The sequence below is a fragment of the Mycobacterium sp. 1465703.0 genome (assembly GCF_001672975.1).
Taxonomy (GTDB): Bacteria; Actinomycetota; Actinomycetes; order Mycobacteriales; family Mycobacteriaceae; genus Mycobacterium.
This window is the reverse complement of the sequence record NZ_LZKU01000132.1, coordinates 1-47980: the sequence shown is the minus strand read 5'-3', so window position 1 is coordinate 47980 and position 47980 is coordinate 1. Positions and strand designations below refer to the sequence as shown.

The 47980-nt window shown below is 66.8% G+C and carries 42 protein-coding genes, 2 tRNA genes and 3 pseudogenes; 16 read left to right on the top strand and 31 right to left on the bottom strand.

The window, feature by feature from the left end; genetic code table 11:
• Together A5625_RS11795 and A5625_RS11790 are read left to right on the top strand one after the other, a co-directional pair.
• A partial coding sequence (locus A5625_RS11795; RefSeq protein ID WP_066993317.1) for a hypothetical protein occupies positions 1-1213 on the top strand: 1213 nt, incomplete at its 5' end.
• A gap of 2 nt (positions 1214-1215) precedes the next feature.
• On the top strand, positions 1216-2046 hold the full coding sequence (locus tag A5625_RS11790; protein ID WP_066993314.1) for an oxidoreductase: 831 nt from the start codon (positions 1216-1218) through the stop codon (positions 2044-2046).
• 97 nt (positions 2047-2143) lie between these two features.
• Here A5625_RS11790 and A5625_RS11785 read toward each other — a convergent pair whose 3' ends face one another.
• Complete coding sequence (locus tag A5625_RS11785; protein ID WP_066993340.1) at positions 2144-2827, bottom strand: uracil-DNA glycosylase; 684 nt, start codon at positions 2825-2827, stop codon at positions 2144-2146.
• Between the two features lie 35 nt (positions 2828-2862).
• Positions 2863-3822 carry a thiamine-phosphate kinase gene (locus A5625_RS11780; protein ID WP_066993311.1) on the bottom strand — a complete coding sequence of 320 codons (960 nt, stop codon included), beginning with the start codon at positions 3820-3822 and terminating at the stop codon, positions 2863-2865.
• 166 nt (positions 3823-3988) lie between these two features.
• On the opposite strand from A5625_RS11780, the gene A5625_RS11775 reads away from it, so the two are divergent.
• Positions 3989-4549 (top strand): DUF3515 domain-containing protein, encoded by a 561-nt coding sequence (locus A5625_RS11775; RefSeq protein WP_066993309.1) that lies wholly within the window; start codon positions 3989-3991, stop codon positions 4547-4549.
• 119 nt (positions 4550-4668) lie between these two features.
• On the opposite strand, the gene A5625_RS11770 is transcribed toward A5625_RS11775, so the two are convergent.
• The gene (locus A5625_RS11770) at positions 4669-5814 is read right to left on the bottom strand and encodes a D-alanine--D-alanine ligase family protein (protein ID WP_066993306.1); all 1146 of its coding nucleotides are present in this window, start codon (positions 5812-5814) and stop codon (positions 4669-4671) included.
• A gap of 83 nt (positions 5815-5897) precedes the next feature.
• Positions 5898-6941, bottom strand: a complete 1044-nt coding sequence (locus tag A5625_RS11765; protein WP_066993303.1) for an NAD(P)H-dependent glycerol-3-phosphate dehydrogenase — start codon at positions 6939-6941, stop codon at positions 5898-5900.
• 115 nt (positions 6942-7056) lie between these two features.
• Between A5625_RS11765 and cofC the strand changes: the two genes are divergently transcribed.
• The 3 genes from cofC (at position 7057) to A5625_RS11750 (ending at position 11026) form a co-directional block, all read left to right on the top strand.
• Positions 7057-7719: a 2-phospho-L-lactate guanylyltransferase gene (gene cofC / locus A5625_RS11760; RefSeq protein WP_066993300.1), complete on the top strand. Its 663-nt coding sequence runs from the start codon at positions 7057-7059 to the stop codon at positions 7717-7719.
• An 89-nt stretch (positions 7720-7808) separates the two neighbouring features.
• Positions 7809-9995: an RNA degradosome polyphosphate kinase gene (locus tag A5625_RS11755; RefSeq protein ID WP_066993298.1), complete on the top strand. Its 2187-nt coding sequence runs from the start codon at positions 7809-7811 to the stop codon at positions 9993-9995.
• An 83-nt stretch (positions 9996-10078) separates the two neighbouring features.
• On the top strand, positions 10079-11026 hold the full coding sequence (locus A5625_RS11750; RefSeq protein WP_066993296.1) for an NUDIX hydrolase: 948 nt from the start codon (positions 10079-10081) through the stop codon (positions 11024-11026).
• Positions 11027-11100: 74 nt separating this feature from the next.
• On the opposite strand, the gene A5625_RS11745 is transcribed toward A5625_RS11750, so the two are convergent.
• From A5625_RS11745 to leuC, 3 genes are all read right to left on the bottom strand, one after another.
• The gene (locus tag A5625_RS11745) at positions 11101-11739 is read right to left on the bottom strand and encodes an HU family DNA-binding protein (RefSeq protein WP_066993293.1); all 639 of its coding nucleotides are present in this window, start codon (positions 11737-11739) and stop codon (positions 11101-11103) included.
• A 211-nt stretch (positions 11740-11950) separates the two neighbouring features.
• Positions 11951-12547 carry a 3-isopropylmalate dehydratase small subunit gene (leuD, locus tag A5625_RS11740; RefSeq protein ID WP_066993337.1) on the bottom strand — a complete coding sequence of 199 codons (597 nt, stop codon included), beginning with the start codon at positions 12545-12547 and terminating at the stop codon, positions 11951-11953.
• Between the two features lie 26 nt (positions 12548-12573).
• On the bottom strand, positions 12574-14013 hold the full coding sequence (gene leuC / locus A5625_RS11735) for a 3-isopropylmalate dehydratase large subunit (protein ID WP_066993290.1): 1440 nt from the start codon (positions 14011-14013) through the stop codon (positions 12574-12576).
• A gap of 85 nt (positions 14014-14098) precedes the next feature.
• Here leuC and A5625_RS11730 point away from each other — a divergent pair, with 85 nt between their 5' ends.
• Together A5625_RS11730 and A5625_RS11725 are read left to right on the top strand one after the other, a co-directional pair.
• Positions 14099-14800, top strand: coding sequence for an IclR family transcriptional regulator (locus tag A5625_RS11730; protein WP_066993288.1), 702 nt, complete (start codon positions 14099-14101; stop codon positions 14798-14800).
• Positions 14801-14907: 107 nt separating this feature from the next.
• Positions 14908-15420, top strand: a complete 513-nt coding sequence (locus A5625_RS11725; protein ID WP_066993335.1) for a pyridoxamine 5'-phosphate oxidase family protein — start codon at positions 14908-14910, stop codon at positions 15418-15420.
• A gap of 12 nt (positions 15421-15432) precedes the next feature.
• Here the strand turns inward: A5625_RS11725 and A5625_RS11720 are convergent.
• The 4 genes from A5625_RS11720 to A5625_RS11705 all read right to left on the bottom strand — a co-directional run bounded on the left by A5625_RS11720 (position 15433) and on the right by A5625_RS11705 (position 18103).
• Positions 15433-15505, bottom strand: a tRNA-Glu gene (locus A5625_RS11720).
• 94 nt (positions 15506-15599) lie between these two features.
• A tRNA-Gln gene (locus tag A5625_RS11715) sits at positions 15600-15671 on the bottom strand.
• 150 nt (positions 15672-15821) lie between these two features.
• On the bottom strand, positions 15822-17300 hold the full coding sequence (gene gltX, locus A5625_RS11710) for a glutamate--tRNA ligase (RefSeq protein WP_082984374.1): 1479 nt from the start codon (positions 17298-17300) through the stop codon (positions 15822-15824).
• Entirely contained in the window at positions 17297-18103 is an 807-nt protein-coding gene (locus A5625_RS11705; protein ID WP_066993282.1) for a fumarylacetoacetate hydrolase family protein, read from the bottom strand. Before A5625_RS11705 ends, gltX begins: the two co-directional genes overlap by 4 nt.
• A 289-nt stretch (positions 18104-18392) precedes the next feature.
• Between A5625_RS11705 and A5625_RS11700 the strand changes: the two genes are divergently transcribed.
• On the top strand, positions 18393-19697 hold the full coding sequence (locus tag A5625_RS11700) for an MFS transporter (RefSeq protein ID WP_066993279.1): 1305 nt from the start codon (positions 18393-18395) through the stop codon (positions 19695-19697).
• On the opposite strand, the gene A5625_RS11695 is transcribed toward A5625_RS11700, so the two are convergent.
• Entirely contained in the window at positions 19597-20607 is a 1011-nt protein-coding gene (locus tag A5625_RS11695; protein WP_066993276.1) for a 3-isopropylmalate dehydrogenase, read from the bottom strand. The genes A5625_RS11700 and A5625_RS11695 overlap by 101 nt on opposite strands.
• 96 nt (positions 20608-20703) lie before the next feature.
• Positions 20704-22290, bottom strand: coding sequence for a phosphoglycerate dehydrogenase (gene serA, locus A5625_RS11690; RefSeq protein ID WP_066993273.1), 1587 nt, complete (start codon positions 22288-22290; stop codon positions 20704-20706).
• A 29-nt stretch (positions 22291-22319) separates the two neighbouring features.
• Between serA and A5625_RS11685 the strand changes: the two genes are divergently transcribed.
• Positions 22320-23762, top strand: a complete 1443-nt coding sequence (locus A5625_RS11685) for an NAD(P)/FAD-dependent oxidoreductase (RefSeq protein ID WP_066993271.1) — start codon at positions 22320-22322, stop codon at positions 23760-23762.
• Positions 23759-24362: pseudogene (gene wrbA / locus A5625_RS11680) on the top strand (NAD(P)H:quinone oxidoreductase). Before A5625_RS11685 ends, wrbA begins: the two are co-directional and overlap by 4 nt.
• Before the next feature lie 75 nt (positions 24363-24437).
• Here wrbA and ilvC read toward each other — a convergent pair.
• The 3 genes from ilvC to A5625_RS11665 all read right to left on the bottom strand — a co-directional run bounded on the left by ilvC (position 24438) and on the right by A5625_RS11665 (position 27876).
• Entirely contained in the window at positions 24438-25439 is a 1002-nt protein-coding gene (gene ilvC, locus A5625_RS11675) for a ketol-acid reductoisomerase (RefSeq protein ID WP_066993268.1), read from the bottom strand.
• A gap of 62 nt (positions 25440-25501) precedes the next feature.
• A complete protein-coding gene (gene ilvN, locus A5625_RS11670; protein ID WP_066993265.1) occupies positions 25502-26008 on the bottom strand; it encodes an acetolactate synthase small subunit in 507 nt (168 codons plus the stop codon).
• Positions 26008-27876 (bottom strand): acetolactate synthase large subunit, encoded by a 1869-nt coding sequence (locus tag A5625_RS11665; RefSeq protein WP_066993259.1) that lies wholly within the window; start codon positions 27874-27876, stop codon positions 26008-26010. Before A5625_RS11665 ends, ilvN begins: the two co-directional genes overlap by 1 nt.
• A 354-nt stretch (positions 27877-28230) precedes the next feature.
• On the opposite strand from A5625_RS11665, the gene A5625_RS11660 reads away from it, so the two are divergent.
• Positions 28231-28593, top strand: a complete 363-nt coding sequence (locus tag A5625_RS11660; RefSeq protein WP_066993252.1) for a PH domain-containing protein — start codon at positions 28231-28233, stop codon at positions 28591-28593.
• Between the two features lie 5 nt (positions 28594-28598).
• Here the strand turns inward: A5625_RS11660 and A5625_RS11655 are convergent, their stop codons facing one another.
• Positions 28599-29462: a DoxX family protein gene (locus tag A5625_RS11655; RefSeq protein ID WP_066993247.1), complete on the bottom strand. Its 864-nt coding sequence runs from the start codon at positions 29460-29462 to the stop codon at positions 28599-28601.
• Between the two features lie 262 nt (positions 29463-29724).
• Between A5625_RS11655 and A5625_RS11650 the strand changes: the two genes are divergently transcribed.
• Positions 29725-30855, top strand: a complete 1131-nt coding sequence (locus tag A5625_RS11650; protein WP_066993244.1) for a sorbosone dehydrogenase family protein — start codon at positions 29725-29727, stop codon at positions 30853-30855.
• Positions 30856-30899: 44 nt separating this feature from the next.
• Here A5625_RS11650 and gatB read toward each other — a convergent pair whose 3' ends face one another.
• The 5 genes from gatB to gatC all read right to left on the bottom strand — a co-directional run bounded on the left by gatB (position 30900) and on the right by gatC (position 36702).
• Positions 30900-32411, bottom strand: coding sequence for an Asp-tRNA(Asn)/Glu-tRNA(Gln) amidotransferase subunit GatB (gatB, locus tag A5625_RS11645; protein WP_066993231.1), 1512 nt, complete (start codon positions 32409-32411; stop codon positions 30900-30902).
• Positions 32412-32492: 81 nt separating this feature from the next.
• Entirely contained in the window at positions 32493-33680 is a 1188-nt protein-coding gene (locus A5625_RS11640) for a MinD/ParA family protein (RefSeq protein WP_232003609.1), read from the bottom strand.
• A gap of 134 nt (positions 33681-33814) precedes the next feature.
• Positions 33815-34846 carry an ATP-dependent 6-phosphofructokinase gene (locus A5625_RS11635; RefSeq protein ID WP_066993330.1) on the bottom strand — a complete coding sequence of 344 codons (1032 nt, stop codon included), beginning with the start codon at positions 34844-34846 and terminating at the stop codon, positions 33815-33817.
• Between the two features lie 78 nt (positions 34847-34924).
• Entirely contained in the window at positions 34925-36406 is a 1482-nt protein-coding gene (gatA, locus tag A5625_RS11630) for an Asp-tRNA(Asn)/Glu-tRNA(Gln) amidotransferase subunit GatA (protein ID WP_066993228.1), read from the bottom strand.
• Positions 36403-36702, bottom strand: coding sequence for an Asp-tRNA(Asn)/Glu-tRNA(Gln) amidotransferase subunit GatC (gene gatC / locus A5625_RS11625; RefSeq protein ID WP_066993328.1), 300 nt, complete (start codon positions 36700-36702; stop codon positions 36403-36405). The genes gatA and gatC overlap by 4 nt, the downstream gene beginning before the upstream one ends.
• 143 nt (positions 36703-36845) lie before the next feature.
• On the opposite strand from gatC, the gene A5625_RS11620 reads away from it, so the two are divergent.
• Positions 36846-37502, top strand: a complete 657-nt coding sequence (locus A5625_RS11620; RefSeq protein ID WP_156748142.1) for an amino acid-binding protein — start codon at positions 36846-36848, stop codon at positions 37500-37502.
• On the opposite strand, the gene A5625_RS11615 is transcribed toward A5625_RS11620, so the two are convergent.
• From A5625_RS11615 to A5625_RS11580, 8 genes are all read right to left on the bottom strand, one after another.
• Entirely contained in the window at positions 37499-40405 is a 2907-nt protein-coding gene (locus tag A5625_RS11615) for an RND family transporter (RefSeq protein WP_066993222.1), read from the bottom strand. The two genes, A5625_RS11620 and A5625_RS11615, sit on opposite strands and share 4 nt — an antisense overlap.
• Complete coding sequence (locus A5625_RS11610) at positions 40402-40848, bottom strand: MmpS family transport accessory protein (protein WP_197516056.1); 447 nt, start codon at positions 40846-40848, stop codon at positions 40402-40404. The genes A5625_RS11615 and A5625_RS11610 overlap by 4 nt, the downstream gene beginning before the upstream one ends.
• Before the next feature lie 169 nt (positions 40849-41017).
• The gene (locus tag A5625_RS11605) at positions 41018-41623 is read right to left on the bottom strand and encodes a TetR/AcrR family transcriptional regulator (RefSeq protein ID WP_156748145.1); all 606 of its coding nucleotides are present in this window, start codon (positions 41621-41623) and stop codon (positions 41018-41020) included.
• A gap of 62 nt (positions 41624-41685) precedes the next feature.
• Positions 41686-42798, bottom strand: coding sequence for a cystathionine gamma-lyase (locus tag A5625_RS11600; RefSeq protein ID WP_066993215.1), 1113 nt, complete (start codon positions 42796-42798; stop codon positions 41686-41688).
• A gap of 3 nt (positions 42799-42801) precedes the next feature.
• Entirely contained in the window at positions 42802-44883 is a 2082-nt protein-coding gene (ligA, locus tag A5625_RS11595) for an NAD-dependent DNA ligase LigA (protein ID WP_066993212.1), read from the bottom strand.
• Between the two features lie 44 nt (positions 44884-44927).
• A complete protein-coding gene (locus A5625_RS11590; RefSeq protein ID WP_066993208.1) occupies positions 44928-45251 on the bottom strand; it encodes a helix-turn-helix transcriptional regulator in 324 nt (107 codons plus the stop codon).
• Positions 45248-45730: an SRPBCC family protein gene (locus A5625_RS11585; protein WP_066993205.1), complete on the bottom strand. Its 483-nt coding sequence runs from the start codon at positions 45728-45730 to the stop codon at positions 45248-45250. The genes A5625_RS11590 and A5625_RS11585 overlap by 4 nt, the downstream gene beginning before the upstream one ends.
• Positions 45731-45794: 64 nt before the next feature.
• Positions 45795-46823 carry a methionine synthase gene (locus A5625_RS11580; protein WP_066993202.1) on the bottom strand — a complete coding sequence of 343 codons (1029 nt, stop codon included), beginning with the start codon at positions 46821-46823 and terminating at the stop codon, positions 45795-45797.
• 99 nt (positions 46824-46922) lie between these two features.
• Here A5625_RS11580 and A5625_RS11575 point away from each other — a divergent pair, with 99 nt between their 5' ends.
• Positions 46923-47567 carry a sensor domain-containing protein gene (locus A5625_RS11575; protein ID WP_197516055.1) on the top strand — a complete coding sequence of 215 codons (645 nt, stop codon included), beginning with the start codon at positions 46923-46925 and terminating at the stop codon, positions 47565-47567.
• 6 nt (positions 47568-47573) lie between these two features.
• Here A5625_RS11575 and A5625_RS11570 read toward each other — a convergent pair.
• Positions 47574-47783 (bottom strand): annotated as a pseudogene (locus tag A5625_RS11570) (aminomethyltransferase beta-barrel domain-containing protein); the annotation flags it as partial.
• Between A5625_RS11570 and A5625_RS11565 the strand changes: the two are divergent.
• A pseudogene (locus A5625_RS11565) lies at positions 47773-47980 on the top strand (tRNA 2-thiouridine(34) synthase MnmA); the annotation flags it as partial. The pseudogenes A5625_RS11570 and A5625_RS11565 sit on opposite strands and share 11 nt — an antisense overlap.

The window sequence follows — 47980 nt, the reverse complement described above, 5'->3', positions numbered from 1 at the left end:
GCACGAACAGGAGCTGGCGGCCCTCGATTTGATCGAGCACCCCACCGTCAAGGCCGCCTACCGCGCCGTCGCCGAGACCTGGCTCGGTCGCGCCAAGGCGTCGGACGCGATGCGGGAACGGTTCGACGACGCGTTCACCGAGGTGATGTTCTCGGCGGCGGTGTGGTCGTCCAACCAGGACAAGCTGCGGCCGAAGGTCAGCTGCATCACCCGGCTCGCGCATCCGGTGGACGGCCGCAACATCCCCGGATCGCGTTGGGGCATAGACAATCCCGACACCGTGTACCGGGTGATCCCGATCTCCGGCGACGAACGCTACGAGATCCACGGCCGGGTCGGCGAGCACCGCATGACCGAGAACTACTTCACGCTGTGGGACGCGCACATGGGCACCGTCGACGTGCTCAACGGCCGCACCATGCAGGTCGACTCGGACGGCAGCTTCACCATCACCGTCGACGCCGACCCGGCCAACGGGCGGCCCAACCACGTGCAGACCTCCGACCAGGCCCATGAGTTCTACATCCGCGACGTGCTGTTGGACTGGGGCCGTGACGATCCCAACTACCTTGAGGTGCAACGGCTTGGCGGTCCACCCGCGACGCCGGTGCGTACGCTCGACGAGCAGGCCGAAGCCACCGCGGCGATGATGGATTACTTCGCCAACTTCACCGGCAAGCTCAGTCACGGGGTGTACAAGATGCCGGCCAACCATTTCAACCTGGCCTGGTCGGCGGACAAGGTTGGCGCGATGCGCAACCAGGTCTACGTCATGGGCCGGTTCGACCTCGCCCCCGACGAGGCGTTCGTGGTCGATCTGAATGACGGTGGCGCCGAATACTTCACCGTGCCGCTGAGCAACATCTGGGGCACCACGCTCGGCATCGTGGACCGTACCGGCAGCCTCAACAAGGCGCAGTCGGTGGCCAACGACGACGGCAGCTACACCTACGTGATCTCACCCGTCGATCCCGGCGTGGCGAATTGGATCGACTCCGACGGCCTGCGAGAGGCCATCCTGACGTTGCGTATGGCGGAGTTCGGTGAGGGCGGGCCGCGCCAGGACCTCGGGGCGCGCGGGCGGGTGGTCAAACTGGACCAGCTGGACGCCGAGGTGTCGCATCTGCCCCGGGTGAGCCGGCAGCAGCGGGCGACTGAGCTGGCGCGGCGGCGCGCGGCCTATCTGCGCCGTCTGCCGGAAGGGACGATCTGACGATGTCGCGCTGGCTGATCACCGGGTGTTCCACCGGCTTTGGGCGCGAAATCGCGCGCGCTGCACTGCAAGCCGGCCACAGCGTGGTGGTGACCGCGCGACGGGCCGAGGCGGTGCAGGATATCGCCGACGAATTCGGCGACCGCGCCGTGGCCGCGGTCCTCGACGTGACCGACGCCGCCCAGATAGCCGCAGCGGTGTCGGCGGCCGACGAGGCGTTCGGTGGGATCGACGTCCTGGTCAACAACGCCGGTCACGGGTACCTGTCCTCGGTGGAAGAGGGTGAGGACGCCGAGGTCCGAAAATTATTCGACGTCAACTACTTTGGCGCCGTCGACATGATCAAGGCGGTGCTGCCGGCCATGCGCGCCCGCGGGTCGGGGCACATCATCAACATTTCCTCGATGACGGGTCTGGTGGCCAACCCGCCCAACGCCTACTACTCGTCGACCAAGTTCGCGCTGGAAGCGGTGACCGAAGCGCTGGCTACCGAGGTACGCCCGCTGGGCATCAAGGTGACCGCGATAGAGCCGGGTGCCTTCCGGACCGATTGGGCGACGCGGTCGATGAAGGAATCGGGCAGCCCGATCGCCGATTACGTCGACGTGGCGGCGCGCAAGGATCTGATCAAGCAGTTCGCCGATCATCTGCCGGGTGACCCGAAAAAGGTGGCCGAAGCGGTGCTGATGGTGACCACGCTCGACGAACCGCCGTTGCGGCTGCTGCTGGGTCGTGACGTGCTGAAGGCCATGCGGGACAAGATCGCCGCGATGTCGGCGTCGATCGAAGAGTGGAAGGCCGTCACCAAAGACGTGAACTTCGCGGACTCTTAGGCTGTCAATCCCGCACCAGAGGGACTGTCTCACCGGCCCGACCGCCACGGCCGCGGTTTTCGAACGCTTCCCTGCCCCGCTCAAGCGGTCATCTCGGTCAAGGCAGCCGCCAATCGATCGCGTCGGCGCCCATCCCAGTGAGCAGTTCGTTGGCGCGGCTGAACGGACGCGAGCCGAAGAATCCGCGCGATGCCGATAGCGGCGAGGGGTGCGGTGACTCGATGGCGACGCAATTCCCTTGGGCAAGAATTGGTTTGAGCGTCGATGCGTCGCGGCCCCACAGGATGGCGACCAGGGGCCGCGACCGCTCGGTCAGCGCCCGGATAGCGCATTCGGTCACCGCTTCCCAGCCCTTGCCCCGGTGCGAGGCCGGGTTGCTGGGCCGCACCGTGAGCACCCTGTTCAGCAGCAGCACGCCGCGCTGCGCCCAGGGCGTCAGGTCACCGCATGACGGCAGCGGATGGCCCAGGTCCGCGGTGTACTCCTGGAAAATGTTGGCCAGACTGCGCGGCAGCGGCCGCACCTCGGGCGCCACCGAAAAGCTCAGGCCCACAGCGTGTCCGGGCGTCGGGTATGGGTCCTGCCCGACGATCAGCACCCTGATGTCGTCGAAGGGATACGTGAAGGCCCGCAACACGTTCGGTCCCGCCGGCAGGTACCTGCGCCCGGCCGCGATCTCGGCCCGCAGGAATCGCCCCATCTCGGCCACCTTGTCGGCCACCGGCTGCAGCGCTGTCGCCCAGCCCGGCTCCACCAATTCACTCAACGGGCGCGCCGTCATCATCGGCTCTCCGGGTAAACGGTCACCGCGCCACCCTAATACGACCGCCAGCCGGCGTAGCCGCTCCACTCTCGATCGTCGACGAGCACCCGGGCCGGCCCGTCGAGAACCTGCCCGATGATGCGCCATCCGGCCGGCGCGGGACCGGCGAAACACGCCACCAAGGCATGGTCTTCACCACCGCCCAGCACCCATGGCCAGGGGTCGACGCCCACGGCTGCCGCCGCCGCGGCAAGCGCGTCGCGGTCGGCGGCCAGCGCCGCCGTGGAGACGTCTATCCCCACCCCGGATGCCTCGGCGACATGGCGCAGGTCGGCGACCAGGCCGTCGGAGATGTCGATCATCGCCTGCGCACCCGCGGCCGCGGCCACCACTCCCTGGCCATAGGGCGGCTGCGGCACCACATGCCGGCGCCGCAGCTCGTCGAAGCCGCCAATGCCGCTGCGCCACAGCGCAAATCCCGCTGCAGAGCGACCCAGCTCACCGGCGACCGCGACGAGTGCACCGGGTTTCGCACCCGAACGCCGCACCGGTGTGCGTCCGTCCGGGTCGCCCAGCACCGTCACCGAGATGACCCACTGCGGACAGTGCACCAGGTCACCGCCGGCGATGCCGGCGTCGATCCGCTGCGCCTCGTCCCACATCCCGTCGACCAGCGCGTCCACCTTCACCGCCGGCGTGTCGCCCGGGGCGCCGAAGGCGACCACGAAGGCGGTCGGCCGCCCGCCCATCGCCTCGATGTCCGCGGCGTTCTGCGCGATCGCCTTGCGGCCGATGTCGTGCGGCGTCGACCAGTCCAGCCGAAAGTGCCGATCCTGCACCAGCATGTCGGTCGACACCAGGGTGCCGCCATCGCCGGCCAACACCACCGCGGCGTCGTCACCGGGCCCGAGCACCACCGCGCCCGGCTGCCGGCGGCCGCGCACCAGGCGATCGATGACGGCGAACTCACCGAGCTGCTGCAGCGTCGGGGACTCGGCCGATTCGTCCTGCACGCCACCTCCTTGGGCGCATCACGGGGTCATACGCCAGGTTTCCCGCCTGTGGACGGACCGCGCCAGTGTAAATTTCCCGCACCCGTGCGGTCGGGTTTCAGCCCGAGAATAAATTGGCATTCGGGTAAAGGCGATAGTGGTATCAAAACGAGGAGGTGCGCGGGCGGTGGCAACCGAATCGGACGCCGATGCCGGGCCGTCGCGTGCGCTGATCATCATCGCGATCGCGCTGGCGGTCGCGACTATCGGCGTGATCCTGGCCATCGCGGCAACCCGGCAGGCGCCGCCACGTTCGGTTGCCGTCCCCGCGGTTCCGGCGCCGCACGCCGACGGCGCCGCATGCCGTGCACTGACGGGCGCGCTACCGCAGCGGCTCGGGGACTACCAGCGCGCAACGCTCGAGCAACCCGCACCCGACGGCGCCGCCGCCTGGCGGACCGGGCCGGACAGTGATCCGGTGGTGCTGCGCTGCGGCCTGGACCGCCCGGCCGAATTCGTCCAGGGGTCTCCGATCCAGGTCGTTGATCGGGTGCAATGGTTCCAGGTGCGTACCGAACAGCAATCCGCCGGCGACGCGGGCAGATCCACCTGGTACGCGGTAGACCGTGGTGTCTATGTGGCGCTCACCCTGCCGACCGGATCGGGACCGACACCCATTCAGCAGATTTCCGAGGTGATCGCCCGCAGTATGCCGGCGGCCCCCATCGATCCGGGCCCACCCCAATAACGATCGCCACTCGTCCGATGGTGGCGACCCGCATCGCCCGGCTACGCCGCGCTTGCGATCGCCACTCGTCCGATGGTGGCGACCCGCATCGCCCGGCTACGCCGCGCTTGCGATCGCCACTAGCGCAGGCCCACGCCGCGGGCCAATGCGGTCTCAACCATGGTCGCCAGCAAGGTCGGGTAATCCACACCGCTGGCCGCCCACATCCTCGGATACATCGAGATCGTGGTGAATCCCGGCATCGTGTTGATTTCGTTCAGCACCGGACCGTCTTCGGTGAGGAAGAAGTCCACCCGGGCCAGCCCTTGGCAGTCGATGGCCTTGAACGCCCGGATGGCCAATTGGCGCACCGTGTCGGCGGTTTCGTCGTCCACCTTGGCAGGCACGTCCAATTCGGCTGCGTCGTCGAGGTATTTGGTGGAAAAGTCGTAGAAGGAATCCTCGCGGCCGCGCACCCCGGCCACCCGGATCTCCCCTACGGTGCTGGCTTCCATTGTGCCGTTGGGCATTTCGAGGACGCCGCACTCCAGCTCGCGGCCAACGATCGCCGCCTCGACGATGACTTTGGGGTCATGTCGGCGCGCGGTGGCGACCGCGGCGTCCAGCTGATCCCAGCTCGACACCCGGCTCACACCGATCGAGGAGCCGCCCCGCGCGGGTTTGACGAACACCGGCAGTCCCAGTCGCTCGCACTCCTCTGAACGCAGCCTCGGGCGCGACGGGCGCAACACCGCGTAGTCGCCGACCGGCAATCCTTCGGCGACGAACAGCTTCTTGGTGAACTCCTTGTCCATGCCCGCGGCGCTGGCCAGCACGCCGGCCCCCACGTAGGGCACACCGGCGAGTTCCAGCAGGCCCTGGATGGTGCCGTCCTCGCCGTAGGGGCCGTGCAACACCGGAAACACCACGTCGACCGACGCCAGGACCTCGCTGGCGCCGGGTGCGAGCGAGACCAACTGGCCACTGCGCAGCGGGTCGGCCGGCAGCGCCAATTCGGTTCCCGATTCGGCGGTCACCTCGGGCAGTTGCCGATTGGTGATCGCCAGTGCGGCCGGATCGCCGTCGGTGAGCACCCACGAACCCTGCGGAGTAATGCCGATCGCGACCACGTCGAACCGCTGCGCGTCCAAATTGCGCAGAATGCTGCCCGCCGAGACGCACGAGATGGCGTGCTCGTTGCTGCGCCCGCCGAAGACGACGGCCACGCGTACCCGATCGCCACCTCGCGAGCCGGGATGCGGCGTCGACCGCTCGCTGGCATTCACAATCTCAAGAGGCTACCGGGTAGCGCCCGGTCCGGTGGGGCGGCGGCACGTTGGCTGGCCCTTTCTTCTTGCTCGGGCGGCCGTTATTCGGGCTTGGTGCTGCGGCCCAACAGCAGGGCGATCGCCTCGTCGACCGACAGTCCTTTGTGGCAAACGCGGTGCACGGCGTCGGTGAGGGGCATTTCGACGTCGTAACTGGCGGCCAGCGCCAGCACCGACTCGCAGGACGTCACGCCCTCGACGACGTGCCCGTCGCCGCCATCGGGCGTGCCGGCCAGGACCGACTGGATAGTCGCCCCGCGGCCGAGCCGTTCGCCCAGCGAACGGTTACGCGAATGCGGCGAGCTGCAGGTGGCCACCAGATCGCCGACTCCGGCCAACCCGGCCAGCGTCGCGCCCTTGGCGCCGAGCGCGATGCCCAGCCGCATGATCTCGGCCAGACCCCGGGTGATGATCGCCGCCGTGGTGTTCTCGCCGAGCCCGACCCCGACCGCCATCCCGCACGCGAGCGCGATGACGTTCTTGCACGCCCCGCCTATCTCGGTGCCGATCACATCGCTGTTGGTGTACGGGCGGAAGTACCCGGTGTTCAGCATGCGTTGCAGGGCGACGGCGCGGCCCGAGTCGCTGCACGCCACCACTGTGGCGGCGGGTTGGGATTCGGCGATCTCGCTGGCTAGATTCGGCCCTGAGATCACCGCGACCTGGGCGGGATCGACGCCGGTGACCGCGACGATGACCTGGCTCATGCGCATCAAGGTGCCCAGCTCGATGCCCTTGGCCAGGCTGACCAGGGTCGCGCCCGCGCGCACCAGCGGAGCCCAGTTCTCCAGGTTGCCGCGCATCGTCTGCGCGGGCACGCCCAGCAGCACGGTTGACGCGTCGCTCAGCGCCTCGGCGGCGTCCGCGGTGGCGCGGATGCCCGGCGGCAGCAACGTGCCGGGCAAATAGTCGGGGTTGTATCGGGTGGAGTTGATGCGCTCGGCGAGCTCGGGCCTGCGGGCCCACAGCGTGACCTCCGATTCCGGCCCCCCGGCCTCGACCAGCACTTTGGCCAGTGCCGTTCCCCACGCCCCGGCACCCATGACTGCAACGGCGCCCGTCGAACCGGCGATAGCGCTGGCCATGTCCACCCCCTTGTCCGTGGTTGGTGTTCCTCACGCGGCACTTGCAGCCGCTACACACTAGATCAGCCCCAGCTCACGAGCGATACGCAGGGCGTCGCTGGCAGGATGACATCTCATGAGCGGCATACGCGCCGACGGCGCGACCAACGACGCGGGCGATGTGGCGTTGATCATCGCCGTCAAGAGGTTGGTCGCAGCCAAGACCAGGCTGGCTCCGGTTTTCTCGGCGCGCACCCGGGAAAGCGTGGTACTGGCCATGTTGATGGACACGCTGACCGCCGCCGGACGCGTACGATCGCTGGGCTCGATCACCGTGATCACCCCCGATGACGCCGCGGCGGCCGCGGCCACCCAGTTGGGGGCTGACGTGCTGACCGACCCGACGCCCGAGGGCCATCCCGATCCACTGAACAACGCCATTGCCACCGCGGAACGCGCAGTGGGCCGTTCCTTCGCCAATGTCGTTGCGCTGCAAGGTGATTTGCCCGCGCTGCAGAGTCAAGAGCTGGCCGAGGCGATCGCCGCCGCGCGCCAGCACCGGCGCAGTTTCGTCGCCGACCGGCTGGCGACGGGAACCGCGGCCCTGTTCGCGTTCGGAAGCCCGCTCGACCCGCATTTCGGATCCGATTCCTCGGCGCGGCACCGTAGTTCGGGCGCCATCGAACTGACCGGCGCCTGGCCCGGCCTGCGCTGTGATGTCGACACCCCCTCCGACCTCGCGGCCGCCCGTCGCCTCGGGGTGGGGTCAGCCACCGCGCGGGCCATCGCGACTCACTGATATTCGGTCAGCACGAGTAAATCTGTCTTATGGGTGAACGGCATCCCAACGGCGAATAGATGTCCCTGGAGCGCTAGCAGCACCCGCGCGTGATGAGCGATGATCGCAGGGTGACTGAAATCGAAGCTGAGGCGCGACCCGAAGAGAATTTGTGGCATTCAGGCGACTCGGCAGTGACGGCACCACCGGCTGCGACCCAGGCGGCGCTGACCGATCTGCCGGAGGACCGTTACCTCAACCGTGAATTGAGCTGGCTGGACTTCAACGCCCGCGTGCTTGCGCTGGCCGATGACAACTCGTTGCCGCTGCTGGAGCGGGCCAAGTTCCTGGCGATCTTCGCCTCTAACCTCGACGAGTTCTATATGGTGCGCGTCGCCGGCCTCAAACGCCGTGACGAGATGGGATTGTCGGTCCGTTCAGCCGACGGTCTGACGCCGCGCAAGCAACTTGCCCTGATCGGGGAACAGACGCAGCGCATCGCGACCCGGCACGCGCGGGTGTTCCTCGATTCGGTGCGGCCCGCCCTCGCCGAGGAGGGCATCCACATCGTCACGTGGGCCGATCTCGATCAGGCCGAGCGCGACGAATTGTCCAGCTATTTCACCGAACAGGTCTTTCCCGTTCTGACCCCGCTTGCCGTCGATCCTGCGCACCCGTTCCCGTTCGTCAGCGGGCTGAGCCTGAATCTGGCGGTCATGGTGCGGCAACCCGAGGACGGCGGCCAGCACTTTGCCCGAGTCAAAGTGCCCAACAACGTCGATCGCTTCGTCGAACTCTCCGCACTGCTTGACGACGACGGCGGGCGGACCATCGTTCGCTATTTGCCGATGGAAGAACTGATCGCCGCGTTCCTTCCTCTTCTGTTCCCGGGCATGGAAATCGTGGAGCATCACGCTTTCCGGATCACTCGTAACGCCGACTTGGAAGTCGAAGAAGACCGCGACGAGGATCTGTTGCAGGCGCTGGAACGGGAATTGGCGCGCCGGCGGTTCGGTCCGCCGGTGCGACTCGAGATCGCCGACGACATGACCGAGGGCATGCTGGAATTGCTGCTGCGTGAACTCGACGTGCATCCCGGTGACGTCATCGAAGTTCCCGGCCTGCTCGATCTTTCGTCGCTTTGGCAGATCTACGGGTTGGATCGGCCGGCGCTCAAAGACCCGGCGTTCGTCCCGGACACCCATCCCGCCTTCGCCGATCGCGAATCTCCCAAGAGCATCTTCGCGACGCTGCGCGAAGGTGACGTGCTAGTGCATCACCCCTACGATTCCTTCTCCACCAGCGTGCAGCGCTTCATTCAGCAGGCCGCCGCCGATCCCAACGTGCTGGCGATCAAACAAACGCTGTATCGCACCTCCGGTGATTCGCCGATTGTTCGGGCGCTGATCGAAGCGGCCGAGGCCGGAAAGCAGGCGGTGGCACTCGTCGAGATCAAGGCACGCTTCGACGAACAGGCCAACATCCGTTGGGCGCGCGCACTCGAGCAAGCGGGCGTGCATGTGGTCTATGGGCTGGTCGGCCTTAAGACGCACTGCAAAACAAGCTTGGTGGTGCGTCGTGAAGGTTCGGCCATCCGGCGGTACTGCCACATCGGAACTGGCAACTACAACAGCAAGACCGCCCGCCTGTATGAGGACGTCGGCCTGCTGACGGCGGCTCCGGATATCGGTGCGGATCTCACCGATCTGTTCAATTCGCTTACCGGATACTCGCGTAAGGTCTCCTACCGCAATCTGCTGGTGGCACCGCACGGAATTCGCGCCGGCATCATCGAACGCGTCGAACGCGAGATCGCCGCGCACCGCGAACGCGGGAACGGTCGAATCCGCCTGAAGATGAATGCTCTGGTGGACGAGCAGGTGATCGATGCGCTCTACCGGGCATCACAGACGGGCGTGCGGGTCGAGGTCGTGGTGCGCGGCATCTGCGCGCTGCGCCCGGGCGCCGAGGGCTTCTCCGAAAACATTTTCGTCCGCTCCATTCTCGGCCGCTTCCTGGAGCACTCGCGGATCATCCATTTCCGCAACATCAACGAATTCTGGATCGGCAGCGCCGACATGATGCACCGCAATCTCGATCGGCGGGTGGAAGTGCTGGCTCAGGTCAAGGACCCTAAGCTCACCGCGCAGCTGGACGAATTGTTCGAGTCCGCGCTGGATCCGTCCACTCGCTGCTGGGAACTCGGTGCCGACGGGCAGTGGACGCCGTCGCCACAAGAAGGCCATACCGTGCGCGACCACCAAGTATCGTTGATGGAGCGCCATCGCAGTCCCTAGCCCTGTGCGGTGATTTCCGGTTATTTCCCGGGCCGCATCGTTTGAGTGTGCGACTCTGACCGAATTGATCTGCAGGAGTTGAGGTGCCGAACCAGAACGCGTCCACCGCTCGGCGCTCCGGAAGCCGAGTCGTGTATGCCGCCGGTGCGGTGCTGTGGCGACCAGGCGACGGCGACGCAACCGACCAGGACGTCGAAATCGCCGTCATTCACCGCCCCCGCTATGACGACTGGTCACTGCCCAAAGGCAAAGTGGACCCGGGCGAGACAGCGCCGGTGGCCGCCGTGCGAGAGGTGTACGAAGAGACGGGGCAGCGCACGACCCTCGGCCGCCGGCTCGACTTGGTGAGCTATCCGATCGACCAGGGCGTCAAAAAGGTCTACTACTGGTCCGCCCGCGCCACCGGCGGAGAATTCGCGCCGGGCCACGAAGTCGACAGGTTGCTGTGGCTGCCGATCGCCGAGGCGATGCAGAAGCTGGACTACTCGCAAGACCGAAAAGTGTTGCGCCACTTCAATAAAACGCCTGCCGACACCCAGACAGTGTTGGTGGTCCGGCATGGCACGGCCGGACGTAAGTCGCGTTTCTCCGGCGACGACGCCAAACGTCCGCTGGACAAACGCGGCCGCGCACAGGCCGAAGCGCTGGTACCGCAACTGTTGGCCTTTGGTGCATCACAGGTGTATGCGGCCGACCGCCTCCGCTGCCATCAGACCGTGGAACCACTTGCCGAGGAATTGGGCGTCTCCGTGCACAACGAGCCCGCTCTCACTGAAGAGGCTTACGCCAAAAATGCCAAGCGCGCACGGCACCGCATGCTGGAGATCGCCGAGCAGCAATGCACGCCGGTTGTCTGCACTCAGGGCAAAGTGATTCCCGACTTGATCGCGTGGTGGTGTGAGCGCGACGGCGTGCGGCCCGACAAATCTCGCAACCATAAGGGCAGCACCTGGGTGCTGTCGCTGTTAGACGGGCGGCTGGTGGCTGCCGACCACATCGGCGGCGCGCTGGCCGCCAATGTGCGCGCCTAGCCTGTAAGCGCACGAATACCCTTCGGCGGCACCGGTGCCGCCCGAAGGGTATTCGTGTCTAGAGGTGACTGCGCTTACTTGCGACCGCGGCGCGCGGTCGTCTTCTTGGCAGCGGCCTTGCGGGCCGGAGCCTTGCTCGCGGCCTTCTTGGCCGGAGCCTTGGTCGCGGCCTTCTTGACGGGAGCCTTCTTGGCCGCCGTCTTCTTGGCCGGAGCCTTGGTCGCCGCCTTGCGGACCGGAGCCTTGGTCGCCGCCTTCTTGGCCGGTGACTTGGTTGCGGCCTTCTTGGCGGGAGCCTTGGTCGCGGCCTTCTTGGCCGGAGCCTTCTTGGCCGCAGCCTTCTTGGCGGGAGCCTTCTTCGCGGCGGTCTTCTTAGCCGCACCACCACCCGCTACCACACCGCGCTTGACGGCCGGGCCGTCTGACGGGAGGCGCTGTGCGCCAGACACAACCGCTTTGAATTGGGCACCGGGGCGGAACGCCGGGACGGACGTCGGCTTCACCTTCACCGTCTCACCGGTCCGCGGGTTGCGGGCCACCCGCGCTGCGCGGCGCCGCTGTTCGAACACACCGAACCCGGTGATAGTGACGCTGTCGCCCTTGTGTACCGCACGCACAATGGTGTCGACAACATTCTCGACCGCTGCGGTCGCCTGTCGACGGTCCGTGTTCAATTTAGTTGTGAGCACATCAATGAGCTCTGCCTTGTTCATCAATCCCTCCGGAACTAGTGGTCCTCGATTTGAACCGACTAGTGGACACGGTAAACCCTCACCCAGCAAATTTCCAAGAGCCACGCGCAATTTCACGGCAAGGGCTACGGCGTTTTCGCAATCTGGTTGCCGCCCTTGACCGGTGGAGGGCCTTAAAAATCGGCTCGGTTTACTTAGCCGATCAAGGAGAAAATCGGCTTCGGTGGCCCGTTCACGAGGTAGGCAGAGTGCGCGGTTTCCAGTCCGGATACGTCGCTTCGTATGACTCGATTTTTTCGAGTTTCCGCAGCGTAAGGGCTATATCGTCAAGTCCTTCGAGCAGCCGCCAGGCGGTGTGGTCGTCAATGTTGAACGGCAGCACCGTCGTTCCCGCGGTGATATTTCGATCTTGAAGATTGACAGTGATTTCCATGCCGGGGCTCTGCTCGATGAGCTTCCAGAGCAGCTCCACATCGTCTTGGGAAACTTCGGCTGCCAGCAGCCCTGCCTTGCCGGCGTTGCCCCGGAAAATGTCACCGAATCGAGACGAGATGACCACTCGGAACCCGTAGTCCATCAGTGCCCACACCGCATGTTCACGCGACGAACCCGTGCCGAAATCTGGTCCTGCGACGAGCACCGACCCCCGGTCAAAGGGGCTGAGGTTTAGCACGAATGAGGGATCCGACCGCCAGCTGGCGAACAAGCCATCCTCGAAACCGGTTCGGGTGACGCGCTTCAAATACACCGCCGGAATGATCTGATCGGTGTCGACATTGGAGCGCCGCAGCGGCACACCGATACCGGTGTGGGTGTGAAATGCTTCCATGCTCATCCCCTTCACAGTCGAATACGTCAGCTCAAATCGGACGGAGCAGACAATGTCCCGCGCACTGCTGTCGCCGCGGCAACGGCCGGAGACACCAAATGCGTGCGGCCGCCTTTACCCTGGCGCCCTTCGAAGTTGCGGTTCGACGTCGCTGCGCAGCGCTCTCCCGCGGCGAGCTGGTCGGGATTCATGCCCAGGCACATTGAGCAGCCCGCTTGGCGCCATTCGGCACCGGCGGCGGTGAAAACTTCGCCCAGCCCTTCTGCTTCGGCCTGTGCACGCACCCGCATCGAGCCCGGCACGACGAGCATCCGTAGTCCGGGGGCGACCTTGCGGCCGCGCAGCACGTCGGCGACGACTCGTAGATCCTCGATACGACCGTTGGTACAAGAGCCGACGAACACCGTGTCAACGGCGACCTCACGCATCGGCGTACCCGGTCGAAGGTCCATATACGCCAACGCTTTCTCGGCCGCCTGGCGCTGTCCATCGTCGGTCATCAGCTCGGGATCCGGCACGGCGTCGGCGAGCGGAACACCCTGGCCGGGGTTGGTTCCCCATGTCACGAACGGGCTCAGCGACGCGGCGTCGAGGTAGACCTCGGTGTCGAATTCGGCGCCGGGGTCGGTATGCAGCCCCTGCCAATAACGCATTGCCGCATCCCATTGCGCCCCTTGCGGGGCGTGTGGACGGTCGCGCAAAAATTCATACGTGGTGGCGTCCGGAGCCACCATTCCCGCCCGGGCACCGGCCTCGATACTCATATTGCAGACGGTCATCCGGCCTTCCATCGACAGCGATTCGATGGCACTGCCGCGATATTCGATGACATGGCCCTGCCCACCGCCGGTGCCGATCTTGGCGATCAGGGCAAGAATGATGTCCTTGGCCGTCACGCCGTCGGGCAACTGCCCATCCACATTGACCGCCATTGTCTTGAACGGCCGCAGCGGCAATGTCTGAGTGGCCAGCACGTGCTCGACCTCCGAGGTGCCAATTCCCATGGCCAGTGCGCCGAATGCGCCGTGCGTCGAAGTGTGACTATCCCCACAGACGACCGTCATTCCGGGCTGAGTGAGGCCCAATTGCGGCCCCACCACATGCACGATGCCTTGCTCGACGTCGCCCATCGGATATAGCCGCACACCGAATTCGGCACAGTTGCGTCGCAGTGTCTCGACCTGGGTGCGCGATACCGGGTCCGCAATCGGCTTGTCGATATCGACGGTCGGAACGTTGTGATCCTCGGTGGCCAGCGTCAAATCGGGGCGGCGCACCGGCCGGCCGGCCAGGCGCAGGCCGTCGAAAGCCTGCGGGCTGGTGACTTCGTGCACCAGATGCAGATCGATATAGATCAGGTCGGGCTCGCTCGCCCCCCCGGATACCACTACGTGGTCGTCCCAAACTTTTTCGGCCAGAGTGCGCGGTTTCGCGCCGGCCGCCGACGCCCCTTGGTCGATTCCCATCTCGAACTCGCCTCAATTCGCCTCGTTAGCGGCTCGCCGATCCTTCGGGCTGTGATCTCAGAATACGAGACGCTAGTATCTCCTTGTGAGACAGCATAGCGGCATCGGCGTCCTGGACAAAGCCGTGGGTATCCTCCACGCGGTCTCCCAATCGCCCTGCGGGTTAGCCGAACTGTGTGAGCGGACGGCTCTTCCCCGCGCCACCGCGTACCGGCTGGCGGCCGCCCTCGAAGTCCATCGCCTGCTGGTGCGCGACGACGAAGGGCGCTGGTGCCTCGGTCCGGCCGTGAGTGAACTCTCGGCCCACGTCAACGATCCCCTGCTGGCCGCCAGCAGCGCGGTGCTGCCGCTGTTGCGTGAAACCACCGGCGAAAGCGTGCAGCTGTACCGCCGCGAGGGCACCGAGCGGGTCTGCGTGGCCGCGCTGGAACCCGCTGCGGGACTTCGCGATACGGTTCCGATCGGCGCGCGGCTGCCGATGACGGCCGGGTCGGGGGCCAAAGTGCTACTGGCCCATAGCGACGCGGGGACTCAGAAAGCGGTGCTCGCGACGGCGAAATTCACCGAACGGACGCTGGCCGAAGTACGGCGGCGGGGTTGGGCCCAAAGTGTGGCCGAGCGCGAGCCCGGGGTGGCGAGTGTGTCGGCGCCAGTGCGCGATAGCCGCGGCGCTGTCATCGCGGCCGTCTCGGTATCGGGCCCCATCGACCGCATCGGCCGTCGCCCGGGGGCACGCTGGGCCGCCGACTTGCTGTCCGCCGCCGAGGCGCTCACCCGCCGCCTCTGAGCGCAATGCTTGGCCATAAAGCGAAATGGTGAAAGGTGTCGCCGGCGGCGCAGCTGGAAAGCCACCGGGGCAAATCCATTCGCAGCCGGCCTGACAGACTGACCGGCATGGGAACCAATCAGCGCGCGAGCATCGTCATGTCCGAAGACGAGATCGCCGATTTCGTCGTCAAGAGCCGCACCGGCACGCTGGCCACCATCGGCGCCGACGGCCAGCCTCATCTGACCGCCATGTGGTACGCCGTGGTCGACGGCGAGATCTGGCTGGAGACCAAGGCCAAGTCGCAGAAGGCCGTCAACCTCAGGCGCGATCCGCGGGTGAGCTTTCTGATCGAGGACGGCGACACCTACGACACATTGCGCGGGGTGTCCTTCGAGGGCGTCGCCGAGATCGTCGACGATCCCGACGTCTCACACCGGGTGGGGGTGAGCGTCTGGGAGCGCTACACCGGTCCCTACACCGACGACATGAAACCTTTCGTCGAGCAGATGATGAACAAGCGGGTCTGTGTTCGCATCGTGGCCCGGCGGGCTCGCTCGTGGGATCACCGCAAACTCGGCTTGCCGGCCATGCCGGTGGGTGGATCGACAGCACCGGCGGTCCTGGGGACCGACCAGTAACTGCGATATTTGTAGCCCCGATGGGATTCGAACCCACGCTACCGCCGTGAGAGGGCGGCGTCCTAGGCCGCTAGACGACGGGGCCAGAAACGATCCAGAGACGATCCGGAGTGCCAGCATAGCTCACCCCGCTAAGCCCACCTAATCGCTTGAGACTGGGGGCTTTAGCGAGAGTTTTGCTGGGGTACCAGGACTCGAACCTAGAATGGCTGAACCAGAATCAGCTGTGTTGCCAATTACACCATACCCCATTGGCTGCCTAAAACCGCTGGTCAGCGTCGATTGCGGGCTTTTATAAGCTCTTTGGAGTCCGCCGCCGCCAGCCGTTGTCGGCCTTTCCTAAACCGCAGTGCAGACTACCAAAGTCTCGCCGGACAATCCGCACGCGTGGTCCCGGCCACTCAAGCGGGGTCCCGCCCGGCTGTCTCGCGCGCCGCGCGCAGCCGCTGCAGGCTGCGGTCACGACCGAGCAGCTCCAGTGACTCGAACAGCGGCGGGCTGATCGTCGTCCCGGTCGCCCCAACCCTGATCGGACCAAACGCCTTGCGGGGTTTGAGGCCCAGCTTGTCGATGAGCGCGGCCTTGAGAGCGGTCTCGATCTGCGGCGCCGTCCAGTCCGCCACGGTGTCGAGCGCGGCCAGCGCCGCGTCCAGAGCGGCGGCCCCGTCGGGTCCCAGCTCTTTGGCGGCGGCCTTGGGGTCGATGGCGTACTCATCGTCGTTGAGGAACTTCAGCAGCTCCCAGGCGTCGCCGAGCACCACGATCCGGGTCTGCACCAAGTCGGCGGCGACGGCGAAGCCGGCCTCATCCAGATCGAGGCGATGACCGTGGACGTCGAGATACTCGCGCAGCCTGGCGGTGAAGTCGTCGACCGCCAGCATCCGGATGTGCTCGGCATTGATAGCGTCGGCCTTCTTCTGGTCGAAGCGGGCGGGATTGGAGTTGACGTCGGCCACGTCGAACGCGGCCACCATCTCCTCGAGGCTGAACACGTCGTGGTCGTCGGCAATAGCCCAGCCGAGCAACGCGAGATAGTTGAGCAGGCCTTCGGGGATGAAACCCCGGTCGCGGTGGGCGAACAGGTTGGACTGCGGGTCGCGCTTGGACAGCTTCTTGGTCCCCTCCCCCAATACCGTTGGGAGGTGGGCGAATTGCGGAACGCGCTCGGCGATGCCGATCCGGATCAGGGCCTGATACAGCGCAATCTGGCGCGGGGTCGACGGCAGTATGTCCTCGCCCCGCAGCACATGGGTGATCTTCATCAGCGCGTCGTCACACGGGTTGACCAAGGTGTACAACGGATCTCCATTGGCGCGGGTCAACGCGAAATCGGGCACCGACCCGGCCGCGAAGCTGGTGGTTCCGCGAACCAGATCGTCCCAGATGAGGTCTTCGTCAGGCATCCGCAGCCGCACCACCGGCTTGCGGCCCTCCGCGAGAAACGCGGCACGCTGAGAATCGGTCAGCTGCCGGTCGAAATTGTCGTAGCCCAGCTTGGGATTACGGCCCGCGGCGATATGGCGCGCCTCGACCTCTTCGGGCGTCGAGAAGGCGTAATAGGCCTCCCCCGTTTCGACCAGCTTGCGCACCACATCGTGATAGATCTCACTGCGAAGCGACTGGCGGTACGGGGCATAGGGCCCGCCCACCTCGGGTCCCTCGTCCCAATCCAGGCCGAGCCAGCGCAGCGCGTCCAGCAGCGCCAGATAGCTTTCCTCACTGTCGCGCTGGGCATCGGTGTCCTCGATGCGAAAGACGAAGGTGCCCCCGGTGTGTCGCGCGTAGGCCCAGTTGAATAGCGCAGTGCGGACCATGCCGACGTGCGGGGTGCCGGTGGGCGATGGACAGAATCGGACGCGGACTTTGGCTGGTGTAGTCACGATTTTCCTTTACGGACCACGGGATTGGTGAGGGTGCCGATGCCCTCGATGGTGATGGAGACGGTGTCGCCGTCCTCGATGGGACCGACACCGGCCGGCGTTCCGGTGAGGATGATATCGCCGGGCAGCAGGGTCATCACGGCCGAAATCCACTCGACGATGGCGCCGATGTCGTGGATCAGCAGCGAAGTACGGCTGTGTTGCTTGACGTCGCCGTTGACCTCGGTGCGCAATTCCAGATCGCCGGGATCCAGTGGTTTGAGGTCGGTGACGATCCACGGCCCGACCGGGCAAAAGGTGTCATGCCCTTTGGCCCTGGTCCACTGGCCATCGGCTTTTTGTTGATCGCGGGCCGACACGTCGTTGCCGATGGTGTAGCCCAGGATGTTCTCCGCCGCCTGGGCGGCCGACACGTCCTTGCAGGGCCGGCCGATGACGACGGCAAGCTCGCCCTCGAAGTGCACCGGTGATGCGTTGGCCGGCAAACGAATCGGCACGTTCGGGCCGATGATCGCGGTGTTGGGTTTGAGGAAGATCACCGGATCCACCGGTGCGGGGCCGGTCATCTCCTTCATCTCGGCGATGTGATCGGCGTAGTTCTTTCCGATGCACACCACCTTGCTGGCAAGTATCGGCGCGAGCAGCCGGACGTCGGCCAACGGCCACGATCGGCCGGTGAAGTTCGGCGTGCCGAATGGATGCTCTGCGATCTCACGGGCGATCATCTCGGCTGGGTCGTTGAGGTCACCCTCGATACTGACGAAGGCGACACCGTCCGGGCTGGCGATTCGACCAAGGCGCATTTGGATGAGCCTAGTGACGGTCGCGAGCGCGGCGTAGCCGGGCGTGGCGGGCCGTCACCATCGGACCGAGTGACGGTCGCGAGCGCGGCGTAGCCGGGCGTGGCGGGCCGTCACCATCGGACCTAGTGACGGTCGCGAGCGCGGCGTAGCCGGGCGTGGCAGGCGACCCGGTACGGACCGGGTGGGGCGCACTGGCCAGCGGCCCGGTACGGACCGGGGTGGGGCGCCACCGGCGGGCAACGCCACAAGTCCTCCCCCTAAATTTCGCCCGGGTATGCAAGCATTGGGAATGCAGATCGACTCCGCCGCGACGCCCGAAAACGGCGCGGGCGCGCGCTGGTCGATCATGATCGTTTCACTGCTGGCGACGGCAAGTTCGTTCCTCTACATCAACGGCGTCGCGTTCATCATCCCGTCGCTGCAAGGCACCCGCGGGATCCGACTCGACGAAGCCGGTCTGCTGGCCTCGATGCCCAGCTGGGGCATGGTGGTCACGCTGGTGCTCTGGGGCTACGCGCTGGACCGGGTCGGCGAGCGGGTGGTGATGACCACGGGCTCAGCGCTTACCGCGATAGCGGCCTACGCCGCGGCCTCGGTGCATTCGATGGTGCTGACCGCTCTCTATCTGTTTCTCGGCGGTATGGCCGCCGCCGGCTGCAACACGGCCGGCGGGAGGCTGGTGTCCGCCTGGTTCCCGCCGCACCAGCGCGGCCTGGCGATGGGCATCCGGCAGACCGCGCAACCATTGGGAATCGCCTTGGGCGCGTTGATAATTCCTGAACTCGCCGAACACGGGCCACGCGCGGGGCTCAGGTTCACCGCACTGGCGTGCGCGGTCGGCGCGGTGTTGAGCGCTGTGGGGATCATCGACCCGCCACGCAAACCGCGCGCCAGTGCGAGCAATCAGGAACTCGCCAGCCCGTACCGAGGGTCGTTGACGCTGTGGCGAATTCATGCGGTGGCGGGACTGCTGATGATGCCGCAAACCGTGACGGTGACGTTCATGCTGGTATGGCTGATCAAAAACCTGCACTGGTCGGTGGCCGCCGCCGGCGGTTTGGTCACGCTGTCACAGTTGCTCGGCGCGCTCGGCCGCGTCGCGGTGGGCCGCTTATCCGATCGGCTCGGCTCACGCATGAGGCCGGTGCGCTATATCGCGGCCGCCGCCGTGCTGGCGTTGCTGCTGCTGGCGTGGGCCGATCACACCAACTCCCGATGGCAGGCCGGGCTCATGGTCTTGATCTCGGTGATCGCGGTACTCGACAACGGACTGGAAGCCACCGCCATCACCGAATTCGCCGGGCCTTATTGGAGCGGACGCGCGCTGGGCATTCAGAACACCACGCAGCGCATGATGGCGGCCGCCGGCCCGCCGCTGTTCGGTGCGTTGATTTCGGCCGCCAAGTATCCACCGGCGTGGTTGTTGTGCGCACTGTTCCCGCTGGCGGCGGCACCGTTGGTGCCGACGCGGTTACTCCCACCCGGCTTGGAGACTAGAGCGCAGCAGCAATCCGTTCGCCGACTTCGCTGGTGGCGCGCCGTTCGTTCGGCCGCGTTGCCAGGTACTGCTCGACCGCCCGGTCCACCCGCTTAGCGGCAGCGTCCTCGCCGAGATGGGCGAGCAGCAGCGCCACCGACATGATGGCAGCGGTCGGATCGGCGATGCCCTGACCGGCGATATCCGGTGCGCTGCCGTGGACCGGCTCGAACATCGAGGGATTGGTGCGGGTGCCGTCGATATTTCCACTGGCGGCCAAGCCAATTCCGCCGCACACCGCCGCGGACAGGTCGGTGATGATGTCGCCGAACAGGTTGTCGGTGACGATCACGTCGAAGCGACCGGGGTCGGTGACCATGAAGATGGTCGCCGCGTCGATGTGTTGATAGGCGACCTCGACGTCGGGGTAGTCCTGGCCGACCTCGGCGACGATGCGCGACCACAGCTTGCCCGCGAAGGTCAGCACGTTGGTTTTGTGCACCAGTGTCAAGTGCTTTCGGCGTCGCCGGGCGCGCTCGAACGCGTCGACCACTACGCGGCGTACCCCGAAAGCCGTGTTCTGGCTTACTTCGGTGGCGACTTCGTTGGGCGTTCCCACCCGGATGGCACCGCCGGTGCCGGTGTAGGGGCCTTCCGTTCCCTCGCGCACCACCACGAAGTCGATCTCGGGATTGCCGGCCAGTGGGCTGTTCACACCCGGATACAGCCGCCCCGGCCGCAGGTTGATGTGATGATCGAGCTCGAAACGCAGGCGCAGCAACAAACCTCGCTCCAGCACGCCGCTGGGCACCGAGGGGTCACCGATTGCCCCGAGCAGGATGGCGTCATGCGTGCGCAACTCGTCGATGACCGAGTCCGGCAGTAGCTCGCCGGTGGCGTGGTATCGCCGCGCGCCCAGGTCATAGCTGGTCTTGTCCACCCCCGGCAGCACCGCGTCGAGGACTTTGATGGCCTCGGTAATGACTTCGGGTCCGATCCCGTCACCCTCGATCACCGCCAGCCTCATCGGCGCCGCTCCTCATCGCGTCGGTGTGCATTGTGGTCGGCTTCGGTCATCGGCGCCGCTCCTCCTCATCGTTTCGCTCTGCATCGTCGCCGGCGCTCACGACAGATCAACCACCTCAAGCTTGTTGGCGCCGACTGCCGCACCGATCTCCGACCGCACCTCGCCCGGCACGTCGCGGTCCAGCCGCAGCAGAATCGTCGCACCGGGACCCTCGGCGTCCTCGGACAGTTGCGCGGCTTGGATGTTCACCCCGGCCGAACCCAGCAAGGTGCCGATCTTGCCCAGCGCGCCGGGCTGGTCGACATAGTTGATCACCAGGTTGGTGCCGCGGGCGCGCAGATCGAAGTTGCGGCCGTTGATTTGCACGATCTTCTCCACCAGTTGCGGGCCGGACAGGGTGCCCGCGACGTTGACGGCGGTGCCGTCGTGTGCAACCGCGCGCACGTCGACCACGCTGCGGTGGTTCGGGCTTTCCGAGGCGGTGCCGATTTCGGTGGTAATGCCGCGTTCTTCGGCCAGCGCCGGCGCATTGACGAACGTCACGGGCCCCTCGACGACGGCCGAGAACAAGCCGCGCAGGGCCGAAAGTTTAAGCACCTCAACATCTTCGGAGGCGAGCTCGCCGCGTACCTGCACCGACAGCGACACCGGCGGGCCGTCGGACAGGGTGGCGGCCAGCACACCGAGCTTGCGCACCAGGTCCAGCCAGGGGGCAACCTCCTCGTTGACCACCCCACCACCGACGTTGACCGCGTCGGGGACGAATTCCCCGGCCAGAGCGAGTTTCACGCTTGCCGCCACATCGGTGCCGGCCCGGTCCTGCGCCTCTTCGGTCGACGCGCCCAGGTGCGGTGTGACCACCACTTGCGGCAGTTCGAACAGCGGGCTGTCGGTGCACGGCTCTTTGGAGAAGACGTCCAGACCGGCCGCGCGCACATGGCCACTGCGCACCGCGTCGGCCAGCGCCGCCTCGTCCACCAGACCACCACGGGCGGCGTTGACGATGATGACGCCCGGCTTGGTCTTCGCCAGCGCGTCCTTGTCGATCAGTCCCGCCGTCTCGGGCGTCTTCGGCAAGTGCACCGAGATGAAGTCGGCGCGGGCCAGCAATTCGTCCAACGTCAACAGTTCGATGCCCAACTGCGCGGCACGGGCCGGCGATACGTAGGGGTCGTAGGCGACCAGATGGGTGCCGAAGGCGCTGAGCCGCTGGGCAACCAACTGCCCGATCCGGCCCAGACCGACGACACCGACCGTTTTGCCGAAGATCTCGGTGCCCGAGAACGACGACCGCTTCCAGGCGTGCTCGCGCAGCGAGGCATCGGCGGCCGGCACCTGGCGGGCCGCGGACAGCAGCAGCGCCAGCGCGTGTTCGGCGGCGCTGTGGATGTTCGATGTCGGCGCGTTGACCACCAGCACCCCCCGCTCGGTGGCGGCGTCGACGTCGACGTTGTCCAGCCCTACCCCGGCGCGGGCGACGATCTTCAGCTTGGGCGCCGCGGCCAGCACCTCGGCATCGACGGTGGTGGCCGAACGCACCAGCAGCGCGTCGGCCTCCGGCACGGCCGCCAGCAGCTTCTCGCGATCGGGGCCGTCTACCCAACGCACCTCGACCTGGTCGCCCAGGGCAGCGACGGTTGATTCGGCGAGCTTGTCGGCAATGAGTACAACAGGCAGATTCACCCGGCCAGCCTATCGGCTGTAATTGACGCGTGGACGTCACCATCGTCGGCAGCGGACCCAACGGGTTGACCGCTGCCGTAATCTGCGCCCGGGCCGGCCTGAAAGTGCAGGTCGTCGAAGCTGAGCCGACCTTCGGCGGGGGCGCGCGCACCGCACCGGACCCAGATTCTGCGGGAGTCTTGCACGACATCTGCTCCGCCGTGCATCCGCTGGCGCTGGCGTCGCCGTTCTTCAGGGAGTTCGACCTGCCCGCCCGCGGCGTGCAACTGGCGGTGCCGCAGATTTCGTACGCCAACCCGCTGCCGGGCCGCCCCGCGGTCATCGCTTACCGCGATCTTGACCGCACCTGTGCCGAATTGGAGCACGGCGCGTCCTTCCGACGCCTGCTCGGCCCGCTGGTCGAACGTTCTGATGACGTGGTGGCGCTGCTGCTGGGCGACAAACGGTCGCTGCCGAACTCGCCGGCCTCGGCGCTGCGGCTGGGGTTGCGGATGCTGGCCCAGGGCACCCCCGCATGGGGATCGCTGGCCGGCGAAGACGCCCGCGCGCTGTTCACCGGCGTTGCGGCGCATATCATTTCGCGGATGCCGTCGCTGACCGCGGCGGGTGCAGGGTTGATGCTGGCCACCCTGGCGCATTCGGTCGGCTGGCCGATTCCGGTGGGCGGCAGCCAGGCGATCACCGACGCCCTGATCGCCGACCTGCGCGCGCACGGCGGCGAACTCACCGCGGGCACCGAAGTCACCGAACCGCCCGGCGGAGTCGTCGCCTTCGATACGGCGCCGACCGCGCTGCTGCGGATCTACGGCGAAGCCCTTCCCTCTCGCTACGCTAAGGCGTTGCGGCGCTATACGTTTGGTCCCGGCGTCGCCAAGGTCGATTTCGTCCTCAACGACGAGATTCCGTGGTCGGACTCCCGGCTGCGGCAGGCCCCCACCCTGCACCTCGGTGGCACCCGGGCGCAGATGGCTCGCGCGGAGGCCGACATCGCCGCCGGCCGCCAGGCGCAGTGGCCCATGGTGCTGGCCGCGTCGCCGCATGTCGCCGACCCCGGCCGCATCGACGCCGCCGGCCGCCGCCCCTTCTGGACCTATGCCCACGTGCCTTCGGGGTCCACCCTCGACGCGACCGAAGCGGTGACCGCGGTGGTCGAACGGTTCGCCCCCGGCTTCCGCGACGTCGTGGTGGCCACCCGCGCGGTGCCCGCCGCCCGGTTGAGCGACCACAACGCCAATTACGTGTGCGGCGACATCGGGATGGGCGGCAATTCCGCCTGGCGGGCGATCGCCGGCCCGACGCCGCGGTTAAACCCTTGGCGCACACCAATACCCAAGGTGTATCTGTGCTCTGCGGCCACACCGCCCGGCGGTGGAGTGCACGGCATGGCCGGTTACTACGCCGCACGCACCTTGTTACGCCGTGAATTCGGGATCGCCACGGTTCCGGATCTGCGGCCTACCATTACCCCGTGACGAAACTTGCCATCATCTACTACTCGGCCACCGGTCATGGCGCCACGATGGCGCAGCGTGTCGCCGCCGCGGCCGAGTCGGCTGGGGCCGAAGTCCGGTTGCGCCACGTCGCCGAAACACAGGATCCCCAATCGTTCGCCCACAATCCCGCGTGGACGGCGAACTACGAAGCTACCAAAGACCTTCCGACCGCAACCGGCGACGACATCATCTGGGCCGATGCGGTGATCTTTCGGTTCACCGACCCGGTTCGGTGCTCCGGCAGCGCAATTACGCGCTTTCCTCGACTCGCTGGGCGGGCTGTGGGCGCAAGGCAGGCTCGCCGACAAGGTGTATGCCGGCTTCACGTCGTCCAATACGCTGCACGGCGGTCAGGAAACCACCCTGCTCTCGCTGTACATCACGCTGATGCATTTCGGCGGCATCATCGTGCCCCCGGGATACACCGACCCGTGCAAGTTCGTCGACGGCAATCCCTATGGGGTGAGCCTGGTCAGCACGCACGACAACATCAACGAATTCGACGAGCCCACCACCACCGCCCTCGAGCATCTGGCCCGGCGGGTGGTCGAAACGGCGGGGCGCCTCGCGGCGTCTTAGCCCGTAGGCCGACGCCCGACCGGCCGGGCGGGCGAGTCCGGCCGCCCGGCCAGGCGAGCGCTCAGGCGAAAAGCGCTAGGCGGTTTCGGTGATCGGCCGGTCGACCCAGCTCATCAGGTCGCGCAGTTTCTTGCCGATCACCTCGATGGGGTGCTCGGCGTTCTCCTTGCGCAGCGCCTCGAGTTGCTTGTTACCGCCCTCGACGTTGGCGACCAGCTTCTTCGTGAAGTCACCATTCTGGATGTCGCGCAGGATCTCTCGCATCCGCTCCTTGGTGCCGGCGTCGATAACACGCGGACCAGACAGGTAGCCGCCGAATTCAGCGGTGTCGGAGACCGAGTAGTTCATCCGCGCGATGCCACCCTCGTACATCAGGTCGACGATCAGCTTGAGCTCGTGCAGCACCTCGAAGTAGGCCATCTCCGGCGGGTACCCCGCCTCGACCATCACATCGAAACCGGTCTTGACCAATTCCTCTGTGCCACCGCACAATACGGCCTGCTCACCGAATAGATCGGTCTCCGTCTCGTCCTTGAAGGTGGTCTTGATGACACCCGCGCGGGTACCGCCGATGGCCTTGGCATACGACAACGCCAACGCCTCGCCTTTGCCGGTCGGGTCCTGGTCGACGGCGATCAGCGCGGGCACACCCTTGCCGTCGACGAACTGCCGGCGCACCAGGTGCCCGGGGCCCTTCGGCGCCACCATGGCGATGGTGACGTTGGCCGGCGGCTTGATCAGGTCGAAGTGGATGTTGAGCCCATGCCCGAAGAACAGCGCGTCGCCATCGTTGAGGTTGGGTTCGATGTCGTTCTTGAAGATTTCGGCCTGCGCGGTGTCGGGCGCCAGCAGCATGATGACGTCGGCCCACTTGGCGACCTCGGCCGGGGTGTCGACCTCCAGGCCCTGCTCCTCGACCTTGGGCCGCGACTTGGAGCCCTCCTTCAGCCCCACCTTCACCTGCACGCCGGAATCACGCAGGCTCAGCGAATGCGCGTGTCCCTGGCTGCCGTATCCGATGACGCCGACCTTTCGACCCTGGATGATCGCCAGATCCGCGTCGTCGTCGTAGAACATCGGCAATGTCGCCCCGGACGGATTAGCCACTTCAATATCTCCTTCTTGTTTACACCGAAAACTTATTTGGCCGTGCCGATTCCGCGTGGTCCGCGAGACAACGACACCACCCCGGATTGGACGATTTCGCGGATACCGAAAGGTTCCAGGACGCGCAGTAGCGCCTCGATCTTACCGCGGTCGCCCGTCGCCTCGATCGTCAGCGCCTCCGGCGAGACGTCAATGACCTTGGCGCGGAACAGGTTCACCGCTTCGATCACCTGACTGCGGCTACCTGCGTCGGCGCGCACCTTGATCAGCGACAACTCGCGCGACACCGAGTTGTCGTCGTCGAGTTCGACGATCTTGATGACGTTGATCAGCTTGTTGAGCTGCTTGGTGATCTGCTCGAGCGGGGTCTCCTCGGCGGAGACCACGATGGTCATCCGCGACATGTCTTTTTGCTCGGTGGCGCCGACGGCCAGCGATTCGATGTTGAAGCCGCGCCGCGAGAACAGCGCCGCCACCCGGGCGAGCACACCGGGTTTGTCTTCGACCAGCACCGAGAGCGTGTGCGTTTTCGGGTTCATCAGACGTGCCCCTCGGTTTCGTCGTCGAACAGCGGGCGGATTCCGCGGGCCGCCTGAATCTCGTCATTGCTGGTGCCGGCGGCCACCATTGGCCACACTTGCGCGTCGGCGCCGACGATGAAGTCGATCACCACCGGGCGGTCGTTGATCGCACGCGCCTGATTGATCACGTCGACAACGTCTTCTTCACGCTCACAACGCAATCCGACACAGCCCAACGCCTCCGCCAGCTTCACGAAGTCCGGGATGCGATGCGAGTGCGTGGCCAGATCGGTCTGCGAATAGCGCTCCTCGTAGAAGAGCGTCTGCCACTGGCGGACCATGCCCAGGTTGCCGTTGTTGATCAGCGCCACCTTGATCGGCACGCCTTCGATCGCACAGGTCGCCAGCTCCTGGTTGGTCATCTGGAAACAGCCGTCGCCGTCGATCGCCCACACCTCGGCGTCCGGGCGAGCCATCTTGGCGCCCATGGCAGCCGGAATGGCAAACCCCATGGTGCCCAACCCGCCCGAGTTGAGCCAGGTGCGCGGCTTTTCATACGAGATGAATTGCGCCGCCCACATCTGGTGCTGTCCGACGCCGGCAACGTACAAAGCGTCCGGACCGGCGATCTGGCCCAGCTTCTCGATGACGTATTCCGGGCCCAGGCTGCCGTCGCTCTGCGGCCCGTAGCTCAACGGGTAGGTGGACTGAACTTCGTTCAGGTAGGCCCACCACTCGGTCATGTCGAGCTTGCCGGGAATGCCGTCGTTGCGCAGCAACTCGAGCAGTTCGACGATGACAGCTTTGACGTCGCCGACGATCGGTACGTCGGCGTGGCGATTCTTGCCGATCTCGGCCGGGTCGATGTCGGCATGAATGACCTTGGCTTCGGGCGCGAAGGTGTCCAGTTTCCCGGTCACCCGGTCATCGAAGCGGGTGCCCAGCGCGATCAGCAGATCGCTGCGCTGCAGGGCCGCCACCGCGGCGACGGTGCCATGCATGCCGGGCATGCCCATGTGCTGCGGATGGCTGTCCGGGAACGCCCCGCGGGCCATCAGCGTGGTCACCACCGGAATGCCGGTCAGCTCGGCCAGCTCGTGCAACTGCTCGGTCGCCTCACCGCGGATGACACCGCCGCCCACGTAGAGCACCGGCTTGCGGGCGGACGCGATCAGCCTGGCGGCCTCACGGATCTGCCGGCTGTGCGGCTTGGTGTTCGGCTTGTAGCCGGGCAGATCCAGGCGCGGCGGCCAGCTGAAGGTGCACTGGCCCTGCAGCACGTCTTTGGGGATGTCGACGAGCACCGCACCGGGGCGGCCCGAGGAGGCGATGTGAAACGCCTCGGCGAGCACCTGCGGGATCTCGTTACCCGAGCGGACCAGGAAGTTGTGCTTGGTGATGGGCATCGTGATGCCCGAGATGTCGGCTTCCTGGAAGGCGTCGGTGCCGATCAGCGAGCGCCCGACCTGGCCGGTGACGGCGACGACGGGTATCGAGTCCATCTGGGCGTCGGCCAGTGCGGTCACCAGGTTGGTGGCGCCGGGGCCGGACGTCGCCATGCAGACGCCGACCTTGCCGGTGGCGTGCGCGTAACCGCTGGCGGCGTGGCCGGCGCCCTGCTCGTGGCGGACCAGCACGTGGCGCAGCTTTTTCGAGTCGAACAGCGGGTCATAGACCGGCAGCACCGCGCCGCCCGGGATGCCGAAGATGACCTCCACGCCGAGTTCCTCCAGCGACCGGATCACCGACTGTGCACCGGTAAGTTGCTCGGGCCCAATACGTTTCGGTTTGGCGGCCGTGGCCTTGGCGGCGGGCCTGGCGGCATCCGTGGCAATGTCGGCAGCCTCCGGTGCCGCGGGGGCGTGCTGCCTGATGGGAGCGCTCACTGTCGTTCAGTCCTTATTCATTCCGGGAGTCTCGCTGGGGCAACAAAAAACCCCCGACAGCTCATCTGCTGCACGAGGGTTGCGCGCTGGTGCTGGATTGCTTCACATGCTGAAGGGCAAGTCAGACACCAACGCGCTGACTAATTACTACAAGCATCCCGGGCTTTCCGGCGGTATCCATAGCGTCCGACGGTAGCCTTCGCACAGCTCAGCAGTCAAATCCGGGACCGTCGACGCCCCGGCGACCAGGCGGGTTGGCCGGGCGAACGCTCGGGGGAATCGATCACGTATGGCGGATGAAATGATGGTCGGGTGGCTACTGGTCCGTCTCCGCACCCGCCCGCTCAAGCGCCGGTGGTAATCAAGGTGTCGCCGATAGCGCATCTGGCCGTCGGATTTTTGACCTTGGGGTTGCTGATACCGGTGATGTTCTGGCCGCCGTCGCTGCCGCTGCTGCTCCTTCCGGTGCTGCTGTCGGCGTTGATCGTCCGGTTACGCACCGTCGCCGACGACCACGGCGTGACGGTTCGGACGCTGCTGCGCAGCCAAAAGGTGCGCTGGGACGACATCGATGGGCTGCGTTTCCACCGCGGTTCGTGGGCACGCGCGCGCCTCAAGAGCGGCGCAGAGCTGCGGTTACCCGCAGTCACCTTCGCCACGCTGCCGGAGCTGACCGAGGTCAGCGCGGGGCGGGTCCCCAACCCCTACCAGCGATAGGCGCGTCAGCCGATCGGATTCACGCCGTTGAGCGCCACCCACACCCCGACGCCGGCGGCAACGCCGGCCAGCAGCGCGACGAAAGAACCGATGAAGGGCCGATGGGCCCAGCCCCGGCGGGCGTCCAGGCCGTAGCGACCAGGTCCGCACAGGACGACCGCGGCGGCGAGCACGATGAGGGTGATCTGGTATTCGTGGCCCTCGGGCAGGAAAAACGAGAAGTTGCGGGTATGCGGCCGCACCGAGATGCTGGCCAGCAGACCGTTGATCAGGAACGCCAGCGCACCGGCTGCGGCCAGCGGCGTGAACAAGCCCAGTATCAGCAGCAATCCGGCCACCACCTCACCGCCGGCGCTCACGTAGGCGAGGATGTCGGCGTGCTGGTAACCGACATCGGACAGTGAGTTTTTGAACCCGGTCACGCCCGAGCCGCCCCACCAGCCGAACAGCTTCTGCAGTCCGTGGGCGCCGAGCACCACTCCGAGCCCGACGCGCAGCAGCAGCAAACCCAGATGCTGCGTTCCGCGGCGGCCGACGTCGTGCAACCGGTCGTGGTGTTCATCGTCGTCGTCGATCTCGGCGGCCTCGGAAGAGGTGTGCCGGGCCGCCGAATGCGGCTGTACGTAAGGCAGCGGGTCCTGCTGGTCCAGCAGGTGGTAGCCCCCGGCGCCGGAGCCGGCGACCGCAGGAGCGCCCCCGTAGGGGATGACAGTGGTGGTCCCCGTCGAGGGGTTGAAGTCGCCGGGGTAGCCGACGGGCGTCAGATCATCTTCGGGGTCGACCAGCCGCGCCGAGGCGGGGCGTCCCGGGGTCGACTCCGGGGATTCGCCGGGCCGTTGCCAATGTGCGTCATTCGGTTGACTGGTCACGGGTGTCAGGGTAAGGGCATTCGGCCCTGAATTGGGGATTTGAGCGGCGCTTTCGCCTGGCAATCGGCGGTTTGCCCGTCAAACCGGCCCGGAACGGCCCGAAACAGCCTCACCAGGCCCTCCAGACGGTCGGTGCAGCGGCCATCGTCGGACCGCACCGAGTGGCGTCCGGCCCGCCCGAACGGGTCCCGAACGGGTTTGGGCAGCGCACAACCGGGACGCGTGTGGCGGCGCTGCCGACATTGTCCGTAGCCTGACGGTCATGCGACTAGGGCGATCGGGGCGGTCGGTTCGGCGCGGGTTCGCTGCGCTGTGCGCCCTCGTGCTGGTAACGGCGGGGTGCGCACGATTCAATGACGCCCAATCGCAACCGTTCACCACCGCCCCCGAGCTGAAGCCGCAACCCAGTTCGACGCCTCCCCCGCCGCCACCGCTGCCGCCGACGCCGTTTCCCAAGGCCTGCCCCGCGCCTGGGGTGATGCAGGGCTGCCTGGAGAGCACCAGCGGTCTGATCATGGGGCCCGACAGCAAAACCGCGCTGGTTGCCGAGCGCACCACGGGCGCGGTCAAGGAGATCTCCGTCAGCGCCGAGCCGAAGGTGAAGATGGTCATCCCGGTCGACCCGTCCGGGGACGGCGGCTTGATGGACATCGTGATGTCGCCGACCTACACACAAGACCGGTTGATGTACGCCTACATCAGCACCCCGACTGACAACCGAGTCATCCGGGTGGCCGACGGCGACATTCCCAAGGACATCCTGACCGGGATCCCCAAGGGATCCACCGGGAACACCGGCGCACTGATCTTCACCAGCCCCACCACGCTGGTCGTGATGACCGGCGATGCGGGCAATCCGGCGCTGGCCGCCGACCCCAAATCGCTGGCCGGCAAGGTGCTGCGGATCGAACAGCCGACCACCGTGGGCCAGGCGCCGCCGACGACGGCGCTGTCAAGCGTGGGTGCCGGCGGCGGTCTGTGCACCGACCCGGTGGACGGCTCGCTGTACGTCGCCGACCGCACCCCGACGGCAGATCGGCTGCAGCGCATCACCAAAACGTCGGACGTTTCCACGGTGTGGACCTGGCCGGACAAACCCGGCGTGGCCGGATGCGCGGCGATGGACGGGACCGTGCTGGTGAACCTGATCAACACCAAGTTGACGGTTGCGGTCCGGCTGGCGCCGACCACCGGCGCGGTCACCGGTGAACCGGATGTGGTCCGCAAGGACACTCACGCGCACGCCTGGGCGCTGCGCATGTCGCCGGACGGAAACGTTTGGGGCGCAACGGTTAACAAGACGGCCGGAGACGCCGAGAAGCTGGACGACGTGGTGTTCCCGCTCTTCCCGCAGGGCGGCGGGTTCCCGCGCAACAGCGACGACAAGAGCTGACGGCCGTCAGTTCTGCGCCGTGTTGTTGACGGACGAAATCGGGGTCAGCCCTGACCGCAGGCGGCCAACACCAATTCGCGCACCCGGGCGGCATCCGCCTGGCCGCGGGTGGCCTTCATCACCGCGCCGACGATCGCACCGGCCGCAGCCACCTTGCCGCCTCGAATCTTCTCGGCGACATCGGGATTGGCGGCCAGCGCCTCGTCGACGGCGGCCTGTGTCACCGAGTCGTCACGCACCAGCGCCAGGCCGCGGGCGGTCATCACCGCTTCGGGCTCGCCCTCCCCGGCCAGCACGCCCTCGACGACCTGACGGGCTAACTTGGTGGACAGCTTGCCCTCGTCGACCAACGCCACCACCGCGGCGACCTGGGCCGGCGTGATGGCCAGCTCGTCGAGCGCCACATTGGCCTCGTTGGCCTTCTGCATCAAGAAGTTTCCCCACCAGGCCCGGGCCTGCTCACTGGACGCGCCGTGTTCGATGGTCGCGGTGACCAATTCGATCGCTCCGGCGTTGACCAGGTCGCGCATCACCTCATCGGAGATTCCCCACTCCTGCTGAATGCGCTTGCGGCTCAACCACGGCAGCTCGGGGATGGTCTGGCGCAGCCGCTCGACCAGCTCGCGGCTGGGCGCGACCGGCTCCAAGTCCGGCTCGGGGAAATAGCGGTAGTCCTCGGCGGTTTCCTTGGTGCGCCCCGGGCTGGTATAGCCCGACTCGTGAAAGTGCCGGGTTTCCTGGGTGATCCGCCCGCCGGAGGCCAGAACGGCGGCTTGGCGTTGCATCTCGTAACGCACCGCCACCTCAACGCTTTTCAGCGAGTTGACGTTCTTGGTTTCGGTGCGAGTTCCGAACTCTGCGGTTCCGATCGGTTTCAGTGACACATTGGCGTCACACCGCATAGAGCCCTGGTCCATCCGGACGTCGGAAACGTCCAAGGCGCGCAACAGGTCTCGCAATGCGGTCACATAGGCGCGGGCGATCTGCGGCGCCCGGTCTCCGGCCCCGACGATGGGTTTGGTGACGATCTCGATCAGCGGCACGCCGGCACGGTTGTAGTCGATCAACGACGTGGTCGCACCGTGGATACGGCCCGTCTCGCTGCCGATGTGGGTCAGCTTGCCGGTGTCTTCCTCCATGTGGGCGCGTTCGATCTCGACACGCCACGTGGTGCCGTCTTCCAACGGCGCCTCGAGGTAGCCGTTGATGGCGATGGGCTCGTCATACTGCGAAATCTGGTAGTTCTTCGGCATGTCCGGGTAGAAGTAGTTCTTCCGCGCGAAGCGGCACCAGGGCACGATCTCGCAGTTCAGCGCCAGCCCGATGCGAATGGCTGACTCGACTGCGCTCTGGTTGAGCACCGGCAGCGACCCGGGCAGGCCGAGGCACACCGGGCAGACCTGGGTGTTGGGTTCGGCGCCGAATGCGGTGCTGCAGCCGCAGAACATCTTGGTGGCGGTGGACAGCTCCACGTGCACCTCGAGGCCGAGTACCGGATCGAAACGTGCGATGACGTCGTCGTAGTCCATAAGATCGGCGCTGGCGGCAACACTCATGCGCTCGATCCTAATGGTGATCGCGAGCGCGCCGGAGCCGGGCGAAGCGGGCCGCCTTCTTCACCACCGTGGGTCAGCTGATCAGACGGTGCGTGGTGATCTGGCCACCGGGAATCGGTCGAACTGGTCTCCCCTGCCCGGGAACATGTCAGCCAGCACGGCCGCCATCTCCAGGTAACTGCGCCGACTTTCCTTGCTCAATCGGTCCAGCGCGATCCTTCTTCCCTCATGCACGTGCCGATCGAACGGCAGCACCACCGAGGCGCGGACGCGGGCGGACAGCCGGTCGAGTTCGGTGACGGCAACCGCGTCCGCCTTGGCCGGCTCGACGTGGTTGATGGCGAGCACCGTCGACTGCATCAATCGCTGATAACCGCTGTGGCACAACCATTCCAGAGTTGTCCGCGTTTTGCGGACCGCATCGATGGAGGGGCTGGTGACCACCACCAGGGCGCGCGACTCCGGTAGAACAGCTTCCATCACAGTGGAATTCAGCGCCTTGACGCAGTCGACCAGCACCAGCGAGTACTGATTTCGCAGCATCGAAAAAGCGCGCAGCATGTCGTGTCGCTCCAGGCGCCAGTCGGTGCGTGCATAGTCCGGCAGACCGAGCACTTCCAGCCCGGAAACGTTCATGTACGTCAGGGCGCGGATGTCCTCGTATTGCGCCGCGGGGTTGCCGCGCAGCAGGTCGGCCATGCTGTGCGGGTTGCGGCGGCCGTGGCGCTCCGCCAGGTCTCCGGCGTCGATGTCGAGGGCGAGTACCCGGTCGTCGCGCACCGCGGCGAACGTCGATCCCAGCGCCTCCACCACGGCGGTCTTGCCCACCCCGCCTTTGAGGTTGAGGACGGCGATGGGAAAGGCCCCGCCGACGCCGGCGCGAATGCGCTGTCGTAGCTCGTTCTCGTAGGTGGTGTTTTTACCGGGGCCGAGATCAATTCCGGTAACCCGATGCAGCAGCCGTCGCCAATTCAGTTTGGCGGAGTCGGTGTCGTGTTCGTCGAAGCGGTCCAGCGAGGTCGCGCCCAGCATCGGCTCGGGGCGAGGCGGCCCAGCGGTCCGCCGTGGCGGTGGCTGCGCGGCCGGTGGAGGTTGCGGCGGCCCCGCCACCTGCTGATTCGGCCTGTGCGACTGCGGCACGGTGGTCGCCGCCGGATCGCCGTCGGCCCGCCGCCCGGGCGGTCGCGCCATCTTCTTGGGCGGACCCAACGCTCCCGCCGCTTTGGCGGATCGCTGAACGACTCCGCGAATCGCACCGCGGTTGCTCATACCCCCGGTATAACCCTCATTTACCGGTCCGGAAACCACCAAGATGCTGCAATGGCGGATTACCTGGATTATTCGCCCGCAAATTCAGGCAGCCGTTTCCTCAGATCCACCGATTGTTTGCCCGCCGGGGGTGGCTAACCGAAGAATGCGGCCGCGTCGTCGTAGCGGCTTTCGGGGACGAGCTTCAGTTGACGCACCGCGTCCGCCAGCGGCACCCGCCCGATATCCTGCCCGCGCAGCGACACCATCTGGCCGTATTCCCCGGCGTGCGCGGCGTCGGCCGCATTCACCCCGAACCGGGTGGCCAGCACCCGGTCGTAGGCCGTCGGAGTCCCGCCTCGCTGGACGTGGCCCAGCACGGTCACCCGGACGTCCTTGTTGATCCGCTTCTCCACTTCGGCGCCGAGCTGGGCGGCCACGCCGGTGAACTTCTCATGGCCGAATTCGTCAATCCCGCCTTCCCGCAACGCAATCGAGCCGGGGATGGGCTTAGCTCCCTCGGCGACCACACAGATGAAGTGCGAATCTCCGCGCTGGAAGCGTCGTTTGACGAGCCGGCAGACTTCTTCGACATCGAAGGGTTGCTCGGGGATCAGGGTCATGTGCGCGCCCGACGCGAGCCCGGCGTTCAGCGCGATCCAGCCGGCGTGCCGGCCCATCACCTCCACCAGCATCACGCGCTGGTGCGATTCGGCGGTGCTGTGTAACCGGTCGATGGCTTCGGTGGCGACGGTCAGCGCGGTGTCGTGGCCGAAAGTCACATCAGTGCAATCGATGTCGTTGTCGATGGTCTTCGGCACACCGACCACGGGAACATTCTCTTCCGAAAGCCAGTGCGCGGCCGTCAGCGTGCCTTCCCCGCCGATCGGTATCAGAACGTCGATCCCGTTGTCGTCGAGGGTCTGCTTGATCTGGTTCAGTCCGGCTCGCAGTTTCTCGGGGTGCACCCGGGCGGTGCCCAGCATCGTTCCGCCCTTGGCCAACAGGCGGTCGTTACGGTCGTCGTTGTGGAGCTGGATGCGCCGGTTCTCCAGCAGTCCGCGCCAGCCGTCCTGGAATCCGACCACCGACGACCCGTACCGGGAATCGCACGTTCGCACCACTGCCCGGATGACCGCGTTGAGCCCGGGGCAGTCGCCGCCTCCGGTGAGCACTCCGATCCGCATACTCTTCATCTTGCCTGCGGCGGCGGCCGGTGGCGCGAGCAAGCGCAAAATCGCCGGAAGTCGAAAGGGTGAGGTGTCCTAGAGGGCCGACGGCAGCGGTCCGCGGGCCGCTTCGAACGCGGCGCCGACCCGGTAGAGCCGGTCGTCGGCCAGTGCGGGCGCCATGATCTGCAGCCCGACCGGCAGGTCGTCATCGGGTGACAGGCCGGCGGGCACCGACATACCGCAGTGTCCGGCCAGATTCAGCGGCAGCGTGCACAGGTCGAACAGATACATCGCCAGCGGATCGTCTACCTTCTCGCCGAGCCGGAACGCCGTGGTCGGGGTGGCGGGCGACACCACCACGTCCACCGAGCGGTAGGCCTCGTCCAAGTCGCGGGCGATCAGGGTGCGCACCTTCTGGGCCTGGTTGTAATAGGCGTCGTAATAACCGGCCGACAGCGCGTAGGTGCCGATCATGATGCGGCGCTTGACCTCCGGCCCGAAGCCGGCGGCCCGCGTCATGGCCATCACTTCCTCGGCGCTGTGGCTGCCGTCGTCACCGATCCGCAGCCCGTAGCGCATCGCGTCGAATCGGGCCAGGTTGCTCGACACCTCCGACGGCAGAATCAAGTAGTAGGCGGACAGCGCGTAATCGAAGTGTGGGCAGTCGACCTCGCTGACTTCGGCGCCCAGCCCGGTCAATCGCTCGACGGCGGCCTCGAAGGCGGTCAGCACGCCGGACTGATAGCCCTCACCGCGCAACTGCTTGACCACGCCGACCCGCACCCCCTTGAGGTCGCCGGCCGCGCCGGCCTTGGCGGCGCCCACGACGTCGGGCACCGCGGCGTCGACCGACGTGGAGTCGCGACTGTCATGCCCGGCGATCACCTGATGCAGCAGCGCGGTGTCGAGCACCGTGCGCGCACACGGGCCGCCCTGATCCAGCGACGACGCGCACGCCACCAGGCCGTAGCGCGACACCGTGCCGTAGGTCGGCTTGACTCCAACCGTCGCGGTCAGCGCCGCGGGCTGCCGGATGGAGCCGCCGGTGTCGGATCCGATCGCCAGCGGCGCCTGGAAAGCGGCCAAGGCGGCCGCGCTGCCGCCCCCGGAGCCGCCGGGCACCCGGTCGATGTCCCACGGGTTGCGGGTGGGGCCGTAGGCGGAGTTCTCGGTCGAGCTGCCCATCGCGAACTCGTCCATGTTGGTCTTGCCCAGGATCGGGATTCCCGCGGCGCGCAACCGCGAGGTGACGGTGGCGTCGTACGGTGCTCGCCAGCCCTCGAGGATCTTGGATCCGCAGGTGGTGGGCATGTCGACGGTGGTGAAGACGTCTTTCAGCGCCAGCGGAACCCCGGCCAGCGGGGACGGCAGCCGCTCCCCGGCGGCCACCGCCTCGTCCACGACGGCCGCGGCACCCAGCGCCTCGTCGGCCGCCACGTGCAGGAAGGCGTGGTAGCGGTCGTCGGTGGCCGCGATCTGGTCCAGGCACGCCTGGGTGACCTCGACGGACGACACCTCTTTGGCGGCGATCCGGGCGGCCAGCGTGGCGGCGTTGGACCGGATGATCTCGTTCACTCGCTGTCCCCCAGGATTTGCGGGACCGCGAAGCGGCCGTCGACCGCTGCGGGCGCTTCGGCCAGCGCCTCGGCCTGCGTCAAGCACGGTGTCGGCTCGTCCGGACGGGTGACGTTGACGTCCTTGAGTGGGTTATCGGTCGCTTCGACGCCGGTGACATCGACCGCATGCACCTGGCTGACGTGGGTCAAGATGGCGCCGAGCTGGCCGGCGAAGCTGTCGAGTTCGCTGTCGGTCAACGCCAGCCGGGACAGCCGGGCCAGGTGCGCTACCTCGTCGCGGGAGATCTGGGACACGACTGGAAAGCCTAGCCGCGAGCGTGCGGCGCGCTGCACGCCCGTTGCCCATCGCTGAGCCGTCCGAGGTCGCCGACGGGCAGGACCACCGGCCGGAACGAGCCGAAATGCCGCCGACACATCGCTGTGCAACAGTGTTGGCCGTGCCTTCCTATCTGTTGCGCATCGAGCTGGTCGACCGTCCAGGCAGCCTAGGGTCGCTGGCGGTGGCGCTCGGTTCGGTGGGAGCCGACATCTTGTCGCTCGATGTCGTGGAGCGCAGCGCGGGTTACGCGACCGACGACTTGGTGATCGAACTGCCGCCGGGAGCGATGCCGGACACGCTCATCACCGCCGCCGAATCACTGTCCGGTGTCCGGGTGGACAGTGTGCGTCCGCACACCGGTCTGCTGGAAGCACACCGCGAGCTGGAGCTGCTCGACCACGTCGCGGCGGCCACCGGCAACGCGGCCCGGCTGCGGGTTCTCGCCAACGAGGCACCCAAGGTGCTGCGGGTCAGTTGGTGCACGGTGTTGCGCAGCTCGAACGGCGAGCTCGAGCGTCTTGCCGGCAGTCCGGGCGCTCCGGAGACCATGGCCGACTCGGCACCGTGGCTGCCGATCGAGCGGGCCACGGCGCTGGACAGCGCCGGCGAGTGGGTGCCCAAGGCCTGGCGCGATATGGACACCACGATGGTCGCCGCCCCACTCGGGGACCCGCACACCGCGGTGGTGCTGGGCCGGCCCGGCCCGGAATTCCGTCCGTCGGAAGTCGCCCGGCTGGGTTACCTGGCCGGGATCGTCGCCACCATGCTGCGCTAGCGCGCAGAAACTTTCGGCCGGGACATCACCACTGGGTCGTCGTCGTCCCACAGCAGCAGCTGCCGTACCGCCGGCCGCGGACCGTAGGGCCGCAGCATGGTGCTGGCCGGACGCGGACGCACCCGTTGCGGCCACCAGAACCAGCGCCCGAGAATCGTTGCGACAGAAGGTGTCATGAACGACCGCACGATCAGCGTGTCGAACAGCAGGCCAAGACCGATGGTGGTGCCGATCTGGCCGAGCACCTGGAACCCGCTGAACACGAACGCGCACATGGTGATGGCGAACACCAGGCCGGCCGAGGTGACCACCGAGCCGGAGCCGGCCATCGCGCGGATCACACCGGTCTTCAAGCCGGCATGGATTTCTTCCCTGAATCGCGAGATCAACAGCAGGTTGTAGTCGGATCCCACTGCCAGCAGCAGGATCACGGCCAGCGCCAGCACCACCCAGTACAGCTGGATACCGAAGATGTACTGCCACACCAGAACCGACAACCCGAACGAAGCGCCCAGCGACAATGCCACGGTGCCCACGATGACCAGGGCGGCGATCAGGCTGCGGGTGATGATCATCATGATCAGCAGGATGAGACTCAGGGCGGCGAACGCGACGATCATCAGGTCGTACTTGGCCCCGTCCTGAATGTCCTTGTAGGTCGCGGCGGTCCCGCCGAGGTAGATCCCCGCGCCGGCCATCGGCGTGCCCTTCAGTGCCTCGTGCGCGGCCTTGGCGATCGGGTCGATATGCGAAATACCCTCGGGCGTCGCGGGATCGCCCTCATGGGCGACGATCATCCGGGCGGCTGTGCCGTCTGGCGAGAGGAACAGTTTCAGTCCCCGTTTGAAGTCGGGGTTGTTGAATACCTCGGGCGGTAGATAGAAGGTGTCGTCGTTCTTGGCCGCGTCGAAGGCTCGGCCCAACGCTGTTGCGTTGTCGATCGCGGCGGCGGTCTGCGCGTAGATGCCGGACAGTGTGGCGTAATTCGCCAACGTCAGGTCGCGATTGGTCTGCTGGCTTTGGATCTGCGGTGGTATCAGCGCGGTCAGTTTCGGCTGCAGCGCATCGAGCTTGTCGAGGGAAGCCGTCAGGTTCTCGAACTTTTCAGTGAGCTGGTCGATACCGTCGAGCGCGTCGAACAGAGACCGGAATGCGGAACACACGGGAATGTCGAAACAGTGCTTCTCCCAATAGAAATAGCTGCGAACCGGCCGGAAAAAGTCGTCGAAGTTCGCGATCTTGTCACGCAGGTCCTGGATCGTGGCGAGCGTGTCATGAAAGTTCTGGGTCTCGTCGTGGGTGGTGCCCGCGAGCTGCTGCTGCAGGACGTACTGCTGTTTCAAGATGTTGATGGTCTTGGTCAGTTCATTGGCCTGCTTGAGGGCGTCGTCGGCCCGGTCTCGTTGATAAGTCAGGTTCTGCTGTTGCGCCGCACTGGAATTGCTGACCACAAAGGCCAGCGAGCTGTGCACCAGTGGGGTCCCCAACGGCCGAGTGATGGTCTGCACCTGCGCGACCCCGGGAACGTGAAACACCGCCTTGGCCACCTTGTCCAGGACCAGCATGCTTTCCGGGTTGCGCATGTCGTGATCGGTTTCGACCATCAACAACTCGGGTTCCAGCCGCGCCCTCGAAAAGTGCTTCTCGGCGGCCGTGTAGCCGATATTGGCCGGTGCGCTGGTCGGCATGTAGGGGCGAGTGTCGTAACTGGTCTTGTACCCGGGCAGGGCGAGCAGGCCCACCAGAGCCAAAGCGCAGGCGGCGGCCAGAACGGGGCCGGGCCAGCGGACGATGGCGGTGCCGATCCGCCGCCAGCCGCGGGTCCTCATCGCGCGTTTCGGGTCGAAGATGCCCGCCTTGGCGCCCAGGGTGAGAATGGCCGGCCCCAAGGTGAGCGCGGCGAACAGCGCGACGAGAATGCCCAACGACGCAGGGATGCCCAGGCTTTGGAAGTACGGCAGCCGGGTGAACCCCAAACAGGCCACCGCGCCGGCAACGGTGAGCCCCGAACCCAACACGATGTGGGTGGTGCCGTGATACATGGTGTAGAAGGCGGTTTCGCGATCCTCGCCGGACCCGCGTGCCTCTTGATAACGGCCGACGAAGAATATCGCGTAGTCCGTTCCGGCCGCGATCACCAGCAGCGTGAGCAGATTCGTTGCGTAGGTCGACAGCCCGATGACGCCGGCGTTTCCCAGGAACGCGACGAGCCCTCGCGCCGCGGACATTTCGATGAGGACCGTCGCCAGCACCAGCAGTGTGGTGAGCACGGAACGGTAGACGAAGAACAACATCAGCGCGATCACCCCGACGGTGATCCCGGTGACTTTTGCGGTGCCCTTGCTGCCGACGTCGAACTGGTCGGAGATCAGCGGCGCCGCCCCGGTCACATACGCCCGGACACCGGGCGGCGGCTTCATGTGCTCGACGATGTCGCGGACGGCGCCGACGCCCTCGTTGGCCAGTGCCGAGCCTTGATTGCCGGCGAGGAACAGCTGCACGTAGGCGGCCTTGCCGTCGCTGCTCTGCGATCCCGCCGCGGTCAGGGTGTCGCCCCAGAAGTCCTGTACGTGCTCGACATGCTTGCGGTCCTGCTCGAGCCTGCGGACCATCTCGTCGTAGAAGCGGTGGGCGTCTGCGCCCAGCGGCTTGTCGCCCTCCAGCACGATCATCGCCGAACTGTCGGTGTCGAACTCGTGAAACTTTTCTCCGATGCGCTTGATCGCCTTGAGCGACGGCGCATCTGGCGAATTCAGCGCCACGTTGTGGGTCTTACCCACCTCTTCCAGTTGCGGGACCGCGATATTGGTGATCGCGGCCAACCCCACCCAGAACAGCAGGATCGGCAACGCGAGCCGGCGAATGGTGCGCGGCGCGAACCGCCGCGGTTGATCGTTACTCATCCAGATTTATCCAGACAGAAGGTGTAGGCGTCCACTTTGTTAACGGTGCGTTGGTCTTTCACCTCACCGTTGACGGTGATGCGGCAGCCCAGGATGTCCCCGTTGCCCTGCGCGACGACGTTGCCGATGACCGCGGGCTCCGTCGTGGTGATGGTGAACGACCAAGGCAGGGGCGCGTCCTTGACTTGCTGCGGCTGGGCGTTGACATCAAGGTAGTTGATGGTCGCCACCGCGCCCGGTGCGCCGAAGACCTCCAGCACGACCTGCTTTGGGTTGAACGGGACGATTTCGTTGGACAGGCCGCTGTTGGCCGACGGGTTGGTGTGCGACCCGAAGATTCCGTGCAGGCGATAGATGCCGAATGCCGCCAGCGCGACGACGAGCACCGTGACGAGCACCATCCACCCCCGCTTCACCAGGGACGCAATCGAAAAGCCCTTCACCCGTTAGCCTTTCGAAGATCGGGCGGCACGATCACGCTCAACCCCGCAGGGGTCGCCAACGTCGTGAGCGTGATCGACAGCTATGACAGTACGGTACGGGACCGTACTGTACAAGAGACGCGCGCGTATATATTTCGCCGAAGGGGCTGACGGCTGAAATGCCGGGTGGTTAGCCGGACTTGGTCAGGCCGGGCAACAGGAACCCGTCGACGAACGCCTGCACGGTGCGACGGGTGGGCGGGCGGCCGGGGATGATCGACCGGAAGATGAGATAGCCCGGCAACAAGTCCCAGAGTTCGTCGGTGATGACGTCCTCGGTGATCTCGCCCCGGTCGACGGCCTGATGCAGCACGTGCTGAATCATGGCCTTGCGCTGATCCAGGAACTGATGCTGCAAGGCGTCGTTGAGAGCGGGGTGGCGCGACACCTCGACCATCACGGCACGAATGGTGCCGGCGTGCTGTCCGCACTCCTGGCTGATGGTCTCGCCCAGGCTCAGCAGGTCGCCGCGCAACGTACCGGTATTCGGCGGGACGGCCACCTGCCGGACGCCTTCGATGAATGCGGCCAGCACCAATTCGGCTTTGGACGGCCAGCGCCGGTAGACGGTCGCCTTGCTGGCGCGGGCGGCGTTGGCCACCGCGTCCACCGTCAGCTGGTCATAACCGTGTTCCTGCAGCAGCCGCAGGGTCACGGCCAATATCTCGGCCTCACGCGGCGACCACGGCGAAGCCTGCTCACACCGATCGGCCGTCTGGGTCATAGAGCCCACGATAGAGCGGCCCGGGTGATGTGGACCAATTTCGGCGCAGTCAAAGCCGGACGAATGTGGATTCGTCAGCGGGACGCCTTCAGCGCACGCTCGATGTCGGCGACCAGGTCGTCGGTGTCTTCGATGCCCAGCGAGATGCGCGCGAATCCGTCGGCGACCGGATCTCCCCAGCGCGCCCGGCGGTCCACCGACGTGTGCAGCCCCCCGAAGCTGGTGGACGCGATCAGCAGTTCGCTGGCCTCCACCAGTGTGTGCACCGCGGCCGCATCGGCCAGCTCGACCGAGACCAGCGCGCCGAATCGGCGCATCTGCGCCATGGCCACCGGATGCGCCGGGTCCCCGGCCAATCCCGGGTAGCGCACCGCCCGCACCGCCGGATGGCGGGCCAGCATGGTCGCCACCGCGCGCGCGTTCTGGCATTGCCGCTCGAATCGCAGTCCGGCAGTTGCCAGGCTGCGCAACAGAAGCCATGCCTCGAAGCCGCCCAGAATCGCGCCGGCGAGCAGCCGGTGGCGCTCCACCCGGGCGAGCAGCTCGGGCTGGCTGGTGGCGACGTAGCCGGCCAGCAGGTCGCCGTGACCGGACAGGGCCTTGGTGGCACTGGCCACCACCGCGTCGGCGCCCAGCGCCAGCGGTTGCTGACCCAACGGGGTGGCGGTGGTGTTGTCGACGATCAAGCGGGCGCCGCGATCGTGGCAAATCGTGGCCAACCGGTGCAGATCAATGACATCCAACGCCGGGTTGGTGGGAGTTTCGGCCAGCACCACCTCGGCTCGCGCGGCGGCGTCATAGATTTGCGAACTCGTCGCCTCGATGACCGTCACACCCCCGGGCGCCAGGTCCTCACGGGCGTAGCGGCGCACTTGGTAGTAGCCGTCGACCGGTACCACCACCGTGGATCCGGGCCTGGCCAGTGCTCGTAGCGCGGCGCTGATGGCCGCCATCCCCGAACCGAACACCAACGCGCCGGTGGCTCCCTCCAGCTCGGCGAGCGCCGACTCCAGTTGCCGCCAGGTCGGATTGGAGCTACGGCCGTAGCTGTCCAACGCGCCGGTCTCGTCGCTGGACAAGTGATAGGTGGCGGCGAGCACCGCCTGCGGCGCTACCGGTTGGCCCGAGACCGCTTGTACATCAGCGGCTTTGAGGCTACGAGTGGAATCACCGAACCGATTGCCCATCGGTTAGTCCGCCGGCTTTTCCGGCGGACCCTCGGCCAGCAGTGTCCGGAAGCCGTCCTCGTCGAGCACCGGCACCCCCAACTCGATCGCCTTGTCGTACTTGGAACCCGGCGAATCGCCGGCCACCACGTAGTCCGTCTTCTTCGACACCGAACCGGCGGCCTTTCCGCCGCGCGCCAGGATGGCCTCCTTGGCGTCATCGCGGGAGAAGCCGGTGAGCGAGCCGGTGACCACCACCGTCAGCCCCTCCAGCGTGCGCTGCACACTGGTGTCGCGCTCGTCGGCCATCCGCACACCGGCGGCCCGCCACTTGTCGACGATCGCGCAGTGCCAGTCGACGGTGAACCATTCGGTGAGCGCCGCGGCGATGGTGGGGCCGACGCCTTCCACCGCGGCCAGCCGCTCGGTCGATGCCGACATGATCGCATCAAGATCGCCGAACTCGGTGGCCAGCGCACGCGCGGCCGTCGGCCCGACATGCCGGATCGACAACGCCACCAGGACCCGCCACAGCGTCACCGTCTTGGCCTTGTCCAGGTTGTCGAGCAGCCGTCGCCCGTTGGCGGACAGGGCGCCCGCCTTCGTCCGGAAGAGCTCGGTGCGCAGCAGATCGTCCTCGGTGAGCGCGAACAAGTCGCCCTCGTCGGCGATCACGCCGGCCTTCAGCAGCGCGGTCGCGGCTTCGTAGCCGAGCCCCTCGATATCGAACGCGCCGCGACCGGCGACGTGAAATACCCGCTCCCGCAGCTGAGCAGGACAGGACCGGGCATTGGGGCAGCGGATGTCGGCATCGCCCTCCTTGGCCGGGGCAAGCGTGGTGCCGCACTCGGGACACGTTGTGGGCATGACGAATTCGCGTTCGGAGCCGTCGCGCAGGTCGACGACGGGCCCCAGCACTTCCGGGATCACGTCGCCGGCTTTGCGGATCATTACCGTGTCGCCGATCAGCACGCCCTTGCGTTTGACCTCGGCGGCGTTGTGCAGCGTGGCCAGCCCTACCGTCGACCCGGCCACCTTGACCGGTGTCATGAACGCAAACGGAGTGACCCGGCCGGTGCGCCCAACGTTGACCCGGATGTCGAGCAGCTTGGTCTGCGCCTCCTGGGGCGGGTACTTGTAGGCGACGGCCCAGCGCGGCGCGCGCGAGGTGGTGCCGAGCCGGCGCTGCAGGGCGACGTCGTCGACTTTGACTACCACACCGTCGATTTCGTGCCGCAGGTCGTAGCGGTGCTCACCCCAGTAACCGATCCGCTCCTCGATGGCGGCAAGCCCGCGCACCCGCGCGGTCTGTTCGGCCACCGGCAGCCCCCAGGCGCTCAGCGCGGTGTAGGCCTCGTGTTGGCTCTTGGGGGCAAATCCTTCAGTGCGACCGATGCCATGGCAGATCATCCGCAGCTTGCGCCGCGCGGTGACGGCCGGATTCTTCTGGCGCAGCGACCCGGCCGCGCTGTTGCGCGGATTGGCGAACGGCGCCTTGCCGTCTTCAACCAGGCTGGCGTTGAGCGCCTCGAAATCGGCAAGCAGAAAAAACACCTCGCCGCGCACCTCGAGCAGCGCGGGGACCGGGAAGTCCTTGCTGGCGGACAGCCGCTCGGGGACGTCGTCGATGGTGCGGGCATTGAGCGTGACGTCCTCGCCGACCCGGCCGTCGCCCCGGGTCGCGGCCCGTTCCAGCCGGCCGTCGCGGTAGACCAACGAGAGCGCCACCCCGTCGATCTTGAGTTCACACAGGTAGTAGGGCTCCTTGCCGACCTCGTTCTCGACGCGGTTGCTCCAGGCGACCAACTCGTCGCGATCGAAGACATCGTCGAGGCTCAGCATCCGTTCCAGGTGCTGCGCTTCTCCGAACTCGGTGGCGAAACCGGCCCCGCCGACCAGCTGCGTCGGGGAATCGGGAACTTTCAGCTCCGGGTGCTGATCCTCCAGCGCGAGGAGTTCGTTGAACATCGTGTCGAACTCCGCGTCGGAAATGATCGGCGCGTCCTTGATGTAGTAGCGGAATTGGTGTTCACGGACTGTTTCGGCCAGGTCCTGCCACTGGCGGCGAACCTCGGGCGATACCGAATCAGCTGCTGCGGAGCTCACCTTGGCAGGCTATCCGAGGACACCGACGCAAAACCCGGCGCCGCTCACTCCTCCACGTATGCCCGCAACCGATCCACTGCGGCGTCCCAGCGACGGGACAGCTGACTCAGGTAGTCGCTGGCCGACGCCAACGGTTGGGTCTGCACCGTCCAGACACGCTCGCGGCCGCGCCGGCTGCTGGTCACCAGCCCGACGGACTCCAACAGCTGCAGGTGCTTGCTGGCCGCCTGCCGGGAGACCGGCACGACGCTGGTGACCTGCGATGTCGAGCTCGGGCCCCGATCGCAGAGCCGCACGATGATGCGCAGCCGGTTGGGGTCGCCCAACGCATCGAAGAGCGGCGCGTCGACAGCGACACGGCCGCTCATACCCGGACGCCTTCGATGTATTTGCGCACCAGCGTGGTCTGGATCGCCCAGCCTTCGCCGTTGGCCTCGAACGCCGGACCGCGGCGCACGTCGGGAATCGCCTCGAAACCGGATTCGGTGATGGTCAGCAGCACCCCGTCGGGCTGCTCGGCCAGGGTGAATTCGACCAGCGTGGTCGGCTCCCGGTCGTAGTCGACCTGCGGGTCGACGGCGAAGGGATGCCAGCGGTAGGCGAACCGGCGTTGCGGCTCGACGGCGACGATGTGCCAGGTGCTTCGCATCCCGGCGTGCGCCTCCTGGCGTTTGGCGACCTCGCCGTCCACCGCGGTCGGGGCGATCGCAGCGGTCACCGAGGTGCCGGCCACGAACGGCCCGTCGAAGCGCACCCCGAACCACCGGCCGAACTCCTCGGCGTCGCTGATGGCCCGCCACACCCGCTCGAGTGGCGCGCGCAGCACCACCTGCTTCTCGATCTTCATATGCAACCTCCTGGTTGCCTATTAGTGCAGCACGCGACGGTCCGAAACGCAACCGATCGGTTGCCTATTCGATGGCGTCGGGATCCTCGGCGAACATTTCGGCCGCCTTGCGGGCGAGCTCGATCGCGGTGCGCGCCCACTGCGGCGTGGCGGCGGCCAGACCGCACGCTGGGGTGACGCCGATGCGATCCCGCAATGCCGAGCGGGCGAAGCCGAGCCGATCGGTCACCGCGACGACCGCAGCGGCCACCCGCTCCGCCGAAAGCCGGCGGGACGGGGTGCTGCCGGCGACGACCCCCAACATGACGGTGCGACCGGACTCCACGAACTCGCCGACACCATCGAGATCCGTCGCGTTCAGCGCGCCCGCGTCTACCGAGACGGCCGCAAAAGCGCTGCGCTGCAAGAGGTCCCATGGAACGCCGGGGGCACAGCAGTGCAGCAGCACCTCACCACCCACGGTTTGGGCACAGGTATCGAGCAGGCTGCCGGCCACCGCCTCGTCGATCGGCGCCACCGGACTCAGCGAGGTCACTCCGCTCAGCCCGCCGCCGAGCGCGTTCGACAGCGACGGCTCGTCGAACTGAACCACTACCTCCGCCTCCAGCCGGCGGGCCATCATCGCGCGATGCGCGGACACGCCCTCGGCCAGCGATGCCGCCACGTCACGCAGCGCCCCGGGATCGGTGATCGCGCGATGACCGTTGGCCAGCTCGATCTCGGCGGCCAGCGTGATCGGGCCGGGCGCCTGCACCTTGACCACCCGCCCCTGGTTGCGCAGCCCGGCGGCTTCCCAGGCCTCCTCCAGCGCGTCCATGTCCTCGTCCAGCAGGCTGATGGCGCGCCGGGTGACCGCCCCGGGCCGGGCGGCCAGACGGTAGCCGCGCGGCACCGTGTCGATGGCCACGTCGACCAGCAGCGCGCCCGCCCGGCCGAGCACGTCGGCACCCACTCCGCGCGCGGGCAGCTCGACGATGTGCGCCAGCGCGCCCGCCAATTCACCCACCACGACTTCGGCGGCTTCGCGTGCGTCGATGCCCGGCCATGATCCGACACCGCTGGCGCTGGCAAAGGGGTGGGCGAAAACACTCACCGGGCAACCGTATTCGACGTCGCACCACCCGCCGGCCGGCAGGGGTCTGTGTACGGGGGGCCCGCCCGGGTAGGTTCAACTGCGAAGGGGTGCGAAAAGGTGTCGCAGAAGGCGAAATTACTGTGGCTACCGCTGTTGTGCGGGGCGGTGATGCTGGTCGCGTCGTGCACCCTGGTGGTCGACGGCGCGGCGGTCGCGGGATCCGACGCCAATCGCAGAGTGGTGCAGGGCGTCGATGTCGACACCATCCTGCTGGACCAGTCCCGGATGCGTGCGATCACCGGCGCCGGTGAGCATCTGAGCATCATTCCCTCGATGGACGGCACCAGTCCGGTGGACATCGACGCGCTCGCCGACACCACGCCGCGCGCGTGCCGGTTCATCTTCGCCGAGACGGCAACGTTCGGCCGCGATCTCGAGGCTTTTCACAAGACGACGTTTCAGGATCCACCCGACGGAGCGTTGATCTCCGAGGGCGCCGCGGCCTATCGCGACGCCGACGCCGCCCGGCGCGCCTTCGGCGCCCTGGTGGGCACCGTCGGAGACTGCGCGAACGGCTCTAGTGGGCAGCTTTACGTCGGCGACTGGAGCGCCGACGCCACCTCGCTGCACCTGCGGCCCGGCGGGTGCGGCCGCGACTACCGGATTCTGTCGGTGGCCATGCTGGAAGTCACCTTCTGCGGCTTCGCCCAATCGGTGTCCGACATCGTGATGACCAACATCTCCGCGAACGTGCCGCGGTAGCACCGATCAGCGGGCGGTACCGGCGATGGTGGCGCTGCCGAGCACCTCGTCGCCGTCGGGGTCGGGCCGATACAGCACCAGCGTCTGGCCGCGCGCCACGCCGCGCACCGGGGCGCGCAGCCGCACCACGAGTTCGTCGTCGACCAGTTCGGCTATCGCGGCGGCGGTTTCGCCGTGCGCTCGCACCTGAACCTCGCACTCCACCGGACCCGACGGCCGGCCGCGTTACGTGACTGAGATCGACGCCGACACTGCCACGGTTCGGGTGGGGGAGGCGGCCGATCTCGAGGTGCGCGAATTGGTCGGGCGGACACCGGTTTTCACCTCGGGTGTGGCGCCGTCGGGTCCGGTGGAGTGCGAGGTTCAGGTGCGAGCGCACGGCGAAACCGCCGCCGCGATAGCCGAACTGGTCG

What these genes read in the sequence shown, in the direction of transcription:
- A5625_RS11635 (WP_066993330.1), bottom strand. Translation starts at nt 34,846, where the DNA reads ATGCGGATCGGAGTGCTCACCGGAGGCGGCGACTGCCCCGGGCTCAAC.
- A5625_RS11585 (WP_066993205.1), bottom strand. Translation starts at nt 45,730, where the DNA reads ATGAAGATCGAGAAGCAGGTGGTGCTGCGCGCGCCACTCGAGCGGGTG.
- A5625_RS11650 (WP_066993244.1), top strand. Translation starts at nt 29,725, where the DNA reads ATGCGACTAGGGCGATCGGGGCGGTCGGTTCGGCGCGGGTTCGCTGCG.
- leuC (WP_066993290.1), bottom strand. Translation starts at nt 14,013, where the DNA reads ATGGGAATCGACCAAGGGGCGTCGGCGGCCGGCGCGAAACCGCGCACT.
- A5625_RS11640 (WP_232003609.1), bottom strand. Translation starts at nt 33,680, where the DNA reads ATGAGCAACCGCGGTGCGATTCGCGGAGTCGTTCAGCGATCCGCCAAA.
- A5625_RS11790 (WP_066993314.1), top strand. Translation starts at nt 1,216, where the DNA reads ATGTCGCGCTGGCTGATCACCGGGTGTTCCACCGGCTTTGGGCGCGAA.
- A5625_RS11695 (WP_066993276.1), bottom strand. Translation starts at nt 20,607, where the DNA reads ATGAGGCTGGCGGTGATCGAGGGTGACGGGATCGGACCCGAAGTCATT.
- ilvN (WP_066993265.1), bottom strand. Translation starts at nt 26,008, where the DNA reads ATGAACCCGAAAACGCACACGCTCTCGGTGCTGGTCGAAGACAAACCC.
- A5625_RS11785 (WP_066993340.1), bottom strand. Translation starts at nt 2,827, where the DNA reads ATGACGGCGCGCCCGTTGAGTGAATTGGTGGAGCCGGGCTGGGCGACA.
- A5625_RS11765 (WP_066993303.1), bottom strand. Translation starts at nt 6,941, where the DNA reads ATGGCCAGCGCTATCGCCGGTTCGACGGGCGCCGTTGCAGTCATGGGT.
- gatB (WP_066993231.1), bottom strand. Translation starts at nt 32,411, where the DNA reads ATGAGTGTTGCCGCCAGCGCCGATCTTATGGACTACGACGACGTCATC.
- A5625_RS11615 (WP_066993222.1), bottom strand. Translation starts at nt 40,405, where the DNA reads ATGAGTAACGATCAACCGCGGCGGTTCGCGCCGCGCACCATTCGCCGG.
- A5625_RS11700 (WP_066993279.1), top strand. Translation starts at nt 18,393, where the DNA reads ATGCAGATCGACTCCGCCGCGACGCCCGAAAACGGCGCGGGCGCGCGC.
- A5625_RS11600 (WP_066993215.1), bottom strand. Translation starts at nt 42,798, where the DNA reads ATGGGCAATCGGTTCGGTGATTCCACTCGTAGCCTCAAAGCCGCTGAT.
- A5625_RS11705 (WP_066993282.1), bottom strand. Translation starts at nt 18,103, where the DNA reads ATGCGCCTTGGTCGAATCGCCAGCCCGGACGGTGTCGCCTTCGTCAGT.
- leuD (WP_066993337.1), bottom strand. Translation starts at nt 12,547, where the DNA reads ATGGAAGCATTTCACACCCACACCGGTATCGGTGTGCCGCTGCGGCGC.
- A5625_RS11725 (WP_066993335.1), top strand. Translation starts at nt 14,908, where the DNA reads ATGGGAACCAATCAGCGCGCGAGCATCGTCATGTCCGAAGACGAGATC.
- cofC (WP_066993300.1), top strand. Translation starts at nt 7,057, where the DNA reads ATGAGCGGCATACGCGCCGACGGCGCGACCAACGACGCGGGCGATGTG.
- ilvC (WP_066993268.1), bottom strand. Translation starts at nt 25,439, where the DNA reads ATGTTCTACGACGACGACGCGGATCTGGCGATCATCCAGGGTCGAAAG.
- A5625_RS11745 (WP_066993293.1), bottom strand. Translation starts at nt 11,739, where the DNA reads ATGAACAAGGCAGAGCTCATTGATGTGCTCACAACTAAATTGAACACG.
- A5625_RS11590 (WP_066993208.1), bottom strand. Translation starts at nt 45,251, where the DNA reads ATGAGCGGCCGTGTCGCTGTCGACGCGCCGCTCTTCGATGCGTTGGGC.